Origin of the sequence: Pseudomonas kilonensis (genome assembly GCF_001269885.1) — a bacterium.
Classification (GTDB): Bacteria; Pseudomonadota; Gammaproteobacteria; order Pseudomonadales; family Pseudomonadaceae; genus Aquipseudomonas; species Aquipseudomonas kilonensis.
Genome location: NZ_LHVH01000031.1, coordinates 57,672 through 115,342 on the forward strand (window position 1 = coordinate 57,672; position 57,671 = coordinate 115,342).

General features: G+C 61.2%; 53 protein-coding genes (2 of these 53 cut by a window edge). 30 read left to right on the forward strand and 23 right to left on the reverse strand.

What is annotated here, in order from left to right:
• A protein-coding gene (gene lptF / locus AD662_RS22990) for an LPS export ABC transporter permease LptF (RefSeq protein ID WP_024617628.1) crosses the window boundary here: on the reverse strand, positions 1–683 show its 5' portion. Its footprint begins 439 nt before the window's first position; the window shows 683 of its 1,122 coding nt (coding positions 1–683); the start codon lies at positions 681–683; the stop codon falls past the left edge of the window.
• 312 nt (positions 684–995) lie between these two features.
• Here lptF and AD662_RS22995 point away from each other — a divergent pair, with 312 nt between their 5' ends.
• The 5 genes from AD662_RS22995 (at position 996) to rlmF (ending at position 7,700) form a co-directional block, all read left to right on the forward strand.
• Entirely contained in the window at positions 996–2,486 is a 1,491-nt protein-coding gene (locus tag AD662_RS22995) for a leucyl aminopeptidase (protein WP_018606212.1), read from the forward strand.
• 60 nt (positions 2,487–2,546) lie between these two features.
• Positions 2,547–2,975, forward strand: coding sequence for a DNA polymerase III subunit chi (locus tag AD662_RS23000; protein ID WP_053189798.1), 429 nt, complete (start codon positions 2,547–2,549; stop codon positions 2,973–2,975).
• 8 nt (positions 2,976–2,983) lie between these two features.
• Positions 2,984–3,349 carry a hypothetical protein gene (locus tag AD662_RS23005; protein ID WP_018606209.1) on the forward strand — a complete coding sequence of 122 codons (366 nt, stop codon included), beginning with the start codon at positions 2,984–2,986 and terminating at the stop codon, positions 3,347–3,349.
• Positions 3,350–3,572: 223 nt separating this feature from the next.
• Entirely contained in the window at positions 3,573–6,419 is a 2,847-nt protein-coding gene (locus AD662_RS23010) for a valine--tRNA ligase (RefSeq protein WP_053189799.1), read from the forward strand.
• 255 nt (positions 6,420–6,674) lie between these two features.
• Positions 6,675–7,700, forward strand: a complete 1,026-nt coding sequence (gene rlmF / locus AD662_RS23015) for a 23S rRNA (adenine(1618)-N(6))-methyltransferase RlmF (protein WP_033062610.1) — start codon at positions 6,675–6,677, stop codon at positions 7,698–7,700.
• Between the two features lie 190 nt (positions 7,701–7,890).
• Here rlmF and AD662_RS23020 read toward each other — a convergent pair whose 3' ends face one another.
• Positions 7,891–8,172, reverse strand: a complete 282-nt coding sequence (locus AD662_RS23020) for an HU family DNA-binding protein (protein ID WP_018606201.1) — start codon at positions 8,170–8,172, stop codon at positions 7,891–7,893.
• A 396-nt stretch (positions 8,173–8,568) separates the two neighbouring features.
• Between AD662_RS23020 and yejK the strand changes: the two genes are divergently transcribed.
• Positions 8,569–9,573: a nucleoid-associated protein YejK gene (yejK, locus tag AD662_RS23025; protein ID WP_018606199.1), complete on the forward strand. Its 1,005-nt coding sequence runs from the start codon at positions 8,569–8,571 to the stop codon at positions 9,571–9,573.
• A 185-nt stretch (positions 9,574–9,758) separates the two neighbouring features.
• On the opposite strand, the gene AD662_RS23030 is transcribed toward yejK, so the two are convergent.
• The 5 genes from AD662_RS23030 to AD662_RS23050 all read right to left on the reverse strand — a co-directional run bounded on the left by AD662_RS23030 (position 9,759) and on the right by AD662_RS23050 (position 13,673).
• On the reverse strand, positions 9,759–10,694 hold the full coding sequence (locus AD662_RS23030; protein ID WP_053181656.1) for a glutathione S-transferase family protein: 936 nt from the start codon (positions 10,692–10,694) through the stop codon (positions 9,759–9,761).
• A 79-nt stretch (positions 10,695–10,773) separates the two neighbouring features.
• On the reverse strand, positions 10,774–11,097 hold the full coding sequence (locus AD662_RS23035; RefSeq protein ID WP_024617623.1) for a GIY-YIG nuclease family protein: 324 nt from the start codon (positions 11,095–11,097) through the stop codon (positions 10,774–10,776).
• Positions 11,098–11,137: 40 nt separating this feature from the next.
• Entirely contained in the window at positions 11,138–11,608 is a 471-nt protein-coding gene (locus AD662_RS23040) for a nuclear transport factor 2 family protein (RefSeq protein WP_018606195.1), read from the reverse strand.
• 87 nt (positions 11,609–11,695) lie between these two features.
• Complete coding sequence (locus AD662_RS23045) at positions 11,696–13,024, reverse strand: CynX/NimT family MFS transporter (protein WP_053189800.1); 1,329 nt, start codon at positions 13,022–13,024, stop codon at positions 11,696–11,698.
• Complete coding sequence (locus AD662_RS23050) at positions 13,014–13,673, reverse strand: FadR/GntR family transcriptional regulator (protein WP_024617621.1); 660 nt, start codon at positions 13,671–13,673, stop codon at positions 13,014–13,016. Before AD662_RS23050 ends, AD662_RS23045 begins: the two co-directional genes overlap by 11 nt.
• 165 nt (positions 13,674–13,838) lie before the next feature.
• On the opposite strand from AD662_RS23050, the gene AD662_RS23055 reads away from it, so the two are divergent.
• Both AD662_RS23055 and AD662_RS23060 read left to right on the forward strand, forming a co-directional pair.
• On the forward strand, positions 13,839–14,150 hold the full coding sequence (locus AD662_RS23055; protein WP_053189801.1) for a type II toxin-antitoxin system MqsR family toxin: 312 nt from the start codon (positions 13,839–13,841) through the stop codon (positions 14,148–14,150).
• Positions 14,147–14,629, forward strand: coding sequence for a type II TA system antitoxin MqsA family protein (locus tag AD662_RS23060; RefSeq protein ID WP_053181665.1), 483 nt, complete (start codon positions 14,147–14,149; stop codon positions 14,627–14,629). The genes AD662_RS23055 and AD662_RS23060 overlap by 4 nt, the downstream gene beginning before the upstream one ends.
• Positions 14,630–14,693: 64 nt before the next feature.
• On the opposite strand, the gene AD662_RS23065 is transcribed toward AD662_RS23060, so the two are convergent.
• The 4 genes from AD662_RS23065 to AD662_RS23080 all read right to left on the reverse strand — a co-directional run bounded on the left by AD662_RS23065 (position 14,694) and on the right by AD662_RS23080 (position 18,856).
• Entirely contained in the window at positions 14,694–15,458 is a 765-nt protein-coding gene (locus AD662_RS23065; protein WP_003178331.1) for an amino acid ABC transporter ATP-binding protein, read from the reverse strand.
• A gap of 11 nt (positions 15,459–15,469) precedes the next feature.
• Positions 15,470–16,567 carry an amino acid ABC transporter permease gene (locus tag AD662_RS23070; protein WP_018606184.1) on the reverse strand — a complete coding sequence of 366 codons (1,098 nt, stop codon included), beginning with the start codon at positions 16,565–16,567 and terminating at the stop codon, positions 15,470–15,472.
• A gap of 10 nt (positions 16,568–16,577) precedes the next feature.
• Entirely contained in the window at positions 16,578–17,759 is a 1,182-nt protein-coding gene (locus AD662_RS23075) for an amino acid ABC transporter permease (RefSeq protein WP_018606181.1), read from the reverse strand.
• A gap of 65 nt (positions 17,760–17,824) precedes the next feature.
• The gene (locus tag AD662_RS23080) at positions 17,825–18,856 is read right to left on the reverse strand and encodes an amino acid ABC transporter substrate-binding protein (protein WP_018606179.1); all 1,032 of its coding nucleotides are present in this window, start codon (positions 18,854–18,856) and stop codon (positions 17,825–17,827) included.
• A gap of 473 nt (positions 18,857–19,329) precedes the next feature.
• Between AD662_RS23080 and AD662_RS23085 the strand changes: the two genes are divergently transcribed.
• The 5 genes from AD662_RS23085 to AD662_RS23105 all read left to right on the forward strand — a co-directional run bounded on the left by AD662_RS23085 (position 19,330) and on the right by AD662_RS23105 (position 24,655).
• On the forward strand, positions 19,330–19,986 hold the full coding sequence (locus AD662_RS23085) for an alpha/beta hydrolase (protein WP_053189802.1): 657 nt from the start codon (positions 19,330–19,332) through the stop codon (positions 19,984–19,986).
• Positions 19,987–20,084: 98 nt separating this feature from the next.
• Positions 20,085–21,548 (forward strand): ATP-dependent RNA helicase RhlB, encoded by a 1,464-nt coding sequence (gene rhlB / locus AD662_RS23090; RefSeq protein ID WP_018606176.1) that lies wholly within the window; start codon positions 20,085–20,087, stop codon positions 21,546–21,548.
• A 166-nt stretch (positions 21,549–21,714) separates the two neighbouring features.
• Positions 21,715–22,665, forward strand: a complete 951-nt coding sequence (locus AD662_RS23095) for an ornithine cyclodeaminase family protein (protein ID WP_053189803.1) — start codon at positions 21,715–21,717, stop codon at positions 22,663–22,665.
• A 146-nt stretch (positions 22,666–22,811) separates the two neighbouring features.
• Positions 22,812–23,939 (forward strand): NAD(P)/FAD-dependent oxidoreductase, encoded by a 1,128-nt coding sequence (locus AD662_RS23100; RefSeq protein ID WP_018606172.1) that lies wholly within the window; start codon positions 22,812–22,814, stop codon positions 23,937–23,939.
• A gap of 89 nt (positions 23,940–24,028) precedes the next feature.
• Positions 24,029–24,655, forward strand: coding sequence for a helix-turn-helix transcriptional regulator (locus AD662_RS23105; RefSeq protein ID WP_018606170.1), 627 nt, complete (start codon positions 24,029–24,031; stop codon positions 24,653–24,655).
• 127 nt (positions 24,656–24,782) lie between these two features.
• Here the strand turns inward: AD662_RS23105 and AD662_RS23110 are convergent, their stop codons facing one another.
• The 6 genes from AD662_RS23110 to AD662_RS23135 form a co-directional block, all read right to left on the reverse strand.
• A complete protein-coding gene (locus tag AD662_RS23110; protein WP_018606168.1) occupies positions 24,783–25,559 on the reverse strand; it encodes an ABC transporter substrate-binding protein in 777 nt (258 codons plus the stop codon).
• Between the two features lie 278 nt (positions 25,560–25,837).
• Complete coding sequence (gene moaE, locus AD662_RS23115; protein ID WP_053189804.1) at positions 25,838–26,290, reverse strand: molybdopterin synthase catalytic subunit MoaE; 453 nt, start codon at positions 26,288–26,290, stop codon at positions 25,838–25,840.
• Between the two features lie 3 nt (positions 26,291–26,293).
• Positions 26,294–26,536, reverse strand: a complete 243-nt coding sequence (gene moaD, locus AD662_RS23120; protein ID WP_053189805.1) for a molybdopterin converting factor subunit 1 — start codon at positions 26,534–26,536, stop codon at positions 26,294–26,296.
• A complete protein-coding gene (moaC, locus tag AD662_RS23125) occupies positions 26,533–27,006 on the reverse strand; it encodes a cyclic pyranopterin monophosphate synthase MoaC (protein WP_003205311.1) in 474 nt (157 codons plus the stop codon). The genes moaD and moaC overlap by 4 nt, the downstream gene beginning before the upstream one ends.
• Before the next feature lie 249 nt (positions 27,007–27,255).
• The gene (locus tag AD662_RS23130; RefSeq protein ID WP_018606162.1) at positions 27,256–28,650 is read right to left on the reverse strand and encodes a PhoH family protein; all 1,395 of its coding nucleotides are present in this window, start codon (positions 28,648–28,650) and stop codon (positions 27,256–27,258) included.
• A 336-nt stretch (positions 28,651–28,986) separates the two neighbouring features.
• Positions 28,987–30,111: a polysaccharide deacetylase family protein gene (locus AD662_RS23135; protein ID WP_053189806.1), complete on the reverse strand. Its 1,125-nt coding sequence runs from the start codon at positions 30,109–30,111 to the stop codon at positions 28,987–28,989.
• A 300-nt stretch (positions 30,112–30,411) separates the two neighbouring features.
• On the opposite strand from AD662_RS23135, the gene yaaA reads away from it, so the two are divergent.
• The gene (yaaA, locus tag AD662_RS23140) at positions 30,412–31,191 is read left to right on the forward strand and encodes a peroxide stress protein YaaA (RefSeq protein ID WP_018606154.1); all 780 of its coding nucleotides are present in this window, start codon (positions 30,412–30,414) and stop codon (positions 31,189–31,191) included.
• 84 nt (positions 31,192–31,275) lie between these two features.
• On the opposite strand, the gene AD662_RS29405 is transcribed toward yaaA, so the two are convergent.
• Positions 31,276–31,530 carry a hypothetical protein gene (locus tag AD662_RS29405; protein ID WP_139213020.1) on the reverse strand — a complete coding sequence of 85 codons (255 nt, stop codon included), beginning with the start codon at positions 31,528–31,530 and terminating at the stop codon, positions 31,276–31,278.
• 472 nt (positions 31,531–32,002) lie between these two features.
• Between AD662_RS29405 and AD662_RS23145 the strand changes: the two genes are divergently transcribed.
• The 14 genes from AD662_RS23145 (at position 32,003) to AD662_RS23210 (ending at position 50,174) form a co-directional block, all read left to right on the forward strand.
• Complete coding sequence (locus tag AD662_RS23145; RefSeq protein WP_024617609.1) at positions 32,003–33,319, forward strand: nucleotide sugar dehydrogenase; 1,317 nt, start codon at positions 32,003–32,005, stop codon at positions 33,317–33,319.
• Positions 33,320–33,419: 100 nt separating this feature from the next.
• Complete coding sequence (alg8, locus tag AD662_RS23150) at positions 33,420–34,901, forward strand: mannuronan synthase (protein WP_018606149.1); 1,482 nt, start codon at positions 33,420–33,422, stop codon at positions 34,899–34,901.
• Positions 34,902–34,936: 35 nt separating this feature from the next.
• Positions 34,937–36,106: an alginate biosynthesis protein Alg44 gene (locus AD662_RS23155; protein WP_018606147.1), complete on the forward strand. Its 1,170-nt coding sequence runs from the start codon at positions 34,937–34,939 to the stop codon at positions 36,104–36,106.
• A gap of 15 nt (positions 36,107–36,121) precedes the next feature.
• Entirely contained in the window at positions 36,122–37,627 is a 1,506-nt protein-coding gene (gene algK / locus AD662_RS23160) for an alginate biosynthesis TPR repeat lipoprotein AlgK (protein ID WP_408003923.1), read from the forward strand.
• Positions 37,624–39,123: an alginate export family protein gene (locus AD662_RS23165; protein ID WP_077505786.1), complete on the forward strand. Its 1,500-nt coding sequence runs from the start codon at positions 37,624–37,626 to the stop codon at positions 39,121–39,123. The genes algK and AD662_RS23165 overlap by 4 nt, the downstream gene beginning before the upstream one ends.
• Before the next feature lie 26 nt (positions 39,124–39,149).
• The gene (algG, locus tag AD662_RS23170) at positions 39,150–40,742 is read left to right on the forward strand and encodes a mannuronan 5-epimerase AlgG (RefSeq protein ID WP_018606141.1); all 1,593 of its coding nucleotides are present in this window, start codon (positions 39,150–39,152) and stop codon (positions 40,740–40,742) included.
• A gap of 11 nt (positions 40,743–40,753) precedes the next feature.
• On the forward strand, positions 40,754–42,205 hold the full coding sequence (locus AD662_RS23175) for an alginate O-acetyltransferase (RefSeq protein ID WP_018606139.1): 1,452 nt from the start codon (positions 40,754–40,756) through the stop codon (positions 42,203–42,205).
• A 23-nt stretch (positions 42,206–42,228) separates the two neighbouring features.
• Positions 42,229–43,353 (forward strand): mannuronate-specific alginate lyase, encoded by a 1,125-nt coding sequence (locus tag AD662_RS23180; protein ID WP_033062609.1) that lies wholly within the window; start codon positions 42,229–42,231, stop codon positions 43,351–43,353.
• 220 nt (positions 43,354–43,573) lie between these two features.
• Positions 43,574–45,139 carry an MBOAT family O-acyltransferase gene (locus AD662_RS23185; RefSeq protein WP_014340044.1) on the forward strand — a complete coding sequence of 522 codons (1,566 nt, stop codon included), beginning with the start codon at positions 43,574–43,576 and terminating at the stop codon, positions 45,137–45,139.
• An 11-nt stretch (positions 45,140–45,150) separates the two neighbouring features.
• Positions 45,151–46,326, forward strand: a complete 1,176-nt coding sequence (locus tag AD662_RS23190) for an alginate O-acetyltransferase (protein WP_018606134.1) — start codon at positions 45,151–45,153, stop codon at positions 46,324–46,326.
• 14 nt (positions 46,327–46,340) lie between these two features.
• Positions 46,341–47,006 (forward strand): alginate O-acetyltransferase AlgF, encoded by a 666-nt coding sequence (locus tag AD662_RS23195; RefSeq protein WP_018606132.1) that lies wholly within the window; start codon positions 46,341–46,343, stop codon positions 47,004–47,006.
• Between the two features lie 218 nt (positions 47,007–47,224).
• Positions 47,225–48,676 carry a mannose-1-phosphate guanylyltransferase/mannose-6-phosphate isomerase gene (locus AD662_RS23200; protein ID WP_018606130.1) on the forward strand — a complete coding sequence of 484 codons (1,452 nt, stop codon included), beginning with the start codon at positions 47,225–47,227 and terminating at the stop codon, positions 48,674–48,676.
• A 172-nt stretch (positions 48,677–48,848) separates the two neighbouring features.
• Positions 48,849–49,313 (forward strand): hypothetical protein, encoded by a 465-nt coding sequence (locus AD662_RS23205; protein ID WP_018606128.1) that lies wholly within the window; start codon positions 48,849–48,851, stop codon positions 49,311–49,313.
• Between the two features lie 36 nt (positions 49,314–49,349).
• Positions 49,350–50,174 (forward strand): SDR family oxidoreductase, encoded by an 825-nt coding sequence (locus AD662_RS23210; protein WP_053189808.1) that lies wholly within the window; start codon positions 49,350–49,352, stop codon positions 50,172–50,174.
• Between the two features lie 194 nt (positions 50,175–50,368).
• Here AD662_RS23210 and AD662_RS23215 read toward each other — a convergent pair whose 3' ends face one another.
• Genes AD662_RS23215 through AD662_RS23230 form a run of 4 tightly spaced genes read right to left on the reverse strand, consistent with a single transcriptional unit; the run spans position 50,369 to position 55,247 of the window.
• Positions 50,369–51,232, reverse strand: a complete 864-nt coding sequence (locus AD662_RS23215) for an efflux RND transporter periplasmic adaptor subunit (protein WP_053181705.1) — start codon at positions 51,230–51,232, stop codon at positions 50,369–50,371.
• 10 nt (positions 51,233–51,242) lie between these two features.
• Positions 51,243–51,443 carry a DUF1656 domain-containing protein gene (locus AD662_RS23220; RefSeq protein ID WP_003205331.1) on the reverse strand — a complete coding sequence of 67 codons (201 nt, stop codon included), beginning with the start codon at positions 51,441–51,443 and terminating at the stop codon, positions 51,243–51,245.
• Positions 51,433–53,637, reverse strand: coding sequence for an FUSC family protein (locus AD662_RS23225; RefSeq protein ID WP_053189809.1), 2,205 nt, complete (start codon positions 53,635–53,637; stop codon positions 51,433–51,435). The genes AD662_RS23220 and AD662_RS23225 overlap by 11 nt, the downstream gene beginning before the upstream one ends.
• Complete coding sequence (locus tag AD662_RS23230) at positions 53,634–55,247, reverse strand: efflux transporter outer membrane subunit (RefSeq protein ID WP_074849466.1); 1,614 nt, start codon at positions 55,245–55,247, stop codon at positions 53,634–53,636. The genes AD662_RS23225 and AD662_RS23230 overlap by 4 nt, the downstream gene beginning before the upstream one ends.
• 348 nt (positions 55,248–55,595) lie before the next feature.
• On the opposite strand from AD662_RS23230, the gene AD662_RS23235 reads away from it, so the two are divergent.
• On the forward strand, positions 55,596–56,564 hold the full coding sequence (locus AD662_RS23235) for a LysR family transcriptional regulator (RefSeq protein WP_003205334.1): 969 nt from the start codon (positions 55,596–55,598) through the stop codon (positions 56,562–56,564).
• A 27-nt stretch (positions 56,565–56,591) separates the two neighbouring features.
• Here the strand turns inward: AD662_RS23235 and AD662_RS23240 are convergent, their stop codons facing one another.
• Entirely contained in the window at positions 56,592–56,849 is a 258-nt protein-coding gene (locus AD662_RS23240) for a hypothetical protein (RefSeq protein ID WP_018606117.1), read from the reverse strand.
• A gap of 236 nt (positions 56,850–57,085) precedes the next feature.
• Here AD662_RS23240 and AD662_RS23245 point away from each other — a divergent pair, with 236 nt between their 5' ends.
• Positions 57,086–57,671, forward strand: the 5' portion of a protein-coding gene (locus tag AD662_RS23245) for an efflux RND transporter periplasmic adaptor subunit (protein WP_053189811.1). Its footprint extends 572 nt past the window's final position; only the first 586 of its 1,158 coding nucleotides appear in the window; it begins with the start codon at positions 57,086–57,088; the stop codon falls past the right edge of the window.

The window sequence follows — 57,671 nt, forward strand, 5'->3', positions numbered from 1 at the left end:
TAATCGGCCTGCCCCGGCTTGCCGTCATAGCGATAGCCGTTTTCCAGGATCAGGTAGCGGTTGCCGTCGGGGTTGATTTCCTGCCGGCCCTTCTCGGCCACCAGCACGGAAATGCCACGGTCTTTCTTGGTATCCGAAGACAGGTTCTTTTGTGTAATGAAGACACCGCCCAGGTCGACCCGGTCCTCCGAGAGCTGTTCGGTGTAGGTCACGCGCGTACCGTCGCGCAGGGCCTGGAAACGCCCCGGCACCAGGGTGTCGAACTCGGTCATGGCGTCCTGCTGGTTGATCAGCAGTTGAAACTGGTTGGCGCCCTGGGGGGCCAGGCTCAGGCTCAGCCAGGCCACCACCAGCGCCACCAACGTGGCCGGGAACAGCGTCATGCGAAACAGGCGCTGCTGGCTCATGCCGGTGGCCGACAGCACGGTCATTTCGCTGTCCAGGTACAAGCGCCCGTAGGCCAGCAGGATGCCGAGGAACAACCCCAGCGGCAGGATCAATTGCAAGAAGCCCGGCAGGCGGAACCCCATGATCAGGAACAGCGAGCCCGGGTCCAGGGCACCGGAGGCTGCCTGGGCAAGGTATTTGATGAAGCGCCCGCTCATGATGATGACCAGCAGCACGGCGCTGACCGCGCTCAGGGTCAGCAGGACTTCGCGGGATAAATAACGGAAGACGATCAAACCAGACACTCCAGGATTGTCAGGCTAAGGCGGCCAAACAAGAAACGTATCGAGCCAGCTCATGCCGCGAGCCGCCAAAAAAAGAGCCGCATTATCCTGTGATTGGAGGCGCCTGTCACTGCGCACGCTTTAAGCAGAGGCTCCACAGTCAAAAGTTAACGGCTCCCAGGGTTGTCAGGCTCGGCCGCCGGGGTTCAAACTGCGGCCCTTGTCGCCGGCAAGTCCCGGCGCTTCTCTTATATAGAAGACAGCTGCTCAGCGCGCCACTGTCTCGGCGCCTGGCCTCTTGACCATTGACTCAGGGATCCGGACATGGAACTGGTTGTAAAAAGCGTCAGCCCAGAAACGTTGAAAACCGCCACACTGGTAGTCGCCGTCGGTGAAAACCGCAAGCTCGGCGTGGTCGCCACCCAGCTCGACACCCTGAGCGGCGGCGCCATCAGCGCCGTGCTCAAGCGCGGTGACCTGGCCGGCAAGGTCGGCCAGAGCCTGTTGCTGCACAGCCTGCCCAACCTCAAGGCCGAGCGCGTGCTGCTGGTGGGCGTGGGCAAGGACGCTGAACTGGGCGATCGTCCGTTCCGTAAAATCATTGCCGGCGTGCTGGGCACACTCAAGGGCCTTGGCGGCGCTGAGGCCGCCCTGGCGTTGGACGAGCTGGTGATCAAGGGCCGCGACAGCTACGGCAAGAACCGCCTGCTGGCCGAAACCCTGGTGGACGGCGAATACCAGTTCGACCAGTTCAAGAGCCAGAAAGCCGAACCCCGCGCCCTGAAAAAAATCACCGTGCTGACCATCAAGGCCGCCCAGGCTGAAGTCCAGCGTGCCGTGACCCACGCCACCGCGATTGCCAACGGCATGGCGTTCACCCGCGACCTGGGCAACCTGCCGCCGAACATATGCCACCCGACGTTCCTCGGCGAACAAGCCAAGGCACTGGGCAAGGAATTCAAGGGCCTGAAGGTCGAAGTCTTCGACGAGAAGAAGATCAAGGACCTGGGCATGGGTTCGTTCTACTCCGTCGGCCAGGGCAGCGCCCAGCCGCCACGCCTGATCGTGATGCAATACAACGGCGGCAAGAAATCCGAGAAGCCGTACGCACTGGTCGGCAAGGGCATCACCTTCGACACCGGCGGCATCAGCCTCAAGCCGGGCGCTGGCATGGATGAGATGAAGTACGACATGGGCGGCGCCGCGAGCGTGTTCGGCACCCTGCGTGCCGTGCTCGAACTGCAACTGCCGATCAACCTGGTGTGCATCCTGGCCTGCGCCGAGAACATGCCCAGCGGCACGGCCTCGCGTCCGGGCGACATCGTCACCACCATGAGCGGCCAGACCGTGGAAATCCTCAACACCGACGCCGAAGGCCGCCTGGTGCTGTGTGACGCCCTCACCTACTCCGAGCGCTTCAAGCCGCAAGCGGTGATCGACATCGCGACCCTGACCGGCGCCTGCATCGTCGCCCTCGGTTCCCACACCTCGGGCCTGCTGGGCAACAACGACGAACTGATCGGCCAACTGCTCAGCGCCGGCCAACAGGCCGACGACCGCGCCTGGCAGTTGCCACTGTTCGACGAGTACCAGGAGCAACTGGACAGCCCGTTCGCCGACATCGCCAACATCGGCGGCCCGAAAGCCGGGACCATCACCGCGGCCTGCTTCCTGTCGCGCTTTACCAAGAACCTGAACTGGGCGCACCTGGACATCGCCGGCACGGCGTGGACCAGCGGCGGCAAGGACAAGGGTGCCACCGGTCGTCCGGTGCCCCTGCTGACCCAGTACCTGCTGGACCGCGCCAAGGCCTGACACCAATGACCGCCGCTGGCGTCGCCGTCGGGCGGCGTCATCGGCGGCTCAGGAACCGCAATGACCAAAGTCGATTTCTATATCCTGCCCAGCGCCGATCCGTCGGCGCGGCTGGATTTCGCCTGCAAGCTCGTTGAAAAGGCCTGGCGCATGGGGCACCGCATCTACCTGCATTGCAGCGATGCCGCCCAGCGCGAGGACCTGGACGCACGCCTGTGGGCTTTCAAGGGCGAGAGCTTCGTGCCCCACGGCCCGGCCGAAAACGAACCCGAAGGGTTGATCGTGCTGGGGCTGGGGGATGAATGCGGCCAGCACCAGGACCTGCTGGTCAACCTCGACCTGAAAGTACCGGCCTTTGCCCAGCGCTTCGCCCGTGTGGCGGAAGTGGTGGTCGAAGACCCGGCCATCCGACAAGCCGCGCGGGAGAGTTTCCGTTTCTACCGCGAACAGGGCTATCCTCTGCAAGACCACCGTTTACAGCGACTCTGAGCCCTACGATGGACACTCCAAAACCGCCACAAAAGCCTGCGCACCTGCTGGATGACCTCGAGTCGATCCGCCAACTGCTCGGCGACGACAACCTGCAACCGCCGCTGCTGACCGACACGGTCGTGCACGAGCCGGTGCATGACGAACAGATCCCCCTGCTGTTCGACCCGATCAACGGCCAGCCCGAACCCAAGCCGGCTGCCAAGACCGAAACCAAGGGCCCCGACGCCCTGCTGCACCTGGACCGCGAATTGCGCGCTGCCGCGCAGTTGATCATGCAAGACGTCATCGACGACTTCGCCCCGCACATCGAGACCGAGATCAAGCGTCGGCTGGATGCGCGGATGGAGCGGTTGCTGAGCCAGTACGAATAGCGTCCCCTCCCTCATTGTGAACATCCTGTGGGAGCGAGCCTGCTCGCGATAGCGGACTGTCAGTCAACATCAATGTTGAATGTGATGGCCTTATCGCGAGCAGGCTCGCTCCCACAGGGGTCAACTGTCCCCGCATTCAGCTTGCTGCATGTGGCTTGCACCAGCCCCGCCCGCTATACTTCCCGGCTTTTCCTGAATAAATGCCAATAGGGTCCCGCCGCGCATGGATAAGACCTACCAGCCGCACGCCATTGAAACTTCCTGGTACAACACCTGGGAGTCCGAGAATTATTTCGCTCCGCAAGGCGCGGGCGATTCCTACACCATCATGATCCCGCCGCCGAACGTCACCGGCAGCCTGCACATGGGCCACGGTTTCAACAACGCGATCATGGACGCACTGATCCGTTTCCGGCGCATGCAAGGTCGCAACACCTTGTGGCAGCCGGGCACCGACCACGCCGGTATCGCCACGCAGATGCTGGTGGAGCGCCGCCTCGAAGCCCAGGGCCAGAATCGCCATGATCTGGGTCGCGAGAAATTCCTCGAGAAAGTCTGGGAATGGAAAGACGAGTCCGGTGGCAACATCAGCCGCCAGATCCGTCGCCTCGGCTCGTCCGTGGACTGGAGCCGCGAGCGCTTCACCATGGACGACGGTCTCTCGGAAGCGGTGAAGGAAGCCTTCGTGCGCCTGCATGAAGACGGGCTGATCTATCGCGGCAAGCGCCTGGTCAACTGGGACACCAAGTTGCACACGGCCATTTCCGACCTCGAAGTGGAGAACCACGACGAGAAAGGTTTCCTGTGGAACCTGAAGTACCCGCTGGCCGACGGCGCCAAGACCGCCGAAGGCAAGGACTACCTGATCGTCGCCACCACGCGCCCGGAAACCATGCTGGGCGACTCCGCCGTGGCGGTGAACCCGAACGATGAACGCTACCAGGCGCTGATCGGCAAGTTTGTTGAACTGCCGCTGGTTGGCCGTCGCATCCCGATCATCGGCGACGACTACTGCGACCCTGAATTCGGCACCGGCTGCGTGAAAATCACCCCGGCCCACGATTTCAACGACTACGAAGTCGGCAAGCGCCACAACCTGCCGCTGCTGAACATCTTCGACAAGAACGCCCACGTATTGCCGGCAGCCCAGGCATTCAACCTCGACGGCACGCTGAACGAAAGCGTCGACGGCCAGATCCCGGCCGAATACGCCGGCCTGGACCGCTTCGAAGCACGCAAGCAGATCGTCGCGGCATTCGATGCCGCCGGCCTGTTGGTCAGCGTCGACGATCACGCCCTGAAAGTCCCGAAAGGCGACCGCTCCGGTACCATCATCGAGCCGTGGTTGACCGACCAGTGGTACGTGTCCACCAAGCCGCTGGCCGAGCCTGCGATTGCCGCCGTGGAAGACGGCCGCATCCAGTTCGTGCCCAAGCAATACGAAAACATGTACTTCTCGTGGATGCGCGACATCCAGGATTGGTGCATCAGCCGTCAACTGTGGTGGGGCCATCGCATCCCCGCCTGGTACGACGAGTCGGGCAAGGTCTATGTCGGCCGCGATGAAGCCGAAGTCCGCGCCAAGCACAACCTCGGCCCGGACGTGGCGCTGCAACAGGACAACGACGTCCTCGACACCTGGTTCAGCTCGGGCCTGTGGACCTTCTCCACCCTGGGTTGGCCGCAGCAGACCGAGTTCCTGAAGAAATTCCACTCCACTGACGTGCTGGTCACCGGCTTCGACATCATTTTCTTCTGGGTCGCCCGGATGATCATGATGACCATGCACCTGATGAAGAACGAAGACGGCACGCCGCAAGTGCCGTTCAAGACCGTCTACGTCCACGGCCTGGTGCGCGACGGCCAGGGCCAGAAGATGTCCAAGTCCAAGGGCAACGTCCTCGACCCGCTGGACATCATCGACGGCATCGACCTGGAAACCCTGGTGCAGAAACGCACCTCCGGCCTGATGCAGCCGAAACTGGCGAAGAAAATCGAGAAAGCCACCCGCGAAGAATTCGCCGAGGGCATCGCCAGCTACGGCACCGACGCCCTGCGCTTCACCTTCTGCTCGCTGGCGTCCACCGGTCGCGACATCAAGTTCGACATGGGCCGCGTCGAAGGCTATCGCAACTTCTGCAACAAGATCTGGAACGCCGCGCGCTACGTGCTGGACAAAGGCGAAGACTGCGGCCAGAACGGCGAAGCCTTTGAGCTGACCCTGGCCGATCGCTGGATCATTTCCCAGTTGCAGCGCACCGAAGCCGAAGTGACCCGCCAACTCGATCAGTTCCGTTTCGACCTGGCCGCACAAGCCTTGTACGAATTCATCTGGAACCAGTATTGCGACTGGTACCTGGAGCTGTCCAAGCCTGTGCTGTGGGACGAAAACGCACCGGTCGAACGCCAGCGCGGCACCCGTCGCACCCTGGTGCGCGTACTGGAAGTGGCCCTGCGCCTGGCGCATCCGTTCATGCCGTTCATCACCGAGGAAATCTGGCAGCGCATCGCACCGCTGGCGGGCATCCAAGGCAAGACGATCATGCTGCAACCGTGGCCGGTGGCCAACGAAAGCCGCATCGATCCGGCGGCCGAAGACGACATCGAGTGGCTCAAGACCTTCATGCTCGGCCTGCGTAACATCCGCGCCGAAATGAACATCGGCCCGGGCAAGCCACTGGCCTTGTTCCTGAAGAACGCCAGCGCCGAAGACCTGCGCCGCCTCAACGAAAACGAGGCGCTGCTCAAGAAACTGGCGAAGCTTGAATCGGTGACGGTCCTGGCAGCCGGCGAAGAAGCACCACTGTCGGCCACCGCCCTGGTTGGCGAGATGGAAGTGCTGGTGCCGATGGCGGGCCTGATCGACAAGGCCGCGGAACTGGCGCGCCTGGACAAGGAAATCCTGCGCCTCAAAGGCGAAGTGCAGCGGGTCGGCGGCAAGCTGTCCAACGCCGGCTTCGTCGACAAAGCGCCGGCCGAAGTCATCGAGAAGGAACGAGCCAAACTGGCCGAGGCCGAACAGGCCTTGGGCAAGCTGGCCGAGCAGCATGCGCGGATTGCCAGCCTGTAACGGCGGTTCGCAATGAAAAGGGAGGTCCTATTGGACCTCCTTTTTTATGCCTGTCACTTTCCTTCCAGGTATCGCCCCCCCTGTGGGAGCGGGCTTGCTCGCGAAAGCGGCGGGTCAGCCAACCCATATGCCAACTGACACACTGCTATCGCGAGCAAGCTCGCTCCCACAATTTGGTCCGCGCTACCATCAAGACCGGGTTGGATGTGGGACAATGCCCGCCACTTTTTGAGCCATCCCCGAATCGACCCGCCCATGACCGCCCCCCGCACACCCAAACCAGCCCGCCAGAAGCCCAAGCCCGCCACCGAGGCCAAAGCCGTGGCACCGCGTGAGAAGGCCAGCCTGCATCCGCGCAACCGCCACCAGGGTCGCTATGATTTCCCGGCGTTGATCAAAAGCACGCCGGAACTGGCCAAGTTCGTGATCATCAACCCCTACGGCAAGGAAAGCATCGACTTTGCCAGCCCCGACGCCGTGCGGGTGTTCAACCGGGCGTTGCTCAAAGCTTTCTATGGCATCGCCCACTGGGATATCCCGGCCGACTACCTGTGCCCGCCGGTGCCGGGTCGGGCGGACTATGTGCACTTTCTCGCCGATTTGCTCGCCAGCCACAACGAAGGTGAAATCCCCCGCGGGGCGGCGGTCAAGGTGCTGGACATCGGCACCGGCGCCAATTGCGTCTATCCGTTGATCGGCCACAGCGACTACCGCTGGCACTTCCTCGGTTCGGAGATCGACCCGACGGCCATCGCCTCGGCCAAGGCCATCGTCCAGTCCAATGGCTTGAACAAAGCCATCCAGTTGCGCCAGCAAGCCAACCGCAAGCAGATCCTCCTGGGCCTGTTGGAGGATGGCGAACGGTTCGACCTGACGATGTGCAACCCGCCGTTCCACGCCTCCCTGGAGGAAGCGACCAAGGGCAGCCAGCGCAAGTGGCGGGCATTGGGCAAGGCCGATCCGAAGCGCAAGCTGCCGGTGCTGAATTTTGGCGGTCAGGCTGCGGAGTTGTGGTGCGAGGGCGGGGAAGCCCGGTTCGTGACGCAACTGATCGGCGAGAGCGCGCAGTTGGCCGGGCAAGTGCTGTGGTTCAGCACCCTGGTGTCGAAGGCGTCGAACCTGCCGGCGATTCAAACCGCACTGAAAAAGGCCGGGGCGCTGCACAGCCAGGTGGTGGAGATGTCCCAGGGCCAGAAGCAGAGTCGTTTCGTGGCCTGGACCTTCCAGACCGAAGCGCAGCAACAAGCCTGGCGCCAGTCGCGTTGGGTTCGCAAGGATTAGAAAGACGCTGCTCTACTGTAGGAGCTGCCGAGCGAAGCGAGGCTGCGATCTTTTGATCTTTCACTTGAGATTCAACTGCCAGGGGAAAGATCGCAGCCTCGCTTCACTCGGCAGCTCCTACAGGTGGTTTCCAAGGCAACAAAAAACCGTGCCCGGATCGCTCCGAGGCACGGTTTTTTTTACTGCGGTCTTACTTGTTGACCGCGTCGGTCAGGCCTTTGGCCACAACCAGCTTGATCACTTTCTTGGCAGCGATTTCGATGGCAGCGCCAGTCGAAGGGTTACGGCCGGTACGGGCAGGACGCTCGGAGACTTTCAGCTTGCCAACACCTGGCAGAGTGATTTCGCCGCCATTTTCCAGCTGATCAGCCACGATTTGGCCCAGTTGGTCCAGCAGAGCACGCACAGTAGCTTTTGGTGCGTCTACAGCTTCAGACAAATCGCCGATCAGTTGGTCTTTAGTAAGAGCCATGTAGTGTTCCTTCCCTATCAAATTCATATGGATTGCAGAGTGCAGTGTCAGCCATCGAGCCCGATCTCTCTTGATCAGGCACCCTCGGCAATCACCGCGACGGATCGGGGTAATAGATGCCGAAAACCGGGTTTGGTTCGACCTGACAGATGCTGAATGCACGCTTAACGCAGTGACTTCGCGTAAGACCGGGCAAAACTAGCACAACGCCTCTGAAATATCCGCCTCTAGCTACCCATTTGGTCAGCTTTCTTGCGCTAAAACGTTAAAAAAATGCATATAGGGTGTCGGACGGGTCTGAAAGGGCCTTTGCCGGGTTCCAAAACCAGTGATTGCGGTACACTGGGCCCTTTTTCGGGGAGCACGCCCTCCTCTCTTTCCACAGCCGAGAAATCCATGCCGATCCGTCATTGCATCGTCCACCTGATCGACAAAAAACCCGACGGCACCCCTGCTGTGCTCCATGCCCGCGACTCCGAACTGGCAGAGTCCTCGGCCATCGAGAACATGCTCGCCGACCTCAACGAAAGCTATAACGCCAAGCAAGGCAAGGCCTGGGGCTTTTTCCATGCCGAGTCGGGGGCGCATCCGTTCAGCGGCTGGCTGAAGGAGTACCTGGACGGCGGCAAGGACTTCACCGCGTTCAGTCGCGTGGCGGTGGAACACCTGCAAAAGCTGATGGAAGAGTCCAACCTGTCGGTGGGCGGCCACGTGCTGTTCGCGCATTACCAGCAAGGCATGACCGACTACCTGGCCATCGCCCTGCTGCACCACAGCGAAGGCGTGGCGGTGACCGATGAGCTGGACGTGACCCCGTCCCGTCACCTGGACCTGGGCCAGTTGCACCTGGCGGCGCGGATCAACGTGTCGGAATGGCAGAACAACAAGCAATCGAAGCAGTACATCTCGTTCATCAAGGGCAAGAACGGCAAGAAGGTCTCGGAATACTTCCGTGACTTCATCGGCTGCCAGGAAGGTGTCGACGGCCCCGGCGAGACCCGCACCCTGCTCAAGGCCTTCAGTGACTTCGTCGAAAGCGAAGACCTGCCGGAAGACGATGCCCGGGAAAAGACCAAGACTCTGGTCGACTACGCCAGCAGCCAGGCCAAGCTCGGCGAGCCGATGGGCCTGGAAGAACTGTCCGAGCTGATCGACGAGGATCGCCCGAAAGCCTTCTACGATCACATCCGCAACAAGGACTACGGGTTGTCGCCGGAAATCCCGGCGGATAAACGCACCCTCAACCAGTTCCGCCGCTTCACCGGCCGCGCCGAGGGCTTGTCCATCAGCTTCGAAGCGCACTTGCTGGGTTCCAAGATCGAGTATGACGAAGAGGCTGGGACGCTGATCATCAAGGGGTTGCCGACTTCGCTGACTGATCAGCTCAAGCGCCGCAACTGATGCTCGGCAGAGTGCGAGTTCGATAGGGTGCTGTCCGCGATATAGATTTGAGGGCCTCATCGCGAGCTTTGTGGGAGCAAAGCTTGCTCGCGATCCAGGCGCTGCGGTACTCAAGAGACCGCGGCGCGTTCATCGCGGGCAAGCCTTGCTCCCACCAAGCTCGCTCCCACAAGGTCATTCGTTGTTCATCGAGCCTCGATCCGGAAGCCAAACCGCGGAAAGTGCACATGCACCACCCCGCCCCGCTCGTCTTCGCGACGCAGAATCAATTCTTCGCTCCCGGCAAACACCAACTCCCCGGCCACCGGATCGACGCCATAGTCGGTCGCGGCGATGGTCACCTGCTGCCCTGCCGTGAACCCGTTCGGCTCATCGAATGCCTCATCCGGCAGCGCTGCCGGTGTAGCGTTGCGGGCAACCTCCAAGGCTTCTTCGGAACTCATCCCGTTCGGCGCACCATGGCCGAAACCCAACACCCGCGCCAACCAGGCCGAGACAGCCGGATACGCATCCACCAGCGACGAGGTCACCGGAGTGCCCTTGAGGAACCACAGCGGATGGGCCATGGCGAAGTCGGCAATCGACGGATCACCCAACAGGAAATCACCCTCCTCGCGCTGCAACTGTTGCTCCAGCCGGGCCATGATCGTTGGCCATTGGTGCTTGGCCTGCTCGGCAGCCAAACGCGTAGTCGTGCCGCCACTGAACAGCCCGGCACGATCGCTGATGAACGCCTTGATCGCTTCGGGCGATAGCTTGGCGAACCGCACCGCCACCGATTCAGGCTGGAACACCAGGCTCACCGCATGCTGGAACACCACCGAATCGGCCCAGGCGGCAAAGGACGCGGCCAGCATTTCCCGGCCTTCGGGGAACAGGGCCGGCGAGGCTTTTTCCTGCTCCAGCCGGCGGGCCATCAGCGACGTATCGCAATAGATATCCGCGCCGATCTGCAATACCGGGGTCTTGCGATAGCCGCCCGTCAGTGCCGTCAGGTCAGGCTTGGGCATCATCGGCGGGATGCTCACCGAACGCCAGGACAGCCCCTTGAAACCCAGCAACAGCCGGGCTTTTTCCGCGAAAGGAGACGTTGGGTAATGATGAAGGATCAGCTCTGACATGAGATTAGCCACTGCAGGAATGATGTCTTGCAGCTTAGCGCGCCTGAGCGGGTCAGCCTACCGGCCTGATAGAGGCCTATCAGCCCGGCTGATGAAGCGACAGCGCACTGGCCACCAGGCATTCCTTGGCGCTTTTCTTGAGTTTTTTGATCAGCCGCTCCTGGCGCAGGGCCTCGCCCTTGTCGCGACAAGCCTCGGTATACACCAGGGCCACTGCCGGGCTGGAAAGGAAGAAGCGCGCGCCCTTGCCGCTTTGATGCTTGGCAAAGCGCCGCACCGGGTCATCACTGATGCCGCAGTACAGCGAGCCGTTGGCGGCCCGCACCAGATAGACGAACCAGGGTTTGTCCGCTTCGGTGGGGCCTTGTGCAGGCAGATCGGGAGAGGGGGCAGCAGTCGTCACAAGATGTTCAACAGATCGGCAAAGACAAGCCGCGATCTTATCAGCGACTGGCCTGGAACGCCCGCAAGCCCTTGATGGCCTGGGCCCTGACGGCGTTGCGCACCAGCGGCGTCCAGCCCAGCAACAGGCCCTTGGTGCCCAGCGCCTGGCGGGACCAGCGCCACAGGTCGAAACTGTCATGGTGCTCGCAGATCTTGCCATCGCGAAAAACGAAGCGCGCCTGAATGTCATTGATCACGATGTTGCCGGTCTGGCTGAACAGGTACGTCGCCACCCAATGAGCACCACCGGTACGCTCATCGCTGCGCACGTTATCGAAGGTCAGGGAAAAGTCCTTGGCCCGGGTCGTGAGCATGCGCCACATGTCACCGGCATCGCGCCCGCGCAGTTCGCCGAACGCCGGGTCGCTGAACAGCACGTCGTCGGTGTAGCAGGCGCTCATGGCTTCGGCATCCAGGCGCTGGAAGGCCTGATAGAAACGGGTGATCAAGGCGTTGTGGGCATCACTCATGGACAGGCTCCGAAAAACGTTTCAGTAGGCCAGCACGATAATCTGCCGCCACCGGGAAGACTATCGTCATTCGCCATGAAAATGATATCAACGAAGGTCAGTGACCCTTTCGCTGCTGACCCCGACGTACAACGCCCGGCCCGCGCCGATGCCGGCGATGATCGCCCCCAGGCCAACCAGGCCGAAGATCCAGCCCAGGGCATTCCAGCCGCCGGTCAAGTCGTGGACCACACCCACCGCGAACGGCCCCAGCGACGCCAGCGTATAGCCGAAGCCCTGGGCCATGCTGGACAGGTTGGCGGCCACGTGGGCGTCCCGCGAACGCAGCACGATCAGCGTGAGCGCCAGGCTGAATGATCCGCCCTGCCCCAGGCCCAGCAAGATCGCCCAGCCCCACAAGCCATCGAGCGAAGCGTAGAGGCAACCGAACAACCCGCCCAGGACCATGAGCATGACGATCACGATGGCCAGGCGCTGGTCCTTGCCACGTGTTGCCAACCAGGGCGCCGCGAGGGAACTGATCAACTGCACGATGACCGAACCGGACAGCACCAGCCCGGCCTGGGTCGGCGTCAGGCCGCGTCCAATCAGGATCGACGGCAGCCAGCCAAAGACGATGTAGGCCAGGGACGATTGCAACCCCATGTACAAGGTCACTTGCCAGGCCAGGGGATCTCGCAGCAAGCCGCGGACCCGGTACGCCACTTGGTGGGCACCGTGTTTCTCGCCCACTTGCGGTAACCAGAACATCGCGGCCAGCAGCGCCGGGACCACCCAGAAGCCCAGGCCCAGGGCCCAGCTGTGGCCAAGGTGTTCGCTCAACGGCACCGTCGCCCCGGCCGCCATCGCCGCGCCCAGGCACAGCGCCATGGTGTAGACGCCGGTCATGGCGCCGGCCTGTTTGGCGAAGTCACGCTTGACGATGCCCGGCAACAGCACGCCGATCACACCGATACTCGCGCCGGCCAGGATGCTGCCGACAAATAGCCCGACCTGACCGAACGCACTGCGCAACACAATCGCGCCCGCCAGTGTCAGCAAGATCCCCAACACCACGCGCTCAGCACCGAAGCGCCGCGCCAGCACCGGCGCCAGCGGCGCAAACAGGCCCAGGCAAAGCACAGGCAATGTGGTCAGCAAACCGGCCTGGGCAGCCGACAGGCCTAGGCTTCTTGATACTTCGCTGAGCAACGGCGCCATGCTCGACAACGCCGGACGCAGGTTCAGCGCCACCAGGATCAGTCCGAGCAGCAACAACCAAGGCCGGCGCACCAGCGGAGGGCGCTGCTGGGCCTGCTCGTCATCGGCTTCGGCATCGATCAGCAATTCTTCGAGTTCGGCGGCGCGTTTGGGCGCCGTCAAAGGGGTGCGGTCAAACGGATCGCGGGACATGGAAAGCTCTGCTTCAGGGTTCATTGATCAACTGCCGGCACAGGGCCTTGGCCTGCTCCGGGTCTTGGCGTTCGACGGCTTCGAGGATTTCGACGTGCAGGTCGAACACATGTTGATGGCGGGGAATGATGTTGAGGCTCTGGCGCAACTGTGCGCCGATGACGCTGGAAAAGTAGCGATAGAGTTCGCTCAGCGCAGGGTTGTGCGCGGCGTCCACCAACAGGCGATGAAACACCAGGTCGCAGGCGATGTAGTGCTCCAGGTCGCCGTGGTAATGCTCGCCACTGGTTTTCAGCGCCTGGCGCAAGGCCAATACATCTTCATCGGTGCGCCGCAGCGCCGCCAGGCCAATGGCCTCTACTTCCAGGATGTGCCGGGTTTCCCGGGCCTGTTCCAGCGAACAGCGCGACAGCACCTTGAGGGTATCCAGCGGATCGACCACCGCCCGCACGTAGCTGCCGTCGCCCTGGCGGATCTCGATCAGTCCAGAAAACGCCAGCACGCGCATGGCTTCGCGCACGGTGTTGCGGCTGATCCCCAGCTCCGCCACCAATTCCGGCTCGGTGGGCAAGCGCTGGCCGACGGTCCATACCCCGTCACTGATACGCCGACGCAATTGCTCCAAGGCCTGATCGACCAGGGAGCGTTTCATTAATGGAGAAATATCTGACATAGAGTCCACCCTTTCATCCAATCATAGGATGAATTTTCTGACATGTTAGTCAGCTTCGCGTAGGACGGCAATTGCCTAGGGTCAATGGGACGGAAAAGGAGCGAAATTTTCGATTAGTCAATATTACCCTTTAAGGGTAATTTTAAGGACAAGGCACACCGTTCCATGGAAAAGAACACACCCCATTACGCCTTGGTGGCGATACAGGCGGATGTCAGGCGGCTTAAAGGGAAAGCTTTCACCAGCACTGCGAAGAACACTGCTCGGACGCTCGGTTTAAACGTCTCGGACATGCAGCAGCTCATCCATGGGCTTGAGCGAAAACAGTTCTACAAATCGATGACTACCTATGACGATCATCGAGTCTGGCATGACGTCTATCACGCCCATTCACACGGTCTGGAGATTTACCTGAAGGTAACGTGCCACCCCAGTGGAGGCCCACCGGTAATTTCCTTCAAGGAGAAAAACTCATGAAAAATCAGCAGTGCTTCAGCTGTGGTGCCCAGGAGGGCATGTTGCATTTCGAAGGTCGCGGCGAAACCATGAGCGTCAAGGGACTGGAACGCCGGGTCGATGACTTGTCTGGCTGGGAATGTCAGATGTGCGGCGAAGTCGAGCTCGATTCAAGCTGCTCGGATCGCTACGACCACGCAGGTGATGAGCTGGTCAACGCGGCCAGGAGAATGATTGGCGAAGAAATGAAACGCATACGTCGCAAACTGCATCTGTCGCAAAAAGAAGCGGTTTCGTTTTTGTCAGGTGGCGGGCACAACGCGTTTTCCCGCTATGAGCGCGGTGAGGTATTGCCACCAAAAGCGTTGATGCTGCTGATGCGCCTGCTTGATCGCTACCCGCATTTGCTTGCAGATGCACGAACCCTGGCTGAAGGCGCGGACTTGAGAGGATTCAAGACGACGGTGCACAAGGAGCACGAAATCCTCAAGACTTCCTGAGCAGCCGAAGCAGAAAAAAATAAACCCGGACAAGTCCGGGCTTATTTCACTGCCTAAGGCCGGATCAATGCAGGATCTGGCTCAGGAACAGCTTGGTACGATCATTCTGCGGGTTATCGAAGAAGTCGTTCGGCGCGGCCTGTTCGACGATTTCACCCTTGTCCATGAAGATCACGCGGTTGGCCACGGTGCGGGCGAAGCCCATTTCGTGGGTCACGCAGAGCATGGTCATGCCGTCTTCGGCCAGACCGATCATGGTGTCCAGCACCTCTTTCACCATTTCCGGGTCGAGGGCCGAGGTCGGCTCGTCGAACAGCATGATTTTCGGCTTCATGCACAGGGCACGGGCGATGGCCACACGCTGTTGCTGACCGCCGGAGAGCTGGCCCGGGTACTTGTGCGCCTGCTCTGGAATGCGTACGCGCTCCAGGTAATGCATGGCGATTTCCTCGGCCTTGCGCTTGGGCATCTTGCGTACCCACATCGGCGCCAGGGTGCAGTTCTGCAGGATGGTCAGGTGCGGGAACAGGTTGAAATGCTGGAACACCATGCCGACTTCACGGCGGATCGCTTCGATCTGCTTGAGGTCGTTGGTCAGTTCCACGCCGTCGACCACGATGCGACCCTGCTGGTGCTCTTCCAGACGGTTGAGGCAGCGGATGGTGGTGGACTTGCCGGAGCCCGACGGGCCGCACAGCACGATACGCTCGCCCTGCTTGACGTTCAGGTTGATGTCTTTCAACACGTGGAACTGGCCGTACCACTTGTTGACGCCCTGCATCTGAATAATGCCTTCAGGGCTCACAGGCTGTTTGATCGCTTCACTCATAAACTACGCTCCTAACGCTTGTGGCCAGTGTCCAGCTTGCGTTCCAAATGCATGGAATAGCGGGACATACCAAAACAGAAAATCCAGAACACCAGGGCGGCGAACACATAGCCTTCAGTGGCCATGCCCAGCCATTTCGGGTCGGCGGCAGCTTGTTTCACGCTGTTGAGCAGGTCGAACAGGCCGATGATGATCACCAGGCTCGTGTCCTTGAACAACGCAATGAAGGTGTTGACGATACCCGGGATCACCAGCTTCAGGGCTTGCGGCAGAATCACCAGGCCCATGCTGCGCCAGTAACCCAGGCCCATCGCCGCGGCCGCTTCATACTGGCCCTTGGGAATGGCTTGCAGGCCGCCGCGCACCACTTCGGCCACGTAGGCCGACTGGAACAGGATCACCCCGATCAGTGCGCGCAGCAGCTTGTCGAAGTTCATGCCTTCGGGCAAGAACAGCGGCAGCATCACCGACGACATGAACAGCACCGTGATCAACGGCACACCGCGCCAGAACTCGATGAAGGTCACGCAGACTACACGGATCGCCGGCATGTTCGAGCGCCGGCCCAGGGCCAGGACGATACCCAGCGGTAATGCGCCGACGATACCGACGGTGGCAATCACCAACGTCAGCATCAGGCCGCCCCACTGGCTGGTCGCTACGGTATCCAGACCGAAAACGCCACCGTGCAGCAGGCACCAGGCAATGATCGGGTAAAGCACCAGGAAGCTGAGGCCGTAGATCGCCTTGCGCGGGAAGCGCGAGATGAACAGCGGCGCCACACCAAGCACTGCCGCCCACACGGTCAGGTCTACGCGCCAGCGCAGGCCCGTCGGGTAATAGCCGTACATGAACTGGCCGAAACGCTGTTGGATGAACACCCAGCAGGCGCCCTCCTTGGTGCAGTCGGCCTGGGTGGTGCCGACCCAGTTGGCATCGAGGATCGCCCAACCGATGATCGGTGGAACTATCAGGTAGATCAGGTAGAACGCGAACAATGTCAGCAAGGTGTTGAGCCAGCTGGAGAACATGTTCGCGCGCATCCATGCCACCGGCCCGAACACTTTGCTCGGTGGCGGCATATCAGGTTTGAAAGTATGGGATGTCATGCGCTTTTCCTCACCGCTCGATCAGCGCAATGCGCTTGTTGTACCAGTTCATCAGCAAGGAAATGCTGATACTGATCGCCAGGTACACACTCATGGTGATCGCGATCACCTCGATGGCCTGACCGGTCTGGTTCAACACCGTGCCAGCAAACAGCGAAACCATTTCCGGGTAACCGATACCGGCGGCCAGGGACGAGTTTTTCGCCAGGTTCAGGTATTGGCTGGTCAACGGCGGGATGATCACGCGCAAGGCTTGCGGGATGATCACCTTGCGCAGGGTCGGACCGTTGCGCAGGCCCAGCGAGTGGGCCGCCTCGGTCTGGCCATGGCTCACGGACTTGATGCCCGAGCGCACGATCTCGGCGATGAACGCCGCGGTGTACACGGTCAAGGCCAGGGTCAAGGCCAGCAGCTCCGGGATCAATACCCAGCCACCGACGAAGTTGAAACCCTTGAGTTCCGGCATTTCCCAATGCACAGGCGCACCGAAGATCGCGGCGCACAGTGCCGGGATCACCAGGAACAGCGCCAGGCCCACCCAGAATTTGTGGAACGGCTCGCCGGTCGCTTCGAAACGCTTGTTGGCCCAGCGGGTCATCAGCACGATGGCGACGATCGCCAGCACGACACTGGCCACGAACGGCCAGAACCCTTCCGCTACCAGCGCCGCCGGTATGTTGAGGCCGCGACTGCTGACGAAGAAGGTGTCACCGAAATTGTGGGCAGCCCGTGGTCCCGGCATCGTCAGGAATACGGCGAAGTACCAGAACAGGATTTGCAACAGCGGTGGAATGTTACGGAAAACCTCCACATAGACGGTCGCCAGCTTGGAGATGATCCAGTTCTTCGACAAGCGTGCGACGCCGATGATGAACCCCAGGATGGTCGCCAGAATCACGCCAATGAAGGTCACCAGGAGGGTATTGAGCAAACCGATGACAAAGACGCGGGCATAGCTGTCCGCTTCGGTGTAGTCGATCAGGTGTTGGGCGATGCCGAACCCGGCGCTGCGCTCCAGAAAGCCGAAACCGGAAGTGATGCCCCGGTGTTCCAGGTTGGTCTGCGTGTTATCGAACAGAAACCAGCCCAGCGAAATAACCGCCACGATGGTGACGATCTGAAATACCCACGCACGCACTCGTGGATCGCTGAGGCTGAGCCTCTGCTTAGGTGCGCCGATTGAATTTTGCATGAAGTGCCCCGCAAAGAATGGAACAGAACATCACCCGGTGGTTGGCCCACCGGGTGATAGAACCATCAGCGCACTGGTGGTGCGTATTGGATGCCGCCTGCGTTCCACAGCGCGTTCAGACCGCGATCGATCTGCAGCGGGGTGTCCTTGCCGAGGTTGCGCTCGAACATTTCGCCGTAGTTGCCGACTTGCTTGACGATCTGCACGACCCAGTCCTTCGGCAGCTTCAAGTCCTTGCCGTACTCGCCGTCAGCACCGAGCATACGAGCAACGTCTGGGTTCTTGGTAGCCTTGGCTTCAGCCTCGACGTTTTTCGAAGTGATGCCGGCTTCTTCAGCATTGAGCATGGCGTAGCCAGTCCAACGCACAACGGCCAGCCACTCGTCGTCGCCATTACGCACGACCGGGCCCAGTGGCTCCTTGGAGATGGTTTCCGGCAGAACCACATAGTCCTTCGGCGACGCCAGCTTGCTGCGCTGGGCGAACAGTTGGGACTTGTCGGAGGTCAGCACGTCGCAACGGCCGGATTCCAGCGACTTGGCGCTTTCATCGGAGGTGTCGAAAGTGATCGGGGTGTACTTCAGGCCATTGGCGCGGAAGTAGTCGGACACGTTCAGCTCGGTAGTGGTACCGGCCTGGATGCAGATAGTCGCACCGTCCAGTTCCTTGGCGCTCTTGACGCCCAATTTGCTGTTAGCCAGGAAACCGATGCCGTCATAGTAGGTGATGAAGCCAGGGAACTTCAGGCCCATGCCCGCATCACGGGAGCTGGTCATGGTGGAGTTGCGCGAGAGCATGTCGATTTCGCCCGACTGCAGCGCGGTGAAGCGCTCCTTGGCGTTCAACTGGCTGAACTTGACCTTGGTCGCATCGCCGAATACCGCAGCGGCAACGGCACGGCAGAAGTCAGCGTCGATGCCGACGATCTTGCCGGTCGAATCAGGCACCGAGAAACCCGGCAGGCCATCACTCACACCACATTGCACAAAACCTTTCTTCTGCACGGCATCCAGGGTTGCACCCGCCTGAGCGAACCCGCTGACACCGAGTACTGCAGCTGCAGTCACGACTGCCAGGGTGGATTTCAGTAACTTCATTCAAACCTCCAGTTTTGCTCTTGTTGTGTCGGAGCTCGAGCCCTATCGCACCCTTTTGGGGCATTGCCGACCCTTGTTGGCTTTTTTTAGGGTCAACCGACGTCTGGACCTTCGCTATGAGTCTAATAATGAGGATGTCCGTAAACAGTGGTCATGCCCATCTCTCACCAATCGGCCGAACGGGCTGTAGCCCTTCACGTTCGCGATGCCCGTAACGGCTGTTGGCGAACATTCATCACCGGATTTCTGATATCCCATGCGGCGCGGCGAACTGATAGTGTTACCGCACAGCGTAAGAATCATCACTCAGGTACACCCATAGCAAAGCCCGTACCAGACCGCTGCGCTTAGGCCATGTAAAACTCGTCAAGACAAAAACTTTCAACTTTGCGACATCTAATTAACTGAGACACCGGGAACGCACTGTAATCACGCACTGATTGAGCGCACCCGCACAGATTTGGAGCACAGCCATGACCGACCCCCTGATTCTCGAGCCCAGCAGCACTGTCGACGCGTGCGTTATCTGGCTCCACGGCCTGGGCGCCGATCGTTTTGATTTCCTGCCGGTCGCCGAAATGTTGCAGCAAAGCCTGCTCACCACACGTTTCGTTCTACCCCAGGCACCGACCCAGCCGGTAACGATCAACGGCGGCTACGCCATGCCCAGTTGGTACGACATCCGTGCCTTGAGCCCGGCGCGGGCCATTGACGAACAGCAACTCGAAGCCTCGGCACAACGGGTCATCGACCTGGTCGAAACCCAGCGAGCCAGCGGAATAGACGCCTCGCGGATTTTCCTGGCGGGCTTCTCCCAAGGCGGCGCGGTGGTCTATCACACGGCATTCGTGAAATGGCAGGGCCCGCTGGGCGGCGTGATCGCGCTGTCTACTTATGCACCGACTTTCAGCGATGAGCTGCAATTGTCGGCCAGCCAGCAACGCATTCCGGTGCTGGCGCTGCACGGGCAATACGACGAAGTGGTACTCAACCCCATGGGCCGGACCGCGAAAGAGTATTTAAAGCAGCATGGTGTCACCGTGACATGGCAAGAATACCCAATGGGCCACGAAGTGTTACCCGAGGAGATTCGCGACATCGGCACCTGGCTGGCCGAGCGGTTACGCTAAGAGGCCGATCGCCACGCCGGTCCTTTGACGATCACACTACGCCGCGCCCGTTTCTTGCATTACACTGGCCGGCGTACATTCCTTAACCAATCGATGAGATGACCGTGCTCAAAGCACTCAAGAAGATGTTCGGTAAAAGCGAGGCCGAGCAACTCGCGCCTGGCTCCACAGCGCCGACCCACGGCCCGAGCCATACCGATGCGCAACAACCGCGCCGGGCGGCCCCTGTTGCACAGGCAACAAAAGAACCCGTCGCCCAGCCTGTTACGGCCCCCGCGCCCGAGAAACCACGCAACGAAGCCCCCAAGCCACGCCGCGAGCGCGCACCGAAACCGCCGGTCGTCGCCTGGAAGCTCGAGGACTTCGTCGTAGAACCCCAGGAAGGCAAGACCCGCTTCCACGACTTCAAGCTCGCCCCGGAACTGATGCATGCCATCCAGGACCTGGGGTTCCCGTATTGCACGCCGATCCAGGCGCAGGTGCTGGGCTTCACCCTCGCGGGCAAAGACGCCATCGGTCGCGCCCAGACCGGCACCGGCAAGACCGCCGCGTTTCTGATCTCCATCATCACCCAGTTGCTCCAGACCCCGCCGCCCAAGGAACGCTACATGGGCGAGCCACGGGCGCTGATCATCGCGCCGACCCGCGAGCTGGTGGTGCAGATCGCCAAGGATGCCGCCGACCTGACCAAGTACACCGGCCTGAACGTCATGACGTTCGTGGGCGGCATGGACTTCGACAAGCAGCTCAAGCACCTCGAAGCCCGCCACTGCGACATCCTGGTCGCCACCCCGGGCCGCCTGCTGGACTTCAACCAGCGCGGCGACGTGCACCTGGACATGGTCGAAGTGATGGTGCTGGACGAAGCCGACCGCATGCTCGACATGGGCTTCATCCCGCAAGTGCGCCAGATCATTCGCCAGACCCCACCGAAAAGCGAACGCCAGACCCTGCTGTTCTCCGCCACCTTCACCGAAGACGTGATGAACCTGGCCAAGCAATGGACCACCGATCCGTCCATCGTCGAGATCGAGGCGCTAAACGTCGCCAGCGAAAACGTCGAGCAGCACATCTATGCCGTGGCCGGTGCCGACAAGTACAAGCTGCTCTACAACCTGGTCAACGACAACGGTTGGGAACGGGTGATGGTGTTCGCCAACCGCAAGGATGAAGTGCGGCGTATCGAAGAACGCCTGGTGCGCGATGGCGTCAACGCGGCCCAGCTCTCGGGCGACGTGCCGCAGCACAAGCGCATCAAGACCCTCGAGGGTTTCCGTGAAGGCAAGATCCGCGTATTGGTCGCCACTGACGTGGCCGGTCGCGGCATCCACATCGACGGCATCAGCCACGTGATCAACTTCACCCTGCCGGAAGTGCCGGACGACTACGTGCACCGCATCGGCCGTACCGGTCGCGCCGGGGCCGCCGGGGTTTCGATCAGCTTCGCTGGCGAAGATGATTCCTACCAGTTGCCGTCGATCGAAACGTTGCTGGGCCGCAAGATCAGTTGCGAAATGCCCCCGACCCACCTGTTGCGACCGGTCGAGCGCAAGCGCCCTTAGCATCGAGACGGACGCAGAGCGTCCATCGAGGCATTCCCACGCAGAGCGTGGGAACGATCAGCGCAGCCAAAACAGGCTGCGCTTTTTTTTGCCTTGGATATTGCTCGATTAAACTAAAAGTCCATAATGGACAAATTAGTTTACAAGCAGCTTCCCGGAGCCCTCCATGTCCAGCACGCCCTATGTGATGACCCAAGCCCAGGCCCGAGAACTGCTCGGGCAAATCGACGTACCGCACATCCTGCGCAAGCTGTTCCGCGACCTCGCCGCCGGGCAAGCGGTGCAGCCGCCCCAGCAACTGGTGGTGTTTCCCCAGGGCGCCGGGGACTTCATCAACTACCTCGGGGTGCTGGCTGAAGACCAGGTCTACGGGGTCAAGACCTCGCCCTATATCGTGCGCGAGCAAGGCCCGCTGGTGACCGCCTGGACCTTGCTGATGTCGATGCAGACAGGCCAGCCGCTGCTGTTGTGCGATGCCGCCGAGTTGACCACCGCTCGCACCGCTGCCACCACGGCTGTTGCCGTCGATGCCCTCGCCCCGCACAACGCCCGGCGCCTGGCGATCATCGGCAGCGGTGCGGTGGCGCGGGCGCACGTGCAGTACGTCAAGGGCCTGCGGGACTGGCAAACGATCAGCCTCTATTCACCAGGTCTGAAGACCAAGTCAGCGCAAGCACTTGCCTCCATCACCGGCCTGGACCCACGCCTGCACATCGCCGACTCCCTTGAAGCCGCGCTGCATGACGCCGACGTGGTGATGCTCTGCACCTCGTCCGCCAAAGCGGTGTTCGATCCGCAGACCCTGGGCAAACCGGCGCTGATCACCTCCATCAGCACCAACGCCCCACGCGCCCATGAAGTCCCCCCTCAAAGCCTCAACGACATGGACGTGTTCTGCGACTATCGTCAGACCACCCCGGGCTCGGCCGGTGAGATGCTGATTGCCGGCGAACTGCATGGCTGGGACGCGTCGCGCATTGTCGGCGATTTGCCCGAATTGCTCAGCGAACACGTGGCGCGTCCCGACTACCAACGCCATGTGTTCTTCCGCTCCATCGGTCTGGGCCTGGAAGATGTTGCGCTGGCGAATGCGCTTTACCGGTTGCACCACCACTGACACAACTCGATTCCCTGTGGGAGCGGGCTTGCTCGCGAAAGCGGTGCGTCTGCCACATCAATGTTGAATGTGCTGCCGCCTTCGCGAGCAAGCCCGCTCCCACAGGTTCCGCGAACGTCCGGCAATGTGCTCGACAGGAGAGCTTCATGACCTCAGCAGACTTCATCATCATCGGCGGCGGCATTGCCGGTGCATCCACCGGTTACTGGCTCGCCCCCCACGGCCGGGTGATTGTGCTCGAACGCGAATCCCATCCGGCCTACCACTCCACCGGACGCTCGGCGGCGTTGTATACCGCCGCCTACGGCACCCCACAGGTGCGGGCGCTGACCCAGGCCAGCCGGGATTTTTTCGACGCCCCGCCGGCCGGTTTCTGCGAACACCCCTTGCTGACCCCACGGGGCGAAATGACCGTGGACTTCACCGGTGACCCGGCCGAGTTGAACAACCAGTACCTCAGCGCCAAGGCCACCGTGCCGCAGATGCAACTGCTCAGCGCCGACGAGGCCTGTGTGCGGCTGCCGATCCTGCGACGGGACAAGGTCCACGGGGCGATCTACGACCCCACGGCCTGCGACATTGACACCGATGCACTGCACCAAGGCTACCTGCGCGGTATTCGTCGCAGTGGCGGTGAAGTGCACACCGACAGCGAAGTGCAGCAATTGAGCCGCGATGATCAGGGGCTGTGGCAGGTGAAAACCGCCAACCAGACGTTCACCGCACCGGTTCTGATCAACGCAGCCGGCGCATGGGCCGATCACATTGCCGAAATGGCCGGCGCTCGAAAGTTGGGGTTGCAGCCCAAGCGGCGTGCCGCGTTCATTTTTGCCGGGCCCGAGGGCGTGGATATCCATGACTGGCCGATGCTGGTGAGCCTGGACGAATCCTTCTATATGAAGCCCGACGCTGGCATGTTCCTCGGCTCACCGGCCAACGCCGATCCGGTGGAACCTCACGACGTGCAGCCCGAAGAACTCGACATTGCCATGGGCATCTACCAGATCGAAGAAGCCACCACCCTGACCATCCGCCGCCCGACCCGCACCTGGGCCGGGTTGCGCAGTTTCGTGCCCGACGGTGATTTGCTGTCCGGCTTCGATCCACAGGTGCCCGGACTGTTCTGGGTCGCGGCCCAGGGCGGCTACGGCATCCAGACCTCGCCGGCCATGGGCCAGGCCAGCGCGGCACTGGTGCGTGGTGAACCGCTGCCCGAGGCCCTGGCCCGTTTCGGCCTGAGCATCGCCATGCTGTCACCCGAGCGCCTGGGCTGAGCCACCTTGAGGTGACGCATCGCCGCGATTGCGGCACACTCCCCCGCGCCCCTGTTTCACGGGGCGCTGACGCTGCCTGGAGCCCTGTCATGACTGCCTCGCCACCCGATCCGGTGCTGGACAACTTCCGCACCATCGCCGATGCCATCGCCACGCTGTTCTACCCTCACGCCGAAGTGGTACTGCACGACCTGCGCACCCAGAAAGTCGATTACATCGCCAATAACCTGTCCAAGCGCGAGATTGGCGATGACTCGTCCCTGGAGGACATGCTCAGCGAGGACGTCAGCGAACGTAACATCGGGCCCTACGAAAAATTGAACTGGGACGGACAGAAGATTCGCAGCCTCAGCAGCGTACTGCGCGACGCCAACGGGCATCCGCTGGCGGTGCTGTGCATCAACCTGAATATTTCGCTGTTCGAGAATGCCAAGGCCGCACTGGATCTGTTCCTGTCACCCGGCAAGTTGATTCCTCAGCCGGACTCACTGTTTCGCGATGACTGGCAGGAGCGAATCAACACCTTCCTGCATGCCTGGATGCGCGAGCGTCAGCTGAGCCTGAACCTGCTGACCCGCGACCACAAACGCGAGCTGGTGCTGGCGCTGCATGCCGAAGGCGCGTTCAAGGGCAAGAGCGCGTCCAACTATGTGGCCAATGTGCTGAACATGGGGCGGGCGACGGTGTACAAGCATTTGAAGGAGTTGAAGGGCTAAGATTCTTGTTGCCTGGCCTGACGCCTTCGCGAGCAAGCCCGCTCCCACAAGGGATTTGCGCTGAACACAAGATTTATGTCCGACGAAGATCCAATGTGGGAGCGGGCTTGCTCGCGAAGGCGATGTTTCAGTCGCCGTAGATGTCTGACTTGAAATACTTGCCCTGGATCTTCTGATACTCCCCATTGGCCCGAATCCCATCGATGGCCTTGTTCAAGTCCGCCACCAGTTGGGTATTGCCTTTGCGCACCGCGATACCGGCGCCTTCGCCGACGTATTTGGGGTCCTTGAGCTCAGGGCCGACAAACGCGTAGCCCTTGCCACGAGGCATCGACAGGAAGTCTTCCAGCGGGATGGTGTCGGCGAAAATCGCGTCGAGGCGACCGGACGCCAGGTCCATGTAGATTTCTTCGTTGTTGCTGTAGCGCTTGACCGTCACGCCCTTGGGTTCGAAGACTTCAGTGGCGAAGCGGTCCGTGGTGGTGGCCCGTTGCACACCAACGGTCTTGCCCTTGAGGCTGGCGTACTGGTCATCGACCACCGCCCCTTCCTTCATGACCAGGCGCGATGAGGTGAAGTAGTACTTGTGGGTGAAATCCACCGACTTCTTGCGCTCTTCGGTGATGGTCATGGACGACAGCGCCAAGTCGATCTTCTTCACCTTGAGCGACGGAATCAGCCCGTCGAACTCGCCTTCGATCCACTCGCACTTGACCTGCATCTGCGCGCACAGGGCATTGCCGATGTCGTAGTCGAACCCCTCGATCTTCCCTTCCGAGGTCTTGGAAGCAAACGGCGGATAAGCCGCCTCGATGCCGATGCGCAAGGTTTTCTCAGCGGCGAACAGACTGCTGGAGGCCAACAGGCTCAAGGCCAGGCCGGTGATGAGGGGAAGTTTCTTCATGATCGATCTCTCGCGGGTTGTTGTTGGTTTGGCAGAGAAAGGTGGGGCAATGATTTTTATGTACTTATAAATCCATACTGGACTTTAATGTACATATCGTCAATTGGGGAAACAAGGGAATGTGATGGGAGGCTGCTGGCCCCTTCGCGAGCAAGCCCGCTCCCACAAGGATCTGTGCCGAACACACATGCTGTGTACAACACAAATTCCCTGTGGGAGCGGGCTTGCTCGCGAAGACGGACTTATGGGCTGCGAAAAAACAACAGTTTGCTTGCTGCTTACTGCTTCCAGCGATCCGCCGCCGCATGATCACTGTCCCGCCCTTCGACCCAGCGCGGGCCGTCGATGGTGTTTTCCTTCTTCCAGAACGGCGCTCGGGTCTTGAGGTAGTCCATGACAAAGGCGCAGGCGTCGAACGCCGCCTGGCGATGGGCACTGGCGGCACCGACGAAGACGATCGGCTCGCCCGGCTCCAGGGCACCGATACGGTGCAGCACCTCCAGCTTGAGCAATGGCCAGCGCTGCTCGGCCTCGGTGGCAATCTTGCCCAGGGCTTTTTCGGTCATGCCCGGATAATGCTCCAGGAACATCCCGGACACATCGAGGCCGTCATTGAAGTCACGCACGTAGCCGACAAAACTCACCACCGCCCCCACGCCGACATTAGCCGCGTGCATCGCGTTGACTTCGCCCCCTGCGTCGAACGGTTCGACCTGCACACGAATCGCCATGGCTCAGCCTCCGGTCACGGTGGGGAAAAACGCCACTTCATCGCCGTCCGCCAGCGGTTCGTCGAGCTGGCACAGGTCTTCGTTGCGCGCGCACATCAGGTTTTGCTCCTTCAGCACCTCGGCCCCGTCACGCTGGGCAAGCAGCACGCGCACATCGTCGACCGTGGCGAAATCACCTTCCACCTTTACCGAATCCACACCAAGCGCTTCACGGTAACGGGCAAAGAACTTCACGTTGATTTTCATGACGCATCCGCCTGGAAATGGCCGCTCTTGCCGCCGAGTTTTTCCAGCACCCGCACGCCTTCGATGGTCATGCCACGGTCGACGGCCTTGCACATGTCGTAAATGGTCAGCGCGGCGACGCTGGCGGCGGTGAGGGCCTCCATTTCCACGCCGGTCTGCCCCGACAGTTTGCAGCGGGCAACGATGCGCACCCGGTCCTCGCCTTCGGCATTGAGCTCGACCTTGACGCTGGTGAGCAGCAGCGGGTGGCAGAGCGGAATCAAGTCGCTGGTTTTCTTGGCCGCCTGGATGCCGGCAATGCGCGCGACGGCGAACACATCGCCCTTGGGGTGACCGCCGCTGACGATCATCTGCAGCGTGTCGGGCAGCATGCGCACAAAGGCCTCGGCCGTGGCTTCACGGAACGTCACGGCCTTGTCGGTCACGTCGACCATGTTGGCGCGACCTTGGGAATCGAGATGAGTCAGCACAGGGATACTCCTGATCGGGAGTGTCGATTGTAAACCTGTGGGTCAGATTCCGGCAGGGCTGATTGTCGCACCTGCAATTTGCAAAACACCGCATTTACCTGTGGGAGCGGGCTTGCTCGCGAAGGGGGCGTGTCAGGCAGCATATATGTCAACTGATACACCGCCTTCGCGAGCAAGCCCGCTCCCACAGGAGTTATGTGTCAGGCATGAAAAACCGGGCGACCATAGGGTCGCCCGGTTTGTCTGGGGTTACAGGTGGGATTCGGCGTATTCGGCCAGGATCGAGCGCGGTACGCCCTGCAGGGTGATGTGGACCCCGTTGGGGAAGTCCTTGAAGCGTTCGGTCAGGTAGGTCAGCCCGGAGCTGGTCGCGGACAGGTAAGGGGTGTCGATCTGCGCCAGGTTACCCAGGCACACCACTTTGGAACCGGCACCGGCACGAGTGATGATGGTTTTCATCTGGTGCGGGGTCAGGTTCTGGCATTCGTCGATCAGGATCAGGCTCTGCTGGAAGCTACGTCCACGAATGTAGTTGAGGGATTTGAACTGCAACGGCACTTTGCTGAGGATGTAGTCGACGCTGCCATGGGTGCTTTCGTCATCCATGTGCAAGGCTTCGAGGTTGTCGGTGATCGCCCCCAGCCATGGCTCCATTTTCTCCGCTTCGGTACCGGGCAGGAAACCGATTTCCTGGTCCAGGCCCTGCACGCTGCGGGTGGCGATGATGCGCCGGTAGCGTTTGCTGACCATGGTCTGCTCGATGGCAGCGGCCAGGGCCAGGATGGTCTTGCCGGAACCGGCGGCGCCGGACAGGTTGACCAGGTGGATATCCGGGTCGAGCAAGGCGAACAACGCCAGGCTCTGGTAGATGTCACGAGGTTTGAGACCCCAGGCTTCCTGATGCAGCAAAGGTTCCTGGTGCAAGTCGAGGATCAGCAGCTTGTCGACCTGGATTTCCTTGATCCAGCCGACGAAGCCTTGTTCGTCGATGATGAACTCGTTGATGTGCACGGCCGGCAGGTTGTCGATCAGTTGCACCTGGTGCCAGGTGCGGCCGTGGTCCTGGCGGGTCTCGACCTTGCTCACACGGTCCCAGAATGAGCCGGTCATGTTGTGGTAGCCGTTGGGCAACAGCGAGACGTCGTCGACCAGTTGGTCGGTGCTGTAGTCCTCCGCCGCGATCCCGCAGGCGCGGGCCTTGAGGCGCATGTTGATGTCTTTGGTCACCAGCACCACGGCCTGGTCCTTGGTGCGCGCGTGCAGGTCGATCAACTGGTTGATGATGATGTTGTCGTTCAGGTGTTCAGGCAGCACCAGGTTGGGTTCGGTGCGCTTGCTCATCAGGATCGAAAGCAGGCCCTTGGGACCACTTTTGCCGCGCTGGATCGGCACGCCGAGCTCAACGTCTTCCGGGGAGGCATCACCCAGGGTCTTGTCGATCAGGCGGATCGCCTGCCGGCATTCGGCCGCAACGCTGTGGTGTCCGCTCTTGAGCTTGTCCAGCTCCTCAAGCACGGTCATCGGGATGGCAACGTGGTGTTCTTCGAAGTTCAGGAGCGCGTTTGGATCGTGGATCAATACGTTGGTATCGAGTACATAGAGGATTGGCTGGTTGGAGGAAGGGCTACGTCCGTGGTCATCCATACTCGGTCACCTATGTGGGGGCCATTCGACGCAATACCGTGACAGTGCTGCGCCTCGAGGTAGCCACCGAATTCACCCGCGAGGATTCAGGTGAACTGCACACAATCTGGGTCTTGGAAGACGCCACCTGTGTTGCAGGTTTCGGCGGTCTGACTTCTTGATACTCCAAAAACCATGACAGGAAAAAGCACTTTGACGCTTTTTTGAAGTTTATTTTTCAGAGTGACGAATAACCCTTGGCGTACCGCCGTTGCGCCGTTAAAGTCGGAAGTCCGGTTGTCATGAATGTGTACCGGTTTTTCCGCCTTCCCCAATGTTTCCGGGCCTTTACAGGTTTCAGCGAAACGCTTCCTGACAGCCTGCCCAACCGATTCCGCTTTGCGCCGTCTGCGTCATGAGCCAGGGCATCGCCGTTTTCACCCCATCCTGCTTGGCATTGAAATTGATCACCCCGTGGCGCCACAGCAGCATCAGGGTCAGCACTCGCTGGGCGCTTTGCTCAGGCTTGAGCCGATTGTTGCTGTCCTGGGAGTCGATGTCCCACAGTGCCACTTGCAAGCCTTGCTGGCGGAAGAACGCTTGCGCATCGCCACGACGCTGGCCTTGGGGCGGACGGAACAGCGGCACGTAATTCTCTGGCAGCTTGCCCTTGACCAGCTCGACACTGCGCCGGACCGAGTCTTGCCAGTCCTGCCAATGGCTGTGGGAACGAAACTCCCAGCCCTGTACACCCACGCACTGTTGCGAATACAGCGCCTGCAGGTTGTTGACCGAGCGGTCTTCCAGCCGCGCCTGGATGTCCTTGCCCAGCACGAAGAAGGTGCCGTTCATGTTCGCCTTGCGCAGGTATTCGGTCAGCCATGGGGTGTTGTCCGGCACAACGTTGGCGGCGCTGTCGAAGGTCAGCAGGAACAGCCGGTCGTTCATCTCCTCGCCGTTGCGCTCGTAATCGCCGAAACGTGCAATTTCGCTACTGGTTTGCGGAAAAAGCGCAGCTTTACGCAGCAGTTCATCGCGGTACTGGGTATGAAAAATCTGGCTCGGCGCAGCCCACTTGATGTAGTAGGAGTTGTCATCCAGATGGAACCTGCGCGCCTCTTCGCGCAGGGTCGCCATGTCCTCGACCAGGTAACAGAAGGAAGCGTCCTGATCGCAGCTGCGCTGGGCAACGTTGTAGTTGGCCAGCAACCGCTGCCACAGCCGGGCGCGAAGCGCGTCGATCGCAACCATATTGACCGTGCGCAGCCCCAAGTACTGCTTGAGCGCTATTTCGTCCATGGCATCGACGTCCAGCAGGGCTCGGGCGAACATCAGGATCTCGGCCCGCGAGGCCACGTCGAACAGCGTCGGGCTGGTGAGTTGTTCCGGCCAGGTGCTGCGATCCAGGGTGGCGACGTCGTTGGGCGCGGCAATGGCGCCCAGGCTCAACAGCCAGGCCGATAACAGAAGGGCGATACGCAAAAGGGATGTCTCCATAACGAAACCCGCGCGGCATCATAGCCGATCCTGGCCCAATACCCTTGTGGTCAGCGGACTTGGGGAGCAGACACCTGTGGGAGCAAAGCTTGCTCGCGATGCAGGCGACAAGGTCCATCTGCAAGATTGCGTCATCGTTCATCGCGAGCAAGCTTTGCTCCCACAGACTTTGCTCCCACAGCTCCCTCGCCACAAAAGCACCACCACCGATCACCTATCACCCCAATAGCTGGAGTCCACCCGGCCAACCCCCTAGAATCGCCCCACCTTAAAGGAGACGACTTCATGCTGATGGTGATTTCCCCCGCCAAGACCCTCGATTACGAAACACCGCCGGCCACCGAGCGCTTTACCCAACCGCAGTACCTGGATCACTCCCAGGAGCTGATCGAACAGTTGCGTGAACTCTCGCCGGCACAGATCAGCGAGCTGATGCACGTCTCCGACAAGATCGGCGGCCTCAATGCCGCGCGATTCGGCAGCTGGACACCGGCATTTACCCAGGCCAACGCCAAGCAGGCGCTGCTGGCCTTCAAGGGCGACGTGTACACAGGCCTCGATGCGCAAAGTTTTGGCGACGCCGATTTCGACTACGCCCAACAGCACCTGCGCATGCTCTCTGGCCTCTATGGCCTGCTGCGCCCATTGGACCTGATGCAACCCTATCGCCTGGAAATGGGCACGAAGCTGGCCAATGCCCGGGGCAAGGACCTTTATGCCTTCTGGGGCACGCGCATCAGCGAATGGCTGAACGAAGCCCTCGCCGACCAGGGCGATGATGTGCTGCTGAACCTGGCTTCCAATGAATACTTCTCGGCGGTCAAGCGCAGCGCACTGAAAGCGCGCGTCATCGATACCGAATTCCGCGACCTGAAAAATGGCCAGTACAAAATCATCAGCTTCTACGCCAAGAAAGCCCGGGGCCTGATGAGTCGTTTCGTGATTCAGGAACGGATCAACGACCCTGCGGCACTCAGCCAATTCGATGTACAGGGCTACCGCTTCAACGCCCAACAGTCGAGCCGGGACAAACTGGTTTTCCTGCGTGATCACGCCCCCGAATAAAGCATGACCTTATACCGCCCCCTGATCGGGGGCTTCGATCATCTCCCTATTTGTCATCTTAGTTCCTCGCCCACTTCGCCAGTTTCATGGCGCCAATAAATCGCACCACCCCTGCGCTAACTTTTCTTTCACTCGACACTCGTCAGTTTTTTGCGTAGTGGCACCGATTTTTTTCATCGGTAGTGGCACAAAACTATCTACCCCTGCTAACTCCCCATTAATAAAGGCCGAAACGGTAAGTGCCATCATATTGAGGTCAGTGCCATCTTCGATAATATTTCGAAAAATTTCGAAAATCGCGATGAGCGGATCGGAACTATGTGAAATTGCATGGCTCATACCATCCGTAACGATTCTCGGCGAGCGTGTACGAGATAACTTACAAAGGACATCGAACGGATTAACCAAGTTGTCACGTCAACTTAGCGAAACGGTCGTCTAATTGGATCCACCCTTAAAAGGATGGGAGATAACGCACCATTGCTATCCCCTACAAGGCCAAGGCTGCGCCCCTATAACGTGCTCACCCGAGCACACAAGCTTCTGATTTTGTGGGCTTTTGCCAGGGATCAGAGGTGAGAGACTTTTTGCACGAGCGTTCTTGATTTACAGGGACTGGCTGCATAACAGGGCAGGTCATAACAACTAGGCCACATTGCGCACAACTTGAGTGCATTTATTTAGACACTCGGAACTTAGTATGCCTGCACACGGCACTGTGGCGCCTGCATTCCACACTTCCGAGTGCTCGATGACCGCTGAACACTATTAACTCCGGCCATTTAATGGCATGAAAACAGAGGTAAATGCGATGCGCATTAGCATATTTGGTTTGGGTTACGTCGGTGCAGTATGTGCCGGTTGCCTGTCTGCACGGGGCCATGATGTAGTTGGCGTAGATGTCGCCAAAGACAAAATCGACATGATCAACGCCGGCAAATCGCCAATCGTTGAACCGGGTCTTGGTGAGCTGTTGGCGCAAGGCATTCAAACAGGCCGACTGCGCGGCACGACCAACTTCGCCGAAGCCATTCGCGATACTGACTTGTCGATGATTTGCGTCGGTACACCGAGCAAAAAGAACGGCGACCTGGAACTGAACTACATCGAGGCCGTGTGCCGCGAGATCGGTTTTGTCCTGCGTGACAAGACCACCCGCCACACCATCGTAGTGCGCAGCACCGTATTGCCGGGCACCGTGGCAAACGTTGTCATCCCGATCCTGGAAGACTGCTCCGGCAAGAAAGCCGGCGTCGATTTCGGTGTCGCAGTAAACCCTGAGTTCCTGCGCGAAAGCACCGCGATCAAAGACTATGATCAACCGCCGATGACCGTTATTGGTGAGTTCGACACCGCCTCCGGTGACGTTCTGCAGTCGCTGTACGAAGAGCTCGATGCGCCGATCATCCGCAAGGACATCGCCGTCGCCGAGATGATCAAGTACACCTGCAACGTGTGGCATGCCACCAAGGTGACCTTCGCCAACGAGATCGGCAACATCGCCAAGGCCGTCGGCGTCGATGGCCGTGAAGTGATGGATGTGGTCTGCCAGGACAAGACTCTGAACCTGTCCCAGTACTACATGCGCCCAGGCTTTGCCTTCGGCGGTTCCTGCCTGCCCAAGGACGTTCGCGCCCTGACCTACCGTGCCGGCTCCCTGGACGTGGAAGCGCCGCTGCTCAACTCGCTGATGCGCAGCAACGAATCCCAGGTGCAGAACGCCTTCGACATCGTTTCCAGCCACGACAAGCGCAAAGTCGCCCTGCTGGGCCTGAGCTTCAAGGCCGGTACCGACGACCTGCGTGAAAGCCCGCTGGTAGAGCTGGCGGAAATGCTGATCGGCAAGGGCTTCGACCTGAAGATCTACGACAGCAACGTCGAATACGCCCGTGTCCACGGTGCGAACAAGGACTACATCGAGTCGAAGATTCCTCACGTCTCGTCCTTGCTCAACGCCGACTTCGACTCGGTGATCGACAGCTCCGACATCATCATCCTGGGCAACCGCGACGAGAAGTTCCGCGCGCTGACCGAGAACGTACCGGAAGGCAAGCAGGTCATCGACCTGGTCGGCTTCATGTCCAAGGCCACCAACCCGAGTGGCCGGACCGAAGGCATCTGCTGGTAAGTCTGTTTGCCGGCCGGGGCACGCCCCGGCCGGCCTTTCGCCTGCCTTAACCCATCGGGCCGCCCACAAGGCCCGCCCGAGATAGAGACGGATGCAGATTATGCACAGGCTAAAGCACGGCCTGCTTCAGGCCGCCGGTTGGCTGTTTTACTTGAGTTTATTGATGGGCATCGCCATGGCGCTGCCCACGTCCACGTTCGACTCCGATTCCAAGGACTTCATCTTCCTGATCGGCGCCGTGGGCATCTGGCGTTACTCCATGGGAGCAACGCATTTCGTGCGCGGCATGATCTTCCTGTACATCGTCTACCCGCACCTGCGCCGCAAGGTACGCAAGCTGGGCAAGGCGGCGGATCCGTCCCACGTGTACCTGATGGTCACCAGCTTCCGGATCGATGCGCTGACCACCGCCCAGGTGTATGGCTCGGTGATTCGCGAGGCCATCGAATGCGGGCTGCCCACCACCGTGGTCTGCTCCATCGTGGAAATGTCCGACGAACTGCTGGTCAAGAGCCTCTGGGCCCGCATGAACCCACCAGCGCGGGTCAAGCTGGACTTCGTGCGTATCCCTGGCACCGGCAAGCGTGACGGCCTGGCCTTCGGTTTCCGCGCCATCTCCCGCCACTTGCCGGACGACCGCGCCGTGGTGGCGGTGATCGACGGCGACACCGTGCTCGCCGAAGGCGTCGTGCGCAAGACCGTGCCGTGGTTCCAGCTGTTCGGCAACGTCGGCGGCCTGACCACCAACGAGTTCTGCGAAGTGCGCGGCGGCTACATCATGAGCGAATGGCACAAACTGCGCTTCGCCCAACGGCACATCAACATGTGCTCCATGGCCTTGTCCAAGCGCGTGCTGACCATGACCGGTCGCATGTCGGTGTTCCGCGCCACCGTGGTCACCAACCCGGACTTCATCGCCGACGTGGAAAGCGACTCGCTGCAACACTGGCGCCTGGGCCGCTTCAAGTTCCTGACCGGCGATGACAAATCGAGCTGGTTCAGCCTGATGCGCCTGGGCTACGACACCTTCTACGTGCCCGATGCGGCGATCAACACCGTCGAGCATCCGCCGGAGAAGAGCTTCATCAAGGCCAGTCGCAAGCTGATGTTCCGCTGGTACGGTAACAACCTGCGGCAGAACTCCCGGGCACTTGGCCTGGGCATGAAGCGTCTGGGCCTGTTCACTTCGGTGGTGCTGTTCGACCAGCGCGTGTCGATGTGGACCTCGCTGCTGGGCCTGACCGTGGCCCTGATCGCCAGCTTCAAGTACGGCACCGCGTTCATCCTGGTGTACCTGCTGTGGATCGGCATCACGCGGTTGCTGCTGACCCTGTTGCTGTCGTGCTCCGGACACCGGATCGGCCCAGCCTACCCGGCGATTCTCTATTACAACCAGATCGTCGGTGCCCTGGTGAAGATCTACGTGTTCTTCCGCCTCGATCAACAGTCCTGGACCCGCCAGCCCACCCACCTGACCCGTGATCTCGCCAGCTTTCAACGTTGGTTCAACACTTGGTCGTCTCGGACCATGACCTTCTCCGCCGGCAGCATTTTTGTCGCCGTGCTGCTGACGATGGTCTGACCGGACTTGAATGAATTAACTAGGAAATCGCCCCTATGAACACCGCCGTGAATGTCAACGTAGTGCATGAATCCGAAGCCCAGCGCCAACACGCCAGGGTCAAAATCCCGGCCAAGCTGCGCTTCTTCGGCCCTGACCGTACGCCGATGGAAGTCAAGGTCCTGGACCTGTCCGCCGGCGGCCTGAGCTTCAACGCCGGCCAGATGCCCCTCAAGACCGGGGAGTCCTACAAGGGTCGCCTGCAATTCGTCATCGACAACCTTGGCCTGGCCATGGACGTGGAATTGCAGATCCGTTCCTACGACCGCCAGACCGGCCGCACCGGTTGCCAGTTCCAGAACCTGGAGCCTCGGGACATCTCGACACTGCGTCACATCATCACCTCGCACCTGGCCGGCGACATCGTCGGTGTCGGCGATGTGCTGGCGACCCTGCAGCGCGATAACTTCACCAAGGCCCGCAAGCAGAAAGACGAAAACGGTGGCATGAGCGCCTTCGGTCGCCTGCGCGCCGTGACCTTCAGCCTGGGGATCTTCCTCGTTGGCCTGACGGCGTTCGGTTTCATCTTCAAGTCGGTGTACGGCATGTACTTCGTCAGCCACGCCCAGGCAGGCCTGGTGAACGTACCGGGCATGGCCATCACCATGCCGCGTGACGGCACCGTGCAGAGCCTGGTCAAGGCCGACGGCGTGGCCGCCAAGGGCGCCCCGCTGGCGACCTTCAGCACCAGCATGCTCGACGTGCTCAAAGGTCACCTGGACGACAACCAGTTGCAGCCGGCCAAGGTCGAGGAACTGTTCGGCAAGCAGATGACCGGCACCCTGACGTCTCCGTGCGACTGCATCGTGACCCAGCAGTTGGTGTCCGATGGTCAGTACGCCAGCAAGGGCGACGTGATCTTCCAACTGGTCCCACGGGGCACCGAAGCCAACGTCGAAGCGCGTTTCTCCTATCGCCAGTTCGGCGACGTGCGCCCAGGCACTGCGGTCAGCTTCCAGGTCGCCGGCGAAGACACCACCCGTACCGGCAAGATCGTCAGCAGCACCAGCCTGAAAAGTGCTGACCTGTCCTCCGATATCCGTGTCCTGATCCAGCCTGACGAACCCCTGGACAGCTCGCTGGCCGGCCGTCCGGTAGAAGTCACCAGCGACCGTGGCCCGAACCTGAACTGGCTGATCGACAAAGCCATGGCCGTCGGTATTTAAGTCGAGGATATGCCCGTGATCACTCCACAAAACAACAATGCACCGCATTCCCTGTGGGAGCGAGCCTGCTCGCGATGGGATCGACGCGGTCTGTCTGGTACACCGAGCGGCCTGCATCGCGAGCAGGCTCGCTCCCACACAGGTTATGCGTTGTGTGCGCTGGCGCTGGCAGTCAGTCTTAGCGGTTGCGCCGGCCTGCCCGATCAACGCCTGGCCAACGAAGCCCTCAAGCGCGGCGACACGGCGCTGGCGCAGCAGAACTATCAGCAACTGGCAGACCTGGGCTACAGCGAAGCCCAGGTCGGCTTGGCCGACATCCAGGTGGACAGCCACGACCCCGAGCAGATGAAAAAAGCCGAGGCGACTTACCGCGCCGCGGCCGATATCTCGCCACGGGCCCAGGCTCGCCTGGGTCGCCTGCTGGTAGCCAAGCCCGGTTCCACCGAAGCGGAAAAACACGAAGCCGAAGGCCTGTTGAAGAAAGCCTTCGCCAATGGTGAAGGCAACACCCTGATCCCGCTGGCGATGCTGTACCTGCAATATCCCCACAGTTTCCCGAACGTCAACGCCCAGCAGCAGATCAGCCAATGGCGCAGCGCCGGCTACCCGGAAGCGGGCCTGGCGCAGATTCTGCTCTACCGCACCCAGGGTACCTACGACCAGCACCTGGACGAAGTCGAGAAGGTCTGCAAGGCCGCGCTGGCGACCACCGACATCTGCTACGTCGAACTGGCCACGGTCTATCAGAAACGCGGCCAACCGGAACAGCAGGCCGCGTTGCTCAAGCAGATGCAGGATGGCCACGCCCGTGGCGTCGTGTCCGCCCAGCGCGTGGACAGCGTCGCCCGTGTCCTGGCCGATGCCAGCCTGGGCAAGCCCGATGAAAAGACCGCCCAGTCGTTGCTCGAAGGCATCGCCCCGGGCTACCCCGCTGCCTGGGTCAGCCTGGCGCAACTGCTCTACGACTTCCCGGAACTGGGTGACGTCGACAAGATGATGCAGTACCTGGAAAACGGCCGCGCCGCCGACCAGTCGCGTGCCGAACTGTTGCTGGGCAAGCTTTACTACGAAGGCAAGTGGGTCCCGGCCGATGCCAAGGTCGCCGAGGCGCATTTCCAGAAAGCCGTTGGCCGCGAAGTGGCCGCCGACTACTACCTCGGCCAGATCTATCGCCGCGGTTACCTGGGCCAGGTCTACTCGCAAAAAGCCCTGGACCACCTGCTCAAGGCCGCCCGCAACGGCCAGAACAGCGCCGACTACGCCATTGCCCAGCTGTTCTCCCAGGGCAAGGGCACCAAGCCCAACCCGGTCAACGCCTATGTGTTCAGCCAGTTGGCCAAGGCGCAGAACACCCCGCAAGCCACCGAGCTTGCCCAGACCCTCGAAGCACAATTACCGCCGCAGCAACTTGCACAAGCGCAACGCCTGCTACAACAAGAGCAGGCCATTCGCGGCTCGATGAGCCCCGATACGCTGGAACTGCAAGCCCTAAAAGAAGATGACGGCGAGGAACCTCTATGAAGCTTTTGAAGCTCAATCCTTTTGTGCAGGCTGGTATTGGCCTGTCGTTTGCCCTGTTGTGGTCCAGCCCGAGCCTGGCGGCCCTGACTGACACCAAGAATTTCGGCCTGGAAGTGAAAATCACTGGCCAGTCCGAAGACGACCGCGACCTCGGCACCCAGAGCGGTGGCGACGTCAACGGTGTCGGCCTGGACCTGCGTCCCTGGGTCTACGGTGAAAGCGAAAGCGGCGCCTGGAGCGCCTACGCCATGGCCCAGGCCGTGACGTCCAGCGATATCATCGAGACCGACACCCTGCAACAGTCCGATGACAGCACCCAGCAAACCGACAGCGGCGATCGCGAAGCCAAGAAAAGCTACCTGGCCATGCGCGAGTTCTGGATCGGCTACCGTGGCCTGACCCCCTACCCGGGCGAGCAATTGAAGTTCGGTCGCCAGCGCCTGCGCAATGACGACGGCCAATGGCGCGACACCAACATCGAAGCCCTGAACTGGACCTTCGACACCACCTTGCTGCGGGCCAACCTCGGCGTGGCCGAACGGTTCAGCGAATACCGCACCGACCTCAAGGAATTGTCCCCCCAGGACAAGGACCGCCTGCACGTCTTTGGCGACGTGGGCTACCAGTGGATGCCAGGCCAGTGGGCCGGGATCCGTGCCCACCACTCCCATGACAATGGCAGCCTCGATTACCCGACCCCGGGCGAAGCCACCGACACCCTGGACAAGACCGAGAACGGTGACTTGACCTGGCTGGGCCTGGAAGCCAACAGCGACGCCTACAACTGGCGCAACACCAACACGGTCAACTACTGGGCCAGCCTCACCGGCATGACCGGCGACCGTGACACCGTCAACCCGCTCAACGCCGACGGCACGCGCCCAACAGAAGCCAAGCACAGCGATGACGTGGACGGCTGGGCCACTGATTTGGGTATCCGCCTGCGCCTGGACCCGCAATGGCAAGTCGGTGCGGCCTATGCCCGCGCCAGCGAGGACTACGAACAGAACGGCCTGCAAAGCAACCGCTCGAACTTCACCGGCACGCGCTCGCGGGTCCATCGTTTCGGCGAAGCGTTCCGTGGCGAAATGGCCAACACCCAGAGCGCCAGCCTGTTCGGTTCCTGGCAGTTGCGTGACGAATACGACGCCAGCCTTGTGTACCACAAGTTCTGGCGCGTGGACGGCAACAAGCCGGTGGGCAGCAACGGCATCAACGCTGTGGAAAACAACACCGACGACGTGACCGGCGCGATCCTGTCCACCTCGTCCCTGCCACTGCGCGACGGTAACAAGGACCTGGGCCAGGAAGTCGACCTGGTCGTCACCAAGTACTTCAAGCAAGGCCTGCTGCCCGCCGCGCTGAGTCAGTCCATTGATGAGCCGTCGGCGCTGGTGCGCTTTCGTGGCGGCGTGTTCAAGCCAGGCGACGCTTACGGCAAAGAGGTCGATTCGTACATGCATCGCGCCTTTGTCGACGTGATCTGGCGCTTCTGATGCAAATGGCCATGGGAGTGCCCGATATGAACCGCTACCTCAGGAACAGCCAGGCGATGAAAGGTTCGATCAGCCTGTTGGTCGCAGCGATGCTGCTGGCCGGCTCGCCGGCGTTCGCCAACGTTGAGCCGGTGGTCAAGCCGGGCAACGTGGTCAAGGGACTGCAACAGGCCAAGACCTACACCGTCAGCAGCGCGCCGACCGCACCACTGGAGCTGGCCACGCCGACCCTGCCCGACCTCTCCGGCTACACCGCCGAAGCGGTCGCGGCAAAAATCGTGCGGACCAAGCCCGGCAAGGTCAGCGTGCGTCGGATGATGCAGGAAAACGCCTTGAAGGACTTCATCGGCGGCGACAACAAGATGGCCGAGTGGGTCGTGCGTCAGCACGGTATCCCACAGGCCATCTTCGTCGACGATGGCTACATGAACCTCAAGGACCTGGTCAAGAAGGTGCCCAAGCAGTACCTCAGCGAAACCTCGCCAGGCGTGTTCCTGGCCAGGATTCCAATTGTGGTCGGCGAGAAAGGCATCCTGGAAATCGACAAACAGACCCAGGAATTGCGCCTGTCCCAGGAGGGCGGCGCGTTCCTGGTCAACGATGGCCGGATGTTCATCCGCGACACCAAGGTCACCGGCTGGCGCGAAAAGGAAAACGGCCCCGCTACGTTCCGCTCGCCCAAGGAATTCCGTCCGTTCCTGCTGTCCTGGGGCGGCACCGAGACCTACATCGTCAACACCAAGATGGCGAGCTTCGGCTACGCCAACAGTAAGTCGTACGGGGTCAGTATTTCCCAGTACACGCCGAACATGGCCAAGGTCCTCAAGCGCCCGGAACCGACCGGCTGGATCATCGGTTCCGAGTTCTCGGACATGTGGTACGGCTTCTACTGCTATGAAACCAACGACTTCGTGGTCAAGGGCAATACCTACAAAGACAACATCGTCTACGGCATCGACCCCCATGACCGTTCCCATCGGCTGATCATTGCCGACAACACGGTCTACGGGACCAAGAAGAAGCACGGGATCATTATTTCCCGTGAGGTCAACGACAGCTTCATTTTCAACAACCGCAGCTATGACAACAAACTCTCGGGCCTGGTGATCGACCGTAACAGCGTGAACAACCTGATCGCCTACAACGAGATCTACAAGAACCACACCGACGGCATCACGCTCTACGAGAGTGGTGACAACCTGCTGTGGGGCAACAAAGTGATCAGCAACCGCCGCCACGGCATCCGCATTCGTAACAGCGTGAACATCCGCCTCTACGAAAACGTGTCCATGGCCAACGGCCTGACCGGTCTCTACGGCCACATCAAAGACCTGTCCGACACCGACCGGGACATCAAGCTCGACCCGTTCGACGCCCAGGTCTCGCTGATCGTGGTCGGCGGCGAACTGGCTGCCAACGGCAGTGGCCCGCTGTCCATCGATTCGCCGTTAAGCGTCGAGCTGTACCGCGTGTCCATGCTCGCACCGACCAAATCCAGCGGCATCAGCTTCTCGGGAATCCTCGGCGAGCGCCAGGATGAAATTCTCGACCTGCTGGTGCGCCAGCAGAAAGCCGTGCTGATCGACCCTGTCGAACGCCAGACCGAAATGCGGGACTGAGGATGACCTTTATGAACCCACAGATGATCAAACTCCTGGGCCTGTCCGCCCTGACTGCCGGCATTCTCGCCGCTGCAAGTGGCGCGCGCGCCGATGAAATCAAGGCACCGAGCTTCACCGCCGAACCGTGCTGCAACCTGTGCCCTGCGGCCCATGACGCAAAGAACTACACCTCGCGCTACCAGCAGAACTTCACCACGCTGGTGCAGGCCCAGGGCGACTGGCTGTTCCGGACCCAGGAAGACCTGCGTACCGAATTCAACACCACCCCGGCCGGCTACAAGCGCATGCAGCAGTTGCACGATGCGTTCAAGGCAAAAGGCGTCGAGCTGGTGATCGTCTACCAGCCAACCCGGGGCCTGGTGAACCGCAACAAGCTCAACCCGCAGGAAAAGGCCAGCTTCAACTTTGACAAGGCCCTGACCAACTACAAATCCATGCTCGGTCGTTTCGCCCAGATGGGTTACGTGGTGCCGGACCTGTCGCCGCTGACCAACGAAAACCTGCCCGAAACCCTGCCGGCCCACGATTTCTATTTCCGTGGCGACCAGCACTGGACGCCGTATGGCGCCCAGCGCACGGCCAAGATCGTCGCCGAGAAGGTCAAGCAGATCCCGGCCTTCGCCGACATTCCCAAGCGTGAGTTCGAGACCAAGAAGTCCGGCCGCATGGGCAAGACCGGCACCCTGCACAACATGGCCGGGCAACTGTGCGGCACCAGCTATGCGATCCAGTACATGGACCAGTTCACCACCGAGCCCAAGGGCGAGGCTGGCGACGGCGACCTGTTCAGCGATTCCGGCAACCCGCAGATCACCCTCGTGGGCACCAGTCACAGTGGCAAGAACTACAACTTTGCCGGGTTCCTGGAAGAGTCCATCGGTGCCGACATCCTCAACGTCGCCTTCCCTGGCGGCGGTCTGGAAGGCGCGATGATCCAGTACCTGGGCAGCGAAGAGTTCCAGAAGAGCCCGCCGAAAATCCTCATCTGGGAATTCTCGCCGCTGTATCGCCTGGACCAGGAAACCACCTACCGCCAGATGATGGCGCTGCTGGACAACAACGGTTGCGAAGGCAAGCCGGCGCTCATGAGCAGCAAGACCGCGCTCAAGCCGGGCAAGAACGAATTGATGGTCAATAGCAAGAACATGGATCTGCGTAACGGCAGCCACCAGGTCGACATCCGCTTCGCCGATACCTCGGTGAAAACCTTGCAAGCCACCCTCTGGTACATGAATGGGCGCCACGAGGATATCAAGATCGAAAAACCGGATACCTCCGACACCGACGGACGTTTCGCCTTCCAATTGCGCACCGACGAGGACTGGGCTTCGCAGACCCTGCTGGCCGTTGAAGTCCAGGGCCCTGAAGCCGGTAAAGAACCACAGCAAATCGAAGCGAAAGTCTGCAAACGCAACGCATCTCCGCAAGCCGGGCAACAAACGGCTCAAATCGGACAATGAGGTCTCGTCTCATGACCAGAACCATGCGCACCCGAACGTTGAAAACGCTGCTGGCGCCCTCCCTGCTGACCCTGGCGATGTTCGCCGGGGCCACGCAGGCGGCGGCCCCGCTGCGCCCGCCACAGGGTTACTTCGCACCGATCGAGAAGGTCAAGACCGGCGAAGCCGCCCAAGGTTGCGACGCCACGCCGACGCCCTACACCGGCTCCCTGCAATTTCGCAGCAAGTACGAGGGTTCCGACAAGGCCCGTTCGACCCTGAACGTGCAATCGGAAAAAGCCTTTCGTGACAGCACCGCCGACATCACCAAGATCGAGCGTGGCGTCAGCAAGCAAGTGATGCAATTCATGCGTGACGGCCGTCCCGAACAATTGGAATGCACCCTCAACTGGCTGACCGCGTGGGCCCAGGCCGATGCGCTGATGTCCAAGGACTTCAACCACACCGGCAAGTCCATGCGCAAATGGGCGCTGGGCAGCATGGCGTCGGCCTATGTGCGCCTGAAGTTTTCCGAGTCCCGCCCACTGGCCAATCACCCGGAGCAGGCGCAACTGATCGAAGGCTGGTTCAGCCGGATGGCCGATCAGGTGGTCAGCGACTGGGACAACCTGCCGCTGGACAAGACCAACAACCATTCCTACTGGGCCGCCTGGTCGGTGATGGCCACGTCCGTGGCAACCAACCGCCGCGACCTGTTCGACTGGGCCGTCAAGGAATACAAGGTCGGCGTCAACCAGGTCGATGCCGACGGTTTCCTGCCCAACGAACTCAAGCGCAAGCAACGCGCCCTGTCCTACCACAACTATGCCCTGCCGCCACTGGCGATGATTGCCAGTTTCGCCCAGGTCAACGGTGTGGACCTGCGCCAGGAAAACAACGGCGCCCTCAAGCGACTGGGTGACCGGGTGCTGGCCGGGGTGAAAGACCCGGACATCTTCGAAGAAAAGAACGGCGATGAGCAGGACATGAAAGACCTGAAGGTCGACTCGAAATTCGCCTGGCTCGAACCGTTCTGCAGCCTCTACACCTGCTCCGAGGATGTGCTGGAGCGCAAGCATGAAATGCAACCGTTCAAGACCTTCCGCCTCGGCGGGGATTTGACCCGGGTGTATGACCCTTCGCGGGAGAAAGGCGAAAAAGGAAGCTGATGTCATATCCCTTGCCTGGCAAGGGACCTGTGGGAGCAAGGCTTGCCCGCGATAGCCATGACGCGGGGGCACTGAATGGACCGCGTCATCGTTCATCGCGGGCAAGCCTTGCTCCCACAGTAATCACGGCGACTGAAATGCAATAAAACCCCCCGGTTTTCATGGGGGGGTTTGGGGGGGCTCTGGCCCTTGACTGTTGATTCAACATGGAGAGATCGGGATGGTATTTTCATCCAATGTGTTCCTGTTTCTGTTCTTGCCGATCTTTCTCGGCTTGTACTACTTGAGCGGGCAACGCTATCGCAACCTGCTGCTGCTGATCGCCAGCTATGTGTTCTATGCCTGGTGGCGGGTGGACTTCCTGGCACTGTTCGCCGGCGTCACCCTGTGGAACTACTGGATCGGCCTGAAAGTCGGCGCCGCCGGTGTGCGCACCAAACCGGCCCAGCGCTGGCTGTTGCTCGGCGTGGGCGTGGATTTGGCCATCCTGGGCTATTTCAAGTACGCCAACTTCGGCGTGGACAGCCTCAACGCCATCATCACCGGCTTCGGTCTCAACCCGTTCATCCTGACCCACGTGCTGTTGCCGATCGGGATCTCGTTCTACATCTTCGAGTCCATCAGCTACATCATCGACGTCTATCGCGGTGACACCCCGGCGACCCGCAACCTGATCGACTTCGCCGCGTTCGTGGCCATTTTCCCGCACCTGATCGCCGGCCCCGTGTTGCGTTTCCGCGACCTGGCCGACCAGTTCAACAACCGTACCCACACGCTGGACAAGTTCTCCGAAGGCTGCACCCGCTTCATGCAGGGCTTCATCAAGAAAGTGTTCATCGCCGACACCCTGGCGGTGGTGGCCGACCATTGCTTCGCCTTGCAGAACCCGACCACGGGCGATGCCTGGCTCGGCGCGCTGGCCTACACCGCGCAGCTGTACTTCGACTTCTCCGGCTACAGCGACATGGCCATCGGCCTGGGCCTGATGATGGGTTTCCGTTTCATGGAAAACTTCAAGCAGCCCTACATCAGCCAGTCGATCACCGAGTTCTGGCGCCGCTGGCACATCAGCCTGTCCACCTGGCTGCGCGACTACCTCTACATCACCCTGGGCGGTAACCGCAAAGGCACGCTGATGACCTATCGCAACCTGTTCCTGACCATGCTGCTCGGTGGTCTGTGGCACGGTGCGAACATCACCTACGTGATCTGGGGTGCCTGGCACGGCATGTGGCTGGCCATCGAAAAAGCGGTGGGCATCAACACCACGCCACGCAGCATCAACCCGATCCGCTGGGCGCTGACGTTCCTGCTGGTGGTGATGGGCTGGGTGATTTTCCGGGCCGAGAACCTGCACGTGGCCGGTCGCATGTACGGCGCCATGTTCAGCTTCGGCGACTGGTCGCTGTCGGAACTGACCCGTGCCAACCTCACCGGCCTGCAGATCGCCACGCTGGCGGTGGCCTACGCCACCCTCGCCTTCTTCGGCCTGCGGGACTTCTACACCAACCGTCCGCCAGTCAAGACAAAACCTGAAGTGACCACCGAGGCCGATGGTCCGGCCACTGCACAACCGGGTCTGATCAAAGCCGCGCCGGGCGAAAATCCGACGAATATCCATGAACCTGGCTACACCGTTGGCGTCGAAGCCCAGGTGCAACCGGCCTACTGGACCGTGGACTGGTCACGCTACGTGATGCGCACCCTGGTGCTGCTGCTGTTCATCGCCTCGATTCTCAAACTCTCGGCGCAAAGCTTCTCGCCGTTCCTTTACTTCCAGTTCTGAGGGATCTGAACATGACCCGCTCATTACGCATCTTTTACATCGCACTGTTCATGCTGATCCTGACAGCACTGGGCATGTGGTCGATGCGCAGTTTCTTCGGCTTCAGCACCAACCCCGACGCGACCGTGCTCAACGGGCGCTGGGCCAAGGCCGTGGAAACCCACTACGACGAAGAGTTCCCGATCAAGCGCCTGGGCACCAACATCTGGGCGGCGCTGGACTACAAGCTGTTCAACGAAGGCCGCAAAGGCGTGGTCCTGGGCCGCGACCAGTGGCTGTACAGCGACGAAGAGTTCAACCCGATCGTCAACGAAGAGCTGAACCTGCAAGGCAACTACGCGCTGGTCGAAGGCGTGCGCCAGAAGCTCAAGGAACAAGGCATCACCCTGGTGATGGCGATCCTGCCGGCCAAGGCGCGCTTGTATCCAGAACACATGGGTGAAGTGAAGCCGTCGAGCATTCACGCCAACCTCTACCAGGATTTCCACGCTCGCGTGGCGGCGGACAAGATCATCGCCCCTGACCTGCTCGGCCCGCTGCAACAGGCCAAGCAGAGCGGCCAGCAAGTGTTCCTGCGCACCGACACCCACTGGACCCCGGAAGGTGCCCAGGTCGCGGCCGAGAACCTGGCCAAGGCGATTGCCGAAGGCGCACCGCTCAACGGCGAGCCACAACGCTTCGTCACCGAACCTGCAGAAAAAATCACCCACAAGGGCGACCTGCGTCAGTTCCTGCCCCTGGACCCACTGTTCGAAAACCTGATGCCGGCCCAGGAGCCGCTGGTCAAGCGCAACACCCGCGAAGCCGATGACCAGCCGACCAGCGACGACGCGCTGTTCGCCGACGCCCAGGTGCCCGTGGCCCTGATCGGCACCAGCTACAGCGCCAACCCCAACTGGAACTTCGTCGGTGCACTCAAGCAAGCCCTGCACAGCGACGTCGTCAACTACGCCGAGGACGGCCATGGCCCGATTCTGCCGATGCTCAGCTACCTCAAGAGTGATGCCTTCAAGAACAGCCCGCCACAGGTGCTGATCTGGGAGTTCCCTGAACGTTATCTGCCCGTGAACAACGAAATCGGCGACGCCGACCCACAGTGGGTCGCAGAGCTCAAGCAAGCCGGCGCGCGCCAACAGAACGTAGCCGCCAACACCCCATCCGAGACGCCCGACCGGGCGCAAAACTGAAAGAGAGGTCCACCATGACTTTCAACACTACTCCTCGCCGTCTCGCTGCTCGCTCCTTCAAGGCCGTTGCCCTCGTCGCCAGCATGAGCGCCCTCTCGCTGTCCGCCTTTGCCGGTGATTCGGCCCTGTACGGCCCAGTCGCGCCAAAAGGCTCGAGCTTCGTACGTATCTACAACGCCAGCAACGCCGAAGTCAGCGCCACCGTTGGCAGCACCAACTTGAGCGACGTGGCTCCACTGGCCAGCAGTGACTTCAGCTTCATGCCTGGCGGTGACTACAGCGCCAAGGTCGGCAGCCAGACCGTTCCGGTTAAACTGGCCCCCGATCACTATTACACCCTGGTCAACAACGCCAGTGGCCAGCCTCAGCTGATCGAAGAACCACCGTTCAAGAACAAGCAGAAGTCCCTGGTCCGTGTGCAGAACCTCACTGACAAGGCACTGACCCTCAAGACCGCCGACGGCAAGACCGAAGTGGTGCCGAACGTGGCCGCCAAGGGCCGTGGCGAACGTGAAATCAACCCGGTGAAAGTGACCCTGGCGCTGTTCGAAGGCGACAAGAAAGTCGGCGACCTCAAGCCCGTGGCCCTGGAGCGCGGCGAAGCGGCCGTGCTGTACGTCACCGGTTCAGGCAGCAGCCTGTCGCCAGTGTGGGTAAAACGCCCGGCGTCGACCCGCTGATGAATTCACCTGATTGACGCTGTACCCCTGTGGGAGCGGGCTTGCTCGCGAATACGGTCTCACATTCAACATTGATGTTGGCTGAAGCACCACTTTCGCGAGCAAGCCCGCTCCCACCCTGAATCGGGGGTGTCAGTCGGGTACGGAACAAGAACAAGAGAGTGAAACGACAGAACGCAGTAGCTCTAACAACCATTTCGCTTCAAGGAGTAACAAACATGATTCCGGTGATCTTGTCAGGTGGTAGTGGCTCACGTCTTTGGCCGCTTTCGCGCAAGCAATTCCCTAAACAGTTCCTGGCCCTGACCGGTGAACACACCCTGTTCCAACAGACCCTCGAGCGCCTGGTGTTCGAAGGCATGGACACACCGATCGTGGTCTGCAACAAAGACCACCGTTTCATCGTCAACGAGCAGTTGAGCAACCGTAAGCTCGAAGTCCAGCGCATCCTGATGGAGCCGTTCGGGCGCAACACCGCACCGGCCGTGGCGCTGACCGCGATGATGCTGGTCAACGAAGGCCGCGACGAGCTGATGCTGGTGCTGCCGGCCGACCACGTGATCGATGACCAAAAAGCCCTGCAACGCGCCCTGGCCCTGGCCACCGTGGCCGCCGAGCGTGGCGAAATGGTGCTGTTCGGTGTACCGGCGACCAAACCGGAAACCGGCTACGGCTACATCAAATCGACCAACGACGCGCTGCTGCCTGAAGGCGTGAGCCGCGTTTCGCACTTCGTCGAAAAACCCGACGTCAAGCGTGCCACCGAGTTCGTCGAGGCCGGCGGTTACTTCTGGAACAGCGGCATGTTCCTGTTCCGCGCCAGCCGCTTCCTCGAAGAGCTGAAAAAGCACGATCCGGACATCTACGACACTTGCCTGCTGACCCTGGAGCGCAGTGAGCAGACGGCCGACACCATCACCTTCGACGAAGCCACCTTCGCCTGCTGCCCAGACAACTCCATCGACTACGCCGTGATGGAAAAGACCCAGCGTGCCTGCGTCGTACCGCTGTCGGCCGGCTGGAGCGATGTCGGCTGCTGGGCGTCGCTGTGGGAAGTCAATGCCAAGGACGCCAACGGCAACGTCACCAAAGGCGACGTGGTCATCCAGGACAGCCGCAACTGCATGATCCACGGCAACGGCAAACTGGTGTCGGTGATCGGCCTGGAAAACATCGTGGTGGTCGAAACCAAGGACGCCATGATGATCGCCCACAAGGACAAGGTCCAAGGCGTCAAGCAGATGGTCAACACCCTCAACGCCCAGGGCCGCACCGAGACCCAGAACCACTGCGAAGTCTATCGTCCGTGGGGCTCCTATGACTCGGTGGACATGGGCGGTCGTTTCCAGGTCAAGCACATCTCGGTCAAGCCGGGCGCGTGCCTGTCGTTGCAGATGCACCACCACCGCGCCGAACACTGGATCGTGGTCAGCGGCACCGCCGAAGTGACCTGCGACGAGAACGTGTTCCTGCTCTGCGAAAACCAGTCGACCTACATCCCGATCGCGTCGGTCCACCGCCTGCGCAACCCGGGCAAGATCCCACTGGAAATCATCGAAGTGCAGTCCGGCAGCTACCTGGGCGAAGACGACATCGAGCGTTTCGAGGACATCTACGGTCGCTCCACTCCGATCGAACGCGGCGTCTCGGTGAAGACCATCGCGCAGTAACAACTAGCAACGATCAGCCGTTCAAGAAGCCCCCATCCAGCCCACTGCGTCCCCTATCCGCAGTGGGTTGGGTGGGGGCTTTTTTTCGGCGTGTGCGACAGGCCGACATCATCGCTTCAACATTGCCCGTCGCCTTCGGTAGGATGTGCCTACGGTAACGGAGGCTTCCACCATGCTTATCGGCGTCTTGCTGGTCATCACCTGGCTCATTTTGCTCTTGCGCTACCCAGCGAAGGCCTTGCCAGTCTCCCTGGCAGCATTCATCGGGCTGGGCCTGGTCGCCGCGTGGGTACTCTGGCAGGAGAACCGCGAGACCCGGCAATTGGAGCGCCTGGAACTGCGCATCAGCTATGCCCCCGGACAATGCCCCGCCGACCGGCCGCTGTCACTGACCCTAAAAAACACCAATGACGTGCCGCTGATCGAACTGCAGTGGCGGGTCGCGGCTTATGCGCCTGGGGACACCATCAACCTCGCCGACAGCCCCTACAACGCACCGCGCTATCGTGGTCCCGGCGAATTGCAGGCCGGCGCCGAGTGGCAAGACTGCCTGCCCCTGCCGCCCCTACGCCCGGGTTATCGCCCGCAAACCCTGGAGTTTCGCGCCGAGCGATTGCACGGTAGCTTTTCCAACTGACTGCCCTCCCCCACTTTTTTGCACAAGGAATGCGCCATGCCTGTCGCGTTGATTACCGGATGTTCCAGCGGCATCGGCCGCGCCCTCGCCGACGCCTTCAAGGCGGCGGGTTATCAGGTCTGGGCCACGGCGCGCAAGGCTGAGGACGTGGCGACGCTCAGCGCTGCCGGATTCACCGCCGTGCAGCTGGACGTCAACGATGGCCAGGCCCTGGAACAACTGAATGAGCGGATCAACCAGCAGCAGGGTGGCCTGGATGTGCTGATTAACAACGCCGGGTATGGCGCCATGGGGCCGCTGCTGGACGGCGGCGTGCCGGCCATGCAACGTCAATTCGAAACCAACGTGTTCGCCATCGTCGGGGTCACCCGAGCGCTGTTCCCGGTATTGCGTAAGGCCAAAGGGCTGGTGGTGAACATCGGCAGCGTGTCCGGGGTACTGGTCACGCCATTTGCCGGCGCCTACTGCGCCTCGAAGGCGGCGGTGCATGCCTTGAGCGATGCCTTGCGCATGGAACTGGCGCCGTTCGACATCCGCGTGATGGAGGTCCAGCCCGGCGCCATTGCCTCCAGCTTCGCCAAGAATGCCGGTCATGAAGCCGAACAATTGATCAGCGAACAGTCGCCCTGGTGGCCCCTGCGCGATGGTATCCGCGCCCGGGCCAAGGCCTCCCAGGACAACCCGACCCCGGCCCACGAGTTCGCCGCCGGCCTGCTCAAGGCAGCACAACAACCCAAGCCCCCCCGCCTGCTGCGCCTGGGCAACGGCAGCCGATCACTGCCCTTGATGGCCGGCTGGCTGCCCAAGGGGTTGCTGGAGAAAGGCTTGATGAAGCGGTTTGGGTTGGGTGGGTCGCTGTAATAATCGCGAATTTGGCTTTTTTGCTGTTGTGGCGAGAATTCTGGGGGCAATCGGAATAAATGTGGGAGCGGGCTTGCTCGCGAAGACGCCGGCACAGTCAATATCAGTGCAAACTGAACCACCGCTTTCGCGAGCAAGCCCGCTCCCACAGGGATCTGTGGTGTGTATCAAATCTCACAATCCCCACGGGGGGCTCAGCGCTCGGCGTGGGGTTCTACCACCACCGTGCAAGTCATCCCCGCCGCCAGCAGCACCCCGTCGGGCACTTCGTCGAGATGAATGCGCACCGGCACCCGCTGGGCCAGGCGAACCCAGTTGAAGGTCGGGTTCACGTCGGCGATCAGCTCGCGGCTTTGCGGGTTATCCCGGTCGTAGATGCCACGGGAGATACTTTCCACATGCCCCTTGAGCCTCTCGCCGCTCATCAACTGCAACTGCGCTGAATCGCCGACCCGCACCTTGGGCAATTTGGTCTCTTCGAAGAAGCCATAGACCCAGAACGAATTCATGTCCACCACGGCCATCTTCGCCTCACCGATGCGTGCGTAGTCGCCACGGTGCACGTTGAGGTTGGTGACGTAGCCATCCACCGCCGCGCGAACTTCGGTGCGTGACAGGTTCAGCTCCGCCGCTTCCAATTGCGCTTGGGCCTGCTGGTAATCGGCCAGGGCCGAGTCGGCGATGTTGCTGGCGTCGTCGCGGTTTTCCCGGGAGATCACCAGGCTGTCCAGATCGGCACGCCGATGGGCGTTGACCTTGCGCATCTCCCAAGTGGCCTTGCGCGACGCCACCAGGGAGCGAGCCTGCTTCACGGCGATGCGGTAATGCTCAGGATCGATGCGCATCAACAGGTCGCCCTTTTTCACCGATTGGTTGTCGCGCACCGGCACATCAACTACCTCGCCGCTGACATCGGCGGCCACGTTGATGATGTCGGCCCGCACCCGGCCATCGCGGGTCCAGGGGGTGTTCATGTAATGGACCCACAGCGTGCGGCCGATCCACAGCGCCAGGGCCAGAACCAACAGCGTCGCCAGCAGGCTGAAAAACTTTTTCATCGCATTGTTCTCAACGGTAGACCGTCAGCGCCAGTGCGCCGAACAGACAGGTAAACAGACTCAGGCGCAGCAGCGCCGGGTGCCAGAAGAAGCGGTACAGGTCCAGCCCCGACAGGAAGCGGTCCAAGGCCCAGGCCAGGCCGGCGGCGATGAAAAACATCAAGGTCATGGTGGGCATGTACACACCATGGAAGGCGATCTCACGGGGCATGTTCAGGTTCCTGGAGCAACGGTGTGGCATGCGGTATGACATAGCCGGCCAAAGGCGATTGCGGGTCGAGCAACGAGGTGCGGATGAAATGCAGGTAGCTTTTCACGCGGCGCAGCGCCGAGGTGTCGAAATGCGGGGCGAAGGGTTCGTCGGTGGCCTGCACGCGGCCGATGGCATGATCCACCGCCACCAAGGCACGCTCCAGATTGCTCTGGCTCGGTTGGCGGAACAGCCGCACCAGCGCCCGCCCCATCACCCGGATCGCCTGGCGCCACGGTTGGCTTTCGGCATACGCCGGATGCACCGGCAAAATCGCCTGTTCCTTGCGCAGCTCGATAATCGCGTGGCCGACCTCCAGCACCACGAACATCCAGCGCAGCAAGTCCCGTTGCACCCGAGGCTGCCCCGCCGCCAACCCGTAGGCCTGATGCAGCAAGTCGCGGGTACCACTTTCGAAGCTCGACGCCAGGCCCTTGAGCTTGCCGCTGATGGCAAACACCACTTGCTCGCGCAAATCCTGTTCGAGCCGGCACCACAACCAGCGACTGTTGGGCGGCAGAATGATTGCCCCGGCCGCGGCACACACCAGCATGCCGAGGATCATCGCGAGGTAATCGTTGATGAAGGCGTAGGGGTTGTAGACCGTCAGGTTGTCCGGCACCGAACCGCTGCTGAAAAAGATCAGCAGCCCCAGCCCGACCCCGGCGTATTTCGGTCGCGAGCTGAGGAACGAGCCGAGCATGATCACCGGCGCCAGCATCACACAAAGCAAAGGGAAGCCGTCGATCAACGGGAAGATGAAGAACATCTCGACAAAGCCGATCAACGCCCCGAACAACGTGCCGCAGGCCATCTGAAAAGCCATGCGCTTGGGGTTCGGCGTCGCGGCCGACAAGCCCACGGTGGCGGCGGCGATCATCGTCATGGTCGCGCCGCTCGGCCAGGCCGTGGCGACCCAATAACTCCCCAGCAGCAACAGGATGAAGGCGGCGCGAACACCCGATGCCGTGGCGGCCAGCCAGTTGGTCTGCGGCACGAACGGTTCGTCCCAGCGTTCACGTTCGTGGCGATGATCGGCCAGGGAGGCGTGGGTCAGGGCATAGCCGTGCAAGTCGTCGACGAAGCGATAAAGCAGCTCGTAGGCGGTATGAAAATCCAGTTGCTGCCCATCACTGGGCGCCGTTTCCTGGAACAACGCCCGCAGCCTTCGCACCTGGGCCGGCAGCTCGGCCTTGTACTCGGCCAGCGCCGCCGCCAGACGGGCCGCGTCGGCGTCGGTCAGGGCGCGGCCACTGAAACCGTCGAGCAGTTCGGCCAACGTTTGCAAACCTGGCTTGATGGCGTTGACCACGTGATCCACCGCGCTGCTGCGCAAGCGCTCCAGCAATTGGTGCAAAGCGTTGAAGCGGGTGGTGATGCCCATGAATTCGCTGTTCAAGCGACTGAGCCGGCCGTTGCGCCGACGCATGTGCGGGTCTTCGAACACGGTCACGCTGCGCAGGCTTTCCAGGCCCACGGCCTCGGCGATGAAGCCCACGTTGCGCGCTTCGAAAGTCTCCCGCTGGCTGCGCCCACGCAGGCCATCGGTGACAAACAGGGCAAATACCCCGAAGCGCTGGTACAAGGCATTGCGCATGGCGGCACTGGCGGTTTGCGGCAGGATCGCGGCGCTGACCAGGGTGGCGCAGAGGATCCCCAGGGAAATCTCCAGCACCCGCCAGACCGCCGCCATGAACGCGTCTTCCGGATGGGCCAGGGCCGGCAGGCCGATCATCGCCGCGGTGTAGCCGGCCAGCACAAAACCATAGGCCCGGAAGTTGCGATAACGCGCCGCCCCTGCCGAACAGAGGCCAACCCAGACCGCCAGGCAAGCGAGGAACGGCTCGGTGTTCTGGGCAAACAAGGCGATCAGCGCCACCATCACCGCCGAGCCGGCCAGGGTGCCGAGGAAGCGGTAGAAACTCTTGGCGAACACCTGGCCGCTCTGGGGCTGCATGACGATGAACACGGTGATCATGGCCGTGCGCGGTTGCGGCAACTCCAGGCGCATCGCCAGCCACAAGGTCACGAACGCGGCAAACAGGACCTTGAAGATATAGACCCAGGTCACCCCGTCGCTGCGGGCCCAGTCGAAGAAACCACGACGCCATTCAAGACGATGAAGTCGGCGCACGGGGGCAAACAACGACTTCACAGCGGAGCTACCCCGCATCGTGGCGAGGGAGCTTGCTGTGGGAGCAAAGCTTGCTCGCGACCCAGGCGACTCGATTTTATGGAAGACCACATTGCCTTCGTCGCGGGCAAGCCTTGCTCCCACAGCAAGCTCCCTCGCCACGGAGCATCGCTCGCAACAGGCACATCACGGCCGGCCTCAAGCCCGCCACCCAGCGCGGTCACCAGGTCGGCATGGGCACTCAAGCGCGCCGCCTGCACTTGCTGTTGCACCTGTTGCTGCTTGAACAACAGGCTTTGGGCGTTGAGCACGTTGAGGTAATCGGTGAGCCCGCGCTGGAACGCTACCATCGCGATGTCGTAGGTGCGCTGGGCAGCGGCCACCGATTCGGCGGCGAAGACCTGCTGCTTGTCCATGGACTGGCGACGGATCAACTGATCGGAAATGCCCTTGAGAGCGTTCACCAATGTCTGGTTGTAGTGCGCCACAGCGATGTCATAACCGGCCGCCGCCTCGCCCAACTGTGAACGCAAGCGCCCGCCGTCGAAGATCGGCAACGTGATCGCCGGCCCGACGTTGTAGGTGAGCTTCTTGCCCGTCAAGAACGCCAGCGCCCCACCGCCGGTGGCCATGTAGCCGAGGCTACCCACCAGGTCGACGTTGGGATAAAACCCGGCCCGGGCCACATCGATGCCCCGGGCCTGGGCCGCCACTTGCCAACGCCCGGCCACCACATCCGGACGCTGGCCGAGCAGTTCGGCGGGCAAGGCCGACGGCAACTTCAGGGGCGCACCGAGGGCCAGGGTCGGACGTTGCAATTGCGCACCTGCTCCCGGTCCCTTGCCCGCCAGCGCCGCCAACTGATTGCGGCTCAAGGCGATGGCTTCGTCCAGGGCGTCGAGTTGGCGATGAGTCTCGGGCAGTGGGGCCTGGGCCTGACTGACGTCGAAATGGGTGCCGATGCCGCCGTCCAGGCGCTTCTGCGCAAGGTCGAGAATCTGCGCTTGTTGATGGAGGGTGGCGACGACGATATCGCGCTGGGCGTAGTGCAGTGAAAACTGGATGTAGGCGCGCACGATGTTGCTCTGCAGTTCCAGTTGCGCCTGGCGCGCCTGCGCGACACTGGCATGGGCCAGGTCAACCGCCCGTTCGCTGGCATTGCGCTCGCGGCCCCACAGGTCCAGGGCGTAGCTCAAGCCCAGGGCGGCATTGTTGTCCCAGGTCGTGGTGTCGGCCAACTCGCCCGGGCCATAGAACTGATCGGTGGGCCAGTTATGGCGCTTGAGGGTCGCCTGGCCATTGATCTGCAGCGACTCGGCGGCCTCGGCAACACCGGCCATGGCCTTGGCCTGACGTACCCGCGCAGCGGCCATGGCCAGGCTCGGGCTGTCCTGCACGGCCAGGTCGACCCAGCGATCCAGCTGCCGATCGCCATAGGCTTGCCACCACTGGCGAGTGGGCCAGTGGGCGTCACGAGCGGCCTCGCGGATGGCGGCATCGTTCGCCAATTGGTTGGCCGGCAATACCTGGCTTTGCGGCCCAATCCCGCCTGTCCCGATGCAACCGCTGATGGTTAATGTCAGAACCCAAACACTGAGAGTCTTCAGCTCTCTGCTGATGCAACGCGGCACTTGCGCAAAATTCCTGAGATGGAGCATGACGACGAGGATGGCTGCCTGTTAACGCAAAACCTGTGGGAGCGAGCCTTTGTGGGAGCCAAGCTTGCTCGCGATGAACGATGACGCGGTCCTGCCGTTAAACCGTGTCGTCCCCATCGCGAGCAAGCTTGGCTCCCACAAAGGCTCGCTCCCACAGGAATCAGTGACCCAGGATTGGCGGCAATTCTAGGCATCGCCCTCCCCGGCGATAAGCCGACCTTTCTGTGAATCTTTGTTACCGTTAACGCGATAATCCATTAGTCGGGTCCCGCTGCTCTGTAACTTCGTGTCACAATTTGCCACCTCCCAAGAGAGCCCTCCATGGACACCTTGCAAAACATGCGCGCGTTCAGTTGTGTTGCCGAAGCTGGCAGTTTCACCGCCGCCGCCGCGCAACTGGACACCACGACGGCCAACATCTCGCGCGCAGTTTCCAACCTGGAAGCCCATCTGCAAACCCGCCTGCTCAACCGCACCACTCGCCGCATCGCCCTGACCGAGGCGGGTAAACGCTACTTGTTGCGTTGCGAGCAGATCCTGGCTTATGTCGAAGAAGCGGAAGCCGAGGCCAGCGACGCCCACGCGCGACCGGCCGGGCAGTTGAAGGTCCATACGATGACCGGCATCGGCCAGCATTTCGTGATCGACGCCATCGCCCGTTACCGCAAGACCCATCCGGATGTGACCTTCGACCTGACCCTGGCCAACCGCGTGCCGGACATCCTCGACGAGGGCTACGACGTCTCCATCGTGCTCGCCAGCGAGTTGCCGGATTCGGGCTTCGTCTCCCAGCGCCTGGGGATCACCTACAGCATCGTCTGCGCATCGCCCGCCTACGTGAAAGCCAGCGGCTGCCCGCAAAAACCCGGCGACCTGCTCAACCACGCCTGCCTGCGCCTGGTCAGTCCGGTCATTCCGCTGGAAAAATGGGTGTTCGACGGCCCGGAAGGCCAGGAGATGGTCACCATCAACAGCTCACCGTTCCTGGTGAATTCCGCCGACGCGATGAAAACCGCAATCACCAGCGGCATGGGCGTGGGGGTATTACCGGTGTACGCGGCCATCGAAGGCTTGCGCAACGGCACGTTGGTGCGGGTCATGCCCAACTACCGCTCCCAGGAACTGAACCTCTATGCCATCTACCCGTCGCGCCAATACCTGGATGCGAAGATCAAGACCTGGGTCGAGTACCTGCGAGGCTCGTTGCCGGAAATCCTCGCGGCGCACCAGTCTGAGCTGGCGGCTTACGAATTGAGTGGAAGCCTGGCAGGCGCACGGGTCGCGAACTGAAGTCGCCCCCGTGCGTGAAGGATGATGTCAGCGCTTGCCCATCGAACGACGCGTGCCGGGAGGCGCGGCGCCCGGGGTCTTGGTATGGCCATTCTTCGCGCCGTTCTTGTACCACGGCTGCTGGCCGGCGCCCTTGGCCGCAGCCAGTTCACCGGGTTTGAACGGGAATTTGAAGGCAGGAATCGCCGCTTTGGCGTCCTCGGCGCTGGAAACATCGCTGTCGGACAAATCGGCCTGTTCGCCGCCGGGGAGTTCGTCCGCAGGCGAAGGTGTCGGGGAAGTCATGTAAGGCTCCGGGTCATGCATGCAAGTCGGGCCCGAAGGGCGAGCCGCGAAAGGCGGCAGTATACCTGCCCGATATCACAGCGCGCTGGGCAGTTTCATCCGATGCAACCATTCATCTGACAGCAAGCCGGGACAAAACTGACAAGCCTGTCAGTTAGCCGTCACCTTCCTGACCGGCTCGTAACGCTATATAAGAAAGCTCAAACTCCTGTGTCCCGAACCGGCCCTTCATATCCATGCACACCCAGAAGAAAACCGTCCTGCTCGTCGTGCTGTTGGTCGCCCTGGCGGCCCTCGTCCTCTGGTTTGTGCTCAAGCCCGTGACCGCCAAGCCCAGCGCTCCGACTGCCGTTCCGGTACGGACCATCAGCGTGGTGCAAAAGGATGTACCGCGCTTCGCCAGCGGCATCGGCACGGTCCTGTCGCTGCACAGCGTGGTCATCCGGCCGCAGATCGACGGCATCCTCACCCGGTTGCTGGTCAAGGAAGGGCAACGGGTCAAGAAGGGTGACCTGTTGGCGACCATCGACGATCGTTCGATCCGCGCCAGCCTCGACCAGGCCCGGGCCCAGCTCGGCGAGAGCCAGGCACAGTTGGCGGTGGCCCAGGTCAATCTCAAGCGCTACAAATTGCTGAGCGTCGATGACGGCGTATCGAAGCAGACCTATGACCAGCAACAGGCGCTGGTCAACCAGCTCAAGGCCACCACCCAGGGCAACCAGGCGGCCATCGACTCGGCGCAGGTGCAACTGTCCTACACCCAGATCCGCTCCCCGGTGAGCGGTCGCGTCGGCATTCGCAATGTGGATGAAGGCAATTTCC

Coding starts and splice junctions, on each gene's coding strand:
- AD662_RS22995 (WP_018606212.1), top strand. CDS start 996: ATGGAACTGGTTGTAAAAAGCGTCAGCCCAGAAACGTTGAAAACCGCC.
- AD662_RS23000 (WP_053189798.1), top strand. CDS start 2,547: ATGACCAAAGTCGATTTCTATATCCTGCCCAGCGCCGATCCGTCGGCG.
- AD662_RS23005 (WP_018606209.1), top strand. CDS start 2,984: ATGGACACTCCAAAACCGCCACAAAAGCCTGCGCACCTGCTGGATGAC.
- AD662_RS23010 (WP_053189799.1), top strand. CDS start 3,573: ATGGATAAGACCTACCAGCCGCACGCCATTGAAACTTCCTGGTACAAC.
- rlmF (WP_033062610.1), top strand. CDS start 6,675: ATGACCGCCCCCCGCACACCCAAACCAGCCCGCCAGAAGCCCAAGCCC.
- AD662_RS23020 (WP_018606201.1), bottom strand. CDS start 8,172: ATGGCTCTTACTAAAGACCAACTGATCGGCGATTTGTCTGAAGCTGTA.
- yejK (WP_018606199.1), top strand. CDS start 8,569: ATGCCGATCCGTCATTGCATCGTCCACCTGATCGACAAAAAACCCGAC.
- AD662_RS23030 (WP_053181656.1), bottom strand. CDS start 10,694: ATGTCAGAGCTGATCCTTCATCATTACCCAACGTCTCCTTTCGCGGAA.
- AD662_RS23040 (WP_018606195.1), bottom strand. CDS start 11,608: ATGAGTGATGCCCACAACGCCTTGATCACCCGTTTCTATCAGGCCTTC.
- AD662_RS23045 (WP_053189800.1), bottom strand. CDS start 13,024: ATGAACCCTGAAGCAGAGCTTTCCATGTCCCGCGATCCGTTTGACCGC.
- AD662_RS23050 (WP_024617621.1), bottom strand. CDS start 13,673: ATGTCAGATATTTCTCCATTAATGAAACGCTCCCTGGTCGATCAGGCC.
- AD662_RS23055 (WP_053189801.1), top strand. CDS start 13,839: ATGGAAAAGAACACACCCCATTACGCCTTGGTGGCGATACAGGCGGAT.
- AD662_RS23060 (WP_053181665.1), top strand. CDS start 14,147: ATGAAAAATCAGCAGTGCTTCAGCTGTGGTGCCCAGGAGGGCATGTTG.
- AD662_RS23065 (WP_003178331.1), bottom strand. CDS start 15,458: ATGAGTGAAGCGATCAAACAGCCTGTGAGCCCTGAAGGCATTATTCAG.
- AD662_RS23070 (WP_018606184.1), bottom strand. CDS start 16,567: ATGACATCCCATACTTTCAAACCTGATATGCCGCCACCGAGCAAAGTG.
- AD662_RS23075 (WP_018606181.1), bottom strand. CDS start 17,759: ATGCAAAATTCAATCGGCGCACCTAAGCAGAGGCTCAGCCTCAGCGAT.
- AD662_RS23080 (WP_018606179.1), bottom strand. CDS start 18,856: ATGAAGTTACTGAAATCCACCCTGGCAGTCGTGACTGCAGCTGCAGTA.
- AD662_RS23085 (WP_053189802.1), top strand. CDS start 19,330: ATGACCGACCCCCTGATTCTCGAGCCCAGCAGCACTGTCGACGCGTGC.
- rhlB (WP_018606176.1), top strand. CDS start 20,085: ATGACCGTGCTCAAAGCACTCAAGAAGATGTTCGGTAAAAGCGAGGCC.
- AD662_RS23095 (WP_053189803.1), top strand. CDS start 21,715: ATGTCCAGCACGCCCTATGTGATGACCCAAGCCCAGGCCCGAGAACTG.
- AD662_RS23100 (WP_018606172.1), top strand. CDS start 22,812: ATGACCTCAGCAGACTTCATCATCATCGGCGGCGGCATTGCCGGTGCA.
- AD662_RS23105 (WP_018606170.1), top strand. CDS start 24,029: ATGACTGCCTCGCCACCCGATCCGGTGCTGGACAACTTCCGCACCATC.
- AD662_RS23110 (WP_018606168.1), bottom strand. CDS start 25,559: ATGAAGAAACTTCCCCTCATCACCGGCCTGGCCTTGAGCCTGTTGGCC.
- moaE (WP_053189804.1), bottom strand. CDS start 26,290: ATGGCGATTCGTGTGCAGGTCGAACCGTTCGACGCAGGGGGCGAAGTC.
- moaD (WP_053189805.1), bottom strand. CDS start 26,536: ATGAAAATCAACGTGAAGTTCTTTGCCCGTTACCGTGAAGCGCTTGGT.
- AD662_RS23130 (WP_018606162.1), bottom strand. CDS start 28,650: ATGGATGACCACGGACGTAGCCCTTCCTCCAACCAGCCAATCCTCTAT.
- yaaA (WP_018606154.1), top strand. CDS start 30,412: ATGCTGATGGTGATTTCCCCCGCCAAGACCCTCGATTACGAAACACCG.
- AD662_RS29405 (WP_139213020.1), bottom strand. CDS start 31,530: ATGAGCCATGCAATTTCACATAGTTCCGATCCGCTCATCGCGATTTTC.
- AD662_RS23145 (WP_024617609.1), top strand. CDS start 32,003: ATGCGCATTAGCATATTTGGTTTGGGTTACGTCGGTGCAGTATGTGCC.
- alg8 (WP_018606149.1), top strand. CDS start 33,420: ATGCACAGGCTAAAGCACGGCCTGCTTCAGGCCGCCGGTTGGCTGTTT.
- AD662_RS23155 (WP_018606147.1), top strand. CDS start 34,937: ATGAACACCGCCGTGAATGTCAACGTAGTGCATGAATCCGAAGCCCAG.
- AD662_RS23165 (WP_077505786.1), top strand. CDS start 37,624: ATGAAGCTTTTGAAGCTCAATCCTTTTGTGCAGGCTGGTATTGGCCTG.
- algG (WP_018606141.1), top strand. CDS start 39,150: ATGAACCGCTACCTCAGGAACAGCCAGGCGATGAAAGGTTCGATCAGC.
- AD662_RS23175 (WP_018606139.1), top strand. CDS start 40,754: ATGAACCCACAGATGATCAAACTCCTGGGCCTGTCCGCCCTGACTGCC.
- AD662_RS23180 (WP_033062609.1), top strand. CDS start 42,229: ATGCGCACCCGAACGTTGAAAACGCTGCTGGCGCCCTCCCTGCTGACC.
- AD662_RS23185 (WP_014340044.1), top strand. CDS start 43,574: ATGGTATTTTCATCCAATGTGTTCCTGTTTCTGTTCTTGCCGATCTTT.
- AD662_RS23190 (WP_018606134.1), top strand. CDS start 45,151: ATGACCCGCTCATTACGCATCTTTTACATCGCACTGTTCATGCTGATC.
- AD662_RS23195 (WP_018606132.1), top strand. CDS start 46,341: ATGACTTTCAACACTACTCCTCGCCGTCTCGCTGCTCGCTCCTTCAAG.
- AD662_RS23200 (WP_018606130.1), top strand. CDS start 47,225: ATGATTCCGGTGATCTTGTCAGGTGGTAGTGGCTCACGTCTTTGGCCG.
- AD662_RS23205 (WP_018606128.1), top strand. CDS start 48,849: ATGCTTATCGGCGTCTTGCTGGTCATCACCTGGCTCATTTTGCTCTTG.
- AD662_RS23210 (WP_053189808.1), top strand. CDS start 49,350: ATGCCTGTCGCGTTGATTACCGGATGTTCCAGCGGCATCGGCCGCGCC.
- AD662_RS23215 (WP_053181705.1), bottom strand. CDS start 51,232: ATGAAAAAGTTTTTCAGCCTGCTGGCGACGCTGTTGGTTCTGGCCCTG.
- AD662_RS23220 (WP_003205331.1), bottom strand. CDS start 51,443: ATGCCCCGTGAGATCGCCTTCCATGGTGTGTACATGCCCACCATGACC.
- AD662_RS23235 (WP_003205334.1), top strand. CDS start 55,596: ATGGACACCTTGCAAAACATGCGCGCGTTCAGTTGTGTTGCCGAAGCT.
- AD662_RS23240 (WP_018606117.1), bottom strand. CDS start 56,849: ATGACTTCCCCGACACCTTCGCCTGCGGACGAACTCCCCGGCGGCGAA.